The organism is Actinomadura luteofluorescens (genome assembly GCF_013409365.1).
Lineage (GTDB): Bacteria > Actinomycetota > Actinomycetes > Streptosporangiales > Streptosporangiaceae > Spirillospora > Spirillospora luteofluorescens.
In genome coordinates, this window is sequence record NZ_JACCBA010000001.1 from 1,544,797 (window position 1) to 1,601,025 (window position 56,229).

At 73.4% G+C, this 56,229-nt stretch carries 54 protein-coding genes and 1 riboswitch (1 of these 55 only partly in view); of the genes, 17 read left to right on the forward strand and 37 right to left on the reverse strand.

Annotation, left to right across the window (positions count from 1 at the left end; genetic code table 11):
- Window positions 1-9 precede the first annotated feature (9 nt).
- Window positions 10-954 carry an aldose 1-epimerase family protein gene (locus BJY14_RS06875; protein ID WP_179842840.1) on the forward strand — a complete coding sequence of 315 codons (945 nt, stop codon included), beginning with the start codon at window positions 10-12 and terminating at the stop codon, window positions 952-954.
- A gap of 49 nt (window positions 955-1,003) precedes the next feature.
- Window positions 1,004-2,227 (forward strand): DUF6986 family protein, encoded by a 1,224-nt coding sequence (locus BJY14_RS06880; RefSeq protein WP_179842841.1) that lies wholly within the window; start codon window positions 1,004-1,006, stop codon window positions 2,225-2,227.
- On the opposite strand, the gene BJY14_RS06885 is transcribed toward BJY14_RS06880, so the two are convergent.
- From BJY14_RS06885 to BJY14_RS06900, 4 genes are read right to left on the reverse strand one after another with little or no spacing between them, the layout of a single operon-like run.
- Window positions 2,157-2,798 carry a nucleotidyltransferase family protein gene (locus BJY14_RS06885; RefSeq protein WP_179842842.1) on the reverse strand — a complete coding sequence of 214 codons (642 nt, stop codon included), beginning with the start codon at window positions 2,796-2,798 and terminating at the stop codon, window positions 2,157-2,159. The genes BJY14_RS06880 and BJY14_RS06885 overlap by 71 nt on opposite strands.
- Window positions 2,799-2,815: 17 nt before the next feature.
- A complete protein-coding gene (locus BJY14_RS06890; RefSeq protein ID WP_179842843.1) occupies window positions 2,816-3,964 on the reverse strand; it encodes an XdhC family protein in 1,149 nt (382 codons plus the stop codon).
- The gene (locus BJY14_RS06895; RefSeq protein ID WP_312879037.1) at window positions 3,957-5,075 is read right to left on the reverse strand and encodes a vWA domain-containing protein; all 1,119 of its coding nucleotides are present in this window, start codon (window positions 5,073-5,075) and stop codon (window positions 3,957-3,959) included. The genes BJY14_RS06890 and BJY14_RS06895 overlap by 8 nt, the downstream gene beginning before the upstream one ends.
- 2 nt (window positions 5,076-5,077) lie before the next feature.
- Entirely contained in the window at window positions 5,078-5,974 is an 897-nt protein-coding gene (locus BJY14_RS06900; RefSeq protein ID WP_179849219.1) for an AAA family ATPase, read from the reverse strand.
- 190 nt (window positions 5,975-6,164) lie between these two features.
- Between BJY14_RS06900 and BJY14_RS06905 the strand changes: the two genes are divergently transcribed.
- Genes BJY14_RS06905 through BJY14_RS06915 form a run of 3 tightly spaced genes read left to right on the forward strand, consistent with a single transcriptional unit; the run spans window position 6,165 to window position 9,473 of the window.
- Window positions 6,165-7,427, forward strand: a complete 1,263-nt coding sequence (locus BJY14_RS06905) for a sulfite oxidase (RefSeq protein WP_179842844.1) — start codon at window positions 6,165-6,167, stop codon at window positions 7,425-7,427.
- A 10-nt stretch (window positions 7,428-7,437) separates the two neighbouring features.
- Window positions 7,438-8,838, forward strand: a complete 1,401-nt coding sequence (locus tag BJY14_RS06910) for a selenium-binding protein SBP56-related protein (RefSeq protein WP_179842845.1) — start codon at window positions 7,438-7,440, stop codon at window positions 8,836-8,838.
- On the forward strand, window positions 8,835-9,473 hold the full coding sequence (locus BJY14_RS06915; RefSeq protein ID WP_179842846.1) for a hypothetical protein: 639 nt from the start codon (window positions 8,835-8,837) through the stop codon (window positions 9,471-9,473). The genes BJY14_RS06910 and BJY14_RS06915 overlap by 4 nt, the downstream gene beginning before the upstream one ends.
- Window positions 9,474-9,482: 9 nt before the next feature.
- Here the strand turns inward: BJY14_RS06915 and BJY14_RS06920 are convergent, their stop codons facing one another.
- The 6 genes from BJY14_RS06920 to BJY14_RS06945 all read right to left on the reverse strand — a co-directional run bounded on the left by BJY14_RS06920 (window position 9,483) and on the right by BJY14_RS06945 (window position 13,907).
- Complete coding sequence (locus BJY14_RS06920) at window positions 9,483-9,929, reverse strand: PH domain-containing protein (RefSeq protein ID WP_246395828.1); 447 nt, start codon at window positions 9,927-9,929, stop codon at window positions 9,483-9,485.
- The gene (gene hisG, locus BJY14_RS06925) at window positions 9,922-10,797 is read right to left on the reverse strand and encodes an ATP phosphoribosyltransferase (protein WP_179842847.1); all 876 of its coding nucleotides are present in this window, start codon (window positions 10,795-10,797) and stop codon (window positions 9,922-9,924) included. The genes BJY14_RS06920 and hisG overlap by 8 nt, the downstream gene beginning before the upstream one ends.
- A 65-nt stretch (window positions 10,798-10,862) precedes the next feature.
- A complete protein-coding gene (ribH, locus tag BJY14_RS06930) occupies window positions 10,863-11,375 on the reverse strand; it encodes a 6,7-dimethyl-8-ribityllumazine synthase (protein ID WP_179842848.1) in 513 nt (170 codons plus the stop codon).
- A complete protein-coding gene (locus tag BJY14_RS06935; protein ID WP_218905170.1) occupies window positions 11,372-12,679 on the reverse strand; it encodes a bifunctional 3,4-dihydroxy-2-butanone-4-phosphate synthase/GTP cyclohydrolase II in 1,308 nt (435 codons plus the stop codon). The genes ribH and BJY14_RS06935 overlap by 4 nt, the downstream gene beginning before the upstream one ends.
- A complete protein-coding gene (gene pnuC / locus BJY14_RS06940) occupies window positions 12,676-13,317 on the reverse strand; it encodes a nicotinamide riboside transporter PnuC (RefSeq protein WP_179842849.1) in 642 nt (213 codons plus the stop codon). The genes BJY14_RS06935 and pnuC overlap by 4 nt, the downstream gene beginning before the upstream one ends.
- Complete coding sequence (locus tag BJY14_RS06945) at window positions 13,314-13,907, reverse strand: riboflavin synthase (protein ID WP_179842850.1); 594 nt, start codon at window positions 13,905-13,907, stop codon at window positions 13,314-13,316. The genes pnuC and BJY14_RS06945 overlap by 4 nt, the downstream gene beginning before the upstream one ends.
- Window positions 13,908-13,988: 81 nt before the next feature.
- Window positions 13,989-14,119: riboswitch (FMN riboswitch) on the reverse strand.
- Between the two features lie 185 nt (window positions 14,120-14,304).
- On the opposite strand from BJY14_RS06945, the gene BJY14_RS06950 reads away from it, so the two are divergent.
- Window positions 14,305-15,813, forward strand: a complete 1,509-nt coding sequence (locus BJY14_RS06950) for a P-loop ATPase, Sll1717 family (RefSeq protein ID WP_218905171.1) — start codon at window positions 14,305-14,307, stop codon at window positions 15,811-15,813.
- Between the two features lie 10 nt (window positions 15,814-15,823).
- On the opposite strand, the gene BJY14_RS06955 is transcribed toward BJY14_RS06950, so the two are convergent.
- The 8 genes from BJY14_RS06955 to BJY14_RS06990 all read right to left on the reverse strand — a co-directional run bounded on the left by BJY14_RS06955 (window position 15,824) and on the right by BJY14_RS06990 (window position 25,494).
- Entirely contained in the window at window positions 15,824-16,462 is a 639-nt protein-coding gene (locus tag BJY14_RS06955; protein ID WP_179842851.1) for an HAD-IA family hydrolase, read from the reverse strand.
- On the reverse strand, window positions 16,459-17,136 hold the full coding sequence (gene rpe, locus BJY14_RS06960; protein WP_179842852.1) for a ribulose-phosphate 3-epimerase: 678 nt from the start codon (window positions 17,134-17,136) through the stop codon (window positions 16,459-16,461). The genes BJY14_RS06955 and rpe overlap by 4 nt, the downstream gene beginning before the upstream one ends.
- Before the next feature lie 12 nt (window positions 17,137-17,148).
- Window positions 17,149-18,063 carry a phosphatase PAP2 family protein gene (locus tag BJY14_RS06965; RefSeq protein WP_179842853.1) on the reverse strand — a complete coding sequence of 305 codons (915 nt, stop codon included), beginning with the start codon at window positions 18,061-18,063 and terminating at the stop codon, window positions 17,149-17,151.
- A 47-nt stretch (window positions 18,064-18,110) separates the two neighbouring features.
- Entirely contained in the window at window positions 18,111-19,517 is a 1,407-nt protein-coding gene (locus tag BJY14_RS06970) for an RsmB/NOP family class I SAM-dependent RNA methyltransferase (protein WP_179842854.1), read from the reverse strand.
- Entirely contained in the window at window positions 19,517-20,443 is a 927-nt protein-coding gene (gene fmt, locus BJY14_RS06975; RefSeq protein WP_179842855.1) for a methionyl-tRNA formyltransferase, read from the reverse strand. The genes BJY14_RS06970 and fmt overlap by 1 nt, the downstream gene beginning before the upstream one ends.
- A complete protein-coding gene (gene def / locus BJY14_RS06980; RefSeq protein WP_179842856.1) occupies window positions 20,444-20,989 on the reverse strand; it encodes a peptide deformylase in 546 nt (181 codons plus the stop codon).
- 149 nt (window positions 20,990-21,138) lie between these two features.
- A complete protein-coding gene (locus BJY14_RS06985) occupies window positions 21,139-22,947 on the reverse strand; it encodes a hypothetical protein (RefSeq protein WP_179842857.1) in 1,809 nt (602 codons plus the stop codon).
- A gap of 477 nt (window positions 22,948-23,424) precedes the next feature.
- Window positions 23,425-25,494, reverse strand: a complete 2,070-nt coding sequence (locus BJY14_RS06990; RefSeq protein ID WP_179842858.1) for a primosomal protein N' — start codon at window positions 25,492-25,494, stop codon at window positions 23,425-23,427.
- A 250-nt stretch (window positions 25,495-25,744) separates the two neighbouring features.
- Here BJY14_RS06990 and BJY14_RS06995 point away from each other — a divergent pair, with 250 nt between their 5' ends.
- Window positions 25,745-27,298: a DUF8823 domain-containing protein gene (locus BJY14_RS06995; RefSeq protein WP_179849223.1), complete on the forward strand. Its 1,554-nt coding sequence runs from the start codon at window positions 25,745-25,747 to the stop codon at window positions 27,296-27,298.
- A 174-nt stretch (window positions 27,299-27,472) separates the two neighbouring features.
- Here BJY14_RS06995 and metK read toward each other — a convergent pair whose 3' ends face one another.
- The 13 genes from metK to pyrR all read right to left on the reverse strand — a co-directional run bounded on the left by metK (window position 27,473) and on the right by pyrR (window position 42,064).
- Window positions 27,473-28,666: a methionine adenosyltransferase gene (gene metK, locus BJY14_RS07000; RefSeq protein WP_089312389.1), complete on the reverse strand. Its 1,194-nt coding sequence runs from the start codon at window positions 28,664-28,666 to the stop codon at window positions 27,473-27,475.
- Window positions 28,667-28,782: 116 nt separating this feature from the next.
- On the reverse strand, window positions 28,783-30,030 hold the full coding sequence (gene coaBC, locus BJY14_RS07005; RefSeq protein ID WP_179842859.1) for a bifunctional phosphopantothenoylcysteine decarboxylase/phosphopantothenate--cysteine ligase CoaBC: 1,248 nt from the start codon (window positions 30,028-30,030) through the stop codon (window positions 28,783-28,785).
- A 58-nt stretch (window positions 30,031-30,088) separates the two neighbouring features.
- A complete protein-coding gene (gene rpoZ / locus BJY14_RS07010; protein WP_131950118.1) occupies window positions 30,089-30,343 on the reverse strand; it encodes a DNA-directed RNA polymerase subunit omega in 255 nt (84 codons plus the stop codon).
- Window positions 30,344-30,370: 27 nt separating this feature from the next.
- Window positions 30,371-30,937, reverse strand: a complete 567-nt coding sequence (gene gmk / locus BJY14_RS07015; RefSeq protein WP_179842860.1) for a guanylate kinase — start codon at window positions 30,935-30,937, stop codon at window positions 30,371-30,373.
- A gap of 115 nt (window positions 30,938-31,052) precedes the next feature.
- Window positions 31,053-31,379, reverse strand: coding sequence for an integration host factor, actinobacterial type (gene mihF / locus BJY14_RS07020; protein WP_067463056.1), 327 nt, complete (start codon window positions 31,377-31,379; stop codon window positions 31,053-31,055).
- Between the two features lie 772 nt (window positions 31,380-32,151).
- Window positions 32,152-32,856, reverse strand: coding sequence for an orotidine-5'-phosphate decarboxylase (gene pyrF / locus BJY14_RS07025; protein ID WP_179842861.1), 705 nt, complete (start codon window positions 32,854-32,856; stop codon window positions 32,152-32,154).
- Window positions 32,853-33,833: a dihydroorotate dehydrogenase gene (locus tag BJY14_RS07030; RefSeq protein WP_179842862.1), complete on the reverse strand. Its 981-nt coding sequence runs from the start codon at window positions 33,831-33,833 to the stop codon at window positions 32,853-32,855. The genes pyrF and BJY14_RS07030 overlap by 4 nt, the downstream gene beginning before the upstream one ends.
- On the reverse strand, window positions 33,830-34,717 hold the full coding sequence (locus tag BJY14_RS07035; protein WP_179842863.1) for an iron-sulfur cluster-binding protein: 888 nt from the start codon (window positions 34,715-34,717) through the stop codon (window positions 33,830-33,832). The genes BJY14_RS07030 and BJY14_RS07035 overlap by 4 nt, the downstream gene beginning before the upstream one ends.
- Window positions 34,718-34,790: 73 nt before the next feature.
- On the reverse strand, window positions 34,791-38,171 hold the full coding sequence (carB, locus tag BJY14_RS07040; protein WP_246395830.1) for a carbamoyl-phosphate synthase large subunit: 3,381 nt from the start codon (window positions 38,169-38,171) through the stop codon (window positions 34,791-34,793).
- Complete coding sequence (gene carA, locus BJY14_RS07045) at window positions 38,171-39,286, reverse strand: glutamine-hydrolyzing carbamoyl-phosphate synthase small subunit (RefSeq protein WP_179842864.1); 1,116 nt, start codon at window positions 39,284-39,286, stop codon at window positions 38,171-38,173. Before carA ends, carB begins: the two co-directional genes overlap by 1 nt.
- Window positions 39,283-40,569 (reverse strand): dihydroorotase, encoded by a 1,287-nt coding sequence (locus tag BJY14_RS07050; protein ID WP_179842865.1) that lies wholly within the window; start codon window positions 40,567-40,569, stop codon window positions 39,283-39,285. Before BJY14_RS07050 ends, carA begins: the two co-directional genes overlap by 4 nt.
- Window positions 40,566-41,507: an aspartate carbamoyltransferase catalytic subunit gene (locus tag BJY14_RS07055; protein ID WP_179842866.1), complete on the reverse strand. Its 942-nt coding sequence runs from the start codon at window positions 41,505-41,507 to the stop codon at window positions 40,566-40,568. Before BJY14_RS07055 ends, BJY14_RS07050 begins: the two co-directional genes overlap by 4 nt.
- Window positions 41,504-42,064, reverse strand: a complete 561-nt coding sequence (gene pyrR / locus BJY14_RS07060; protein WP_258938912.1) for a bifunctional pyr operon transcriptional regulator/uracil phosphoribosyltransferase PyrR — start codon at window positions 42,062-42,064, stop codon at window positions 41,504-41,506. The genes BJY14_RS07055 and pyrR overlap by 4 nt, the downstream gene beginning before the upstream one ends.
- Before the next feature lie 436 nt (window positions 42,065-42,500).
- Here pyrR and bldD point away from each other — a divergent pair, with 436 nt between their 5' ends.
- Window positions 42,501-42,995 carry a transcriptional regulator BldD gene (gene bldD / locus BJY14_RS07065; RefSeq protein WP_021597992.1) on the forward strand — a complete coding sequence of 165 codons (495 nt, stop codon included), beginning with the start codon at window positions 42,501-42,503 and terminating at the stop codon, window positions 42,993-42,995.
- 61 nt (window positions 42,996-43,056) lie between these two features.
- Here bldD and BJY14_RS07070 read toward each other — a convergent pair whose 3' ends face one another.
- Window positions 43,057-44,481: an MFS transporter gene (locus BJY14_RS07070; protein WP_312879043.1), complete on the reverse strand. Its 1,425-nt coding sequence runs from the start codon at window positions 44,479-44,481 to the stop codon at window positions 43,057-43,059.
- Between the two features lie 131 nt (window positions 44,482-44,612).
- On the opposite strand from BJY14_RS07070, the gene BJY14_RS07075 reads away from it, so the two are divergent.
- Window positions 44,613-45,227, forward strand: a complete 615-nt coding sequence (locus BJY14_RS07075) for a hypothetical protein (protein ID WP_246395832.1) — start codon at window positions 44,613-44,615, stop codon at window positions 45,225-45,227.
- Window positions 45,228-45,232: 5 nt separating this feature from the next.
- Here BJY14_RS07075 and BJY14_RS07080 read toward each other — a convergent pair whose 3' ends face one another.
- The 4 genes from BJY14_RS07080 to BJY14_RS07095 form a co-directional block, all read right to left on the reverse strand.
- Complete coding sequence (locus BJY14_RS07080) at window positions 45,233-46,483, reverse strand: cytochrome P450 (protein ID WP_179842868.1); 1,251 nt, start codon at window positions 46,481-46,483, stop codon at window positions 45,233-45,235.
- A gap of 119 nt (window positions 46,484-46,602) precedes the next feature.
- Window positions 46,603-47,790 carry a CoA transferase gene (locus BJY14_RS07085; protein WP_179842869.1) on the reverse strand — a complete coding sequence of 396 codons (1,188 nt, stop codon included), beginning with the start codon at window positions 47,788-47,790 and terminating at the stop codon, window positions 46,603-46,605.
- Between the two features lie 117 nt (window positions 47,791-47,907).
- On the reverse strand, window positions 47,908-48,411 hold the full coding sequence (locus tag BJY14_RS07090; protein ID WP_179842870.1) for an SAV_6107 family HEPN domain-containing protein: 504 nt from the start codon (window positions 48,409-48,411) through the stop codon (window positions 47,908-47,910).
- Between the two features lie 250 nt (window positions 48,412-48,661).
- The gene (locus BJY14_RS07095; RefSeq protein WP_179842871.1) at window positions 48,662-49,429 is read right to left on the reverse strand and encodes a peptidoglycan-binding protein; all 768 of its coding nucleotides are present in this window, start codon (window positions 49,427-49,429) and stop codon (window positions 48,662-48,664) included.
- A gap of 44 nt (window positions 49,430-49,473) precedes the next feature.
- Between BJY14_RS07095 and BJY14_RS07100 the strand changes: the two genes are divergently transcribed.
- From BJY14_RS07100 to BJY14_RS07120, 5 genes are read left to right on the forward strand one after another with little or no spacing between them, the layout of a single operon-like run.
- A complete protein-coding gene (locus BJY14_RS07100; RefSeq protein ID WP_179842872.1) occupies window positions 49,474-49,938 on the forward strand; it encodes a YbaK/EbsC family protein in 465 nt (154 codons plus the stop codon).
- Window positions 49,938-50,288: an arsenate reductase family protein gene (locus BJY14_RS07105; protein ID WP_179842873.1), complete on the forward strand. Its 351-nt coding sequence runs from the start codon at window positions 49,938-49,940 to the stop codon at window positions 50,286-50,288. Before BJY14_RS07100 ends, BJY14_RS07105 begins: the two co-directional genes overlap by 1 nt.
- Window positions 50,289-50,344: 56 nt before the next feature.
- A complete protein-coding gene (locus tag BJY14_RS07110) occupies window positions 50,345-51,187 on the forward strand; it encodes a hypothetical protein (protein WP_179842874.1) in 843 nt (280 codons plus the stop codon).
- Between the two features lie 9 nt (window positions 51,188-51,196).
- The gene (locus tag BJY14_RS07115; protein ID WP_179842875.1) at window positions 51,197-51,529 is read left to right on the forward strand and encodes a hypothetical protein; all 333 of its coding nucleotides are present in this window, start codon (window positions 51,197-51,199) and stop codon (window positions 51,527-51,529) included.
- A gap of 10 nt (window positions 51,530-51,539) precedes the next feature.
- Window positions 51,540-52,142 carry a GNAT family N-acetyltransferase gene (locus tag BJY14_RS07120; protein WP_179842876.1) on the forward strand — a complete coding sequence of 201 codons (603 nt, stop codon included), beginning with the start codon at window positions 51,540-51,542 and terminating at the stop codon, window positions 52,140-52,142.
- Here BJY14_RS07120 and metF read toward each other — a convergent pair.
- Window positions 52,079-53,014: a methylenetetrahydrofolate reductase [NAD(P)H] gene (gene metF, locus BJY14_RS07125; protein ID WP_179842877.1), complete on the reverse strand. Its 936-nt coding sequence runs from the start codon at window positions 53,012-53,014 to the stop codon at window positions 52,079-52,081. The two genes, BJY14_RS07120 and metF, sit on opposite strands and share 64 nt — an antisense overlap.
- Before the next feature lie 189 nt (window positions 53,015-53,203).
- On the opposite strand from metF, the gene BJY14_RS07130 reads away from it, so the two are divergent.
- From BJY14_RS07130 to BJY14_RS07140, 3 genes are all read left to right on the forward strand, one after another.
- A complete protein-coding gene (locus BJY14_RS07130; RefSeq protein ID WP_179842878.1) occupies window positions 53,204-54,256 on the forward strand; it encodes a polyprenyl synthetase family protein in 1,053 nt (350 codons plus the stop codon).
- A gap of 94 nt (window positions 54,257-54,350) precedes the next feature.
- On the forward strand, window positions 54,351-54,935 hold the full coding sequence (locus BJY14_RS07135; RefSeq protein ID WP_179842879.1) for a carboxymuconolactone decarboxylase family protein: 585 nt from the start codon (window positions 54,351-54,353) through the stop codon (window positions 54,933-54,935).
- On the forward strand, window positions 54,932-56,229 hold the 5' portion of the coding sequence (locus tag BJY14_RS07140; RefSeq protein ID WP_179842880.1) for a glycoside hydrolase family 3 C-terminal domain-containing protein. The gene runs 856 nt beyond the window's last position; only the first 1,298 of its 2,154 coding nucleotides appear in the window; the start codon lies at window positions 54,932-54,934; its stop codon lies off the right edge, out of view. Before BJY14_RS07135 ends, BJY14_RS07140 begins: the two co-directional genes overlap by 4 nt.

The window sequence follows — 56,229 nt, forward strand, 5'->3', positions numbered from 1 at the left end:
GTCGGCCGCATGAGCGAGTCGATCAACGGGGAGCGCGCCCGTTCCGGGGAGCGGTCCGCCCTGACGGGCGAGCAGTACGCCCTGAGCGCGGGGCCCTACCAGGCCGTCGTCACCGAGTCGGGCGCGAGCCTGCGCGAGCTGACCCGCGAGGGGCGCCCGCTGGTGCTGACGCACGGCGCCGACGAGCCGGCCCCCGCCGCGTTCGGGCACCTGCTGGTCCCGTGGCCGAACCGCGTCGACCGCGGACGCTACGAGTACGGCGGCGAGGAGCACCGGCTCGACGTGTCCGAGCCCGACCGCGACTGCGCGATCCACGGCCTCGTCCGCTGGGCGCCGTGGAGGGCCGCCGAGCACGAGCCCGACCGGGTGCGGCTCACGCACCGGCTGCTCGGCACGGCCGGGTACCCGTTCCGCCTCGACCTGGAGGCCGAGTACGCCCTCGACGCCGCCGAGGGGCTGCGCGTGCGGATGACCGCGCGCAACGCCGGGACGAGGACCGCCCCCTACGGCCACGGCGCGCACCCCTACCTGACGGTCGGCGAACCCATCGACGGCTGCACGGTCACGCTGGGCGCCGACCGGTACCTCCCGGTGGACGACCGGTTGATCCCGTCCGGACCGGCCGTGGACGTCACCGGCACCCGGTACGACCTGCGCGCCGGGCCCGTGTTCGGCGACCGGCGGATCGACAACGCGTTCGCCGAGCTCAACCGCGACGGCCGCGGCCGCACCTGGGTGACGCTGTCCGGAGGCGGCCGCACGGTCCGGCTCTGGGCCGACGAGGCGCACCCGTGGATGGAGATCTACACCGCCGACAACGCCCCGCGGCCGCGCTCGGGCCTCGGCGTCGAGCCCATGACGTGCCCGCCCAACGCGTTCGTGACCGGGGAGGGCGTCGTGGACCTCGAACCGGGCGCCGTGTTCAGCGGAACCTGGGGGATCCAGGCGTCCTGATCACGCGGGACGGTTCCCTAGCCGGTGGCGGTTGGGGGATCATTGCGGGGTGAACCTCAGCGTCTCCTCGTACGACGATCTGTCCGCGCGCATCGCCGCCGTCCGCGACGCCCACGGCGAGCGCTTCCCCGGCGGCGCGGAAGGCCGCCAGCCGGTCCACACGGTGTACGTCCCGGCGGACCGGTTCTCCCGCTCGACGCCCGCCGACTTCGGCGCCGAGGCGCTGCGGCTGCTCAACACCCACACGCCGGGCGCCGGGTCGTTCGGCGCGGCGTTCGGGCTCGATCCGGAACTCGCCGGGCCGGTGCGGGAGCGGGTCGCGGCGAAGCTGGCCGCCGAGCCGGTGGAGGACGTCCGGATCGACTTCGAGGACGGCTACGGGGTGCGCGACGACAAGGAGGAGGACGCCCACGTCGAGCAGGTCGTGGAGGCGGTCGGCGCCGCGTACCAGGTCAAGGGCCTGCCGCACTACTGGGGGCTGCGGGTCAAGTCGTTCGCCGACGGCGGCCACGAGCGCGCGATGCGGACGCTGGACGGGTTCCTGACCGCGCTGCGCGACCGGCTCGGCCGGCTGCCCGGCGGGTTCACCATCACCTTCCCCAAGGTGACCTCGATCGACCAGATCAAGCTGTTCGTGGAGTTCCTGGACCGGCTGGAGACCGCGCTCGGGCTGCCGCAGGGCATCCTGCGGTTCGAGATCCAGATCGAGACGCCGCAGGTGCTGATGGACGCCGTGGAGAACCGGATCGGCCTCCAGCCCTTCGTCACCGAGGCGCAGGGCCGCATCACCGCCGCCCACTTCGGCGTGTTCGACTACACCGCCGCGCTCGGGCTGCCGCCGCACGAGCAGCGGCTCGACCACCCCGCCTGCGACTTCGCCCGGCACATCATGCAGGTGTCGCTGGCGGGCACCGGGGTGCGGCTGTCGGACGGCTCCACCAACGTCATCCCCCGCAACGACGGGCCCGACGAGGTCAACGCCGCGTGGGCCGCGCACGCCGGGCACGTCAGGCACTCCCTGGCGCACGGCTTCTACCAGGGCTGGGACCTGCATCCCGCGCATCTGCCGAGCCGGTACGCGGCGGTGTACGCCTTCCACCTGAGCGGCGTCGACGACGTGATCGGAAGGGTCCGCGCCTGGCACGAGCAGGCGGCGGGGAACGCGAGCGGCGTCCTGGACGAGCCCGCCACCATCACGGCGCTCACCGCCCGGCTGCGCCGCGCGGTCGACTGCGGGGCGCTGGACGAGAGCGTCCTTCCCGCGGGCGGTTGAGCGCGGACAGGTCTTCCGGGGTGTCGATGTCGTCGGGCGCGGCGACGTCGTCGCACGGGACGGGCGTCACCAGCTCAGGGTGGGCGCGCAGGTAGCCGCGCGCCCCCTGGTCCCCGACCGCCGCCTCCGCTGCGCCGGCGAAATGCGCGGCGGCCAGCAGGACGGGGTTGCGCGGCGCTCCCGCGTAGGTGGCGACCGCGATGCCGGCGCCCTCCTCGAACGCGTCGACCAGCCGCCGCACGGCGGCGGGCGTCACCAGCGGCTGGTCGACCAGCGCGACGACCACGGCGGGGCAGCCGGGCGGCAGCGCGGCGAGCCCGGCGCGCAGGGACGAGCCCATGCCGTCGCGCCAGCCGGGGTTGGGCACCACGACGGCGCCGATGACCTCGATCGGCGCGGCGCCCGCCACCACCAGGACCGGGGAGCAGCCCCCGTCCCGCAGCGTGCGGACGCCGCGGTCGACGAGCCGCTCGCCGTCCAGCTCCAGCGTCGCCTTGGGGCGGCCGAGGCGGCGGCCCTCCCCCGCGGCGAGCAGCAGGCCGGCCGGGGACTCCTCACTGCGCAACGTCATCCCGCGAGGGTAGGCGCTCAGCCCGGCTCTGCGTGGGACTCTGCGTGGGACTCGGCGTGGATCCGGCCGCTGGTGTCGGTGAGCGGGCGGCCGGAGCCGCCCCAGCGCAGCTGGACCAGCTCCGCCGCGATCGACACGGCCGTCTCCTCCGGCGTGCGGGCCCCGAGGTCCAGGCCGATCGGCGAGCGCAGCCGGTCCAGCTCGGCGTCGGTCAGGCCCGCCTCGCGGAGCCGCGCCGTCCGGTCCTCGTGGGTGCGGCGCGAGCCCATCGCGCCGACGTAGCCGGCGTCGGTGCGCAGCGCCACCTCCAGCAGCGGCACGTCGAACTTGGGGTCGTGGGTGAGGACGCAGATCGCCGTGCGCCCGTCGATGGAGCCGCGCGCCTCCTCCAGGAACTTGTGCGGCCACTTCACCACGACCTCGTCGGCCTCGGGGAACCGCTTGGGCGTCGCGAACACCGGCCGCGCGTCGCACACCGTGACGTGGTAGCCGAGGAACTTGCCGATCCGGGCGACGGCCGCCGCGAAGTCGATCGCGCCGAACACCAGCAGCCGCGGCGGCGGCGCGAAGGAGTGCACGAAGACGGCGAGGTCGTCGAGCCGCCGCTCCCCCTCGGGCCCGTAGTGCCGTTGGCCGGTGAGGCCCTGGGCGAGCATGCCGCGCGCGTCGTCGTCCACCGCCGCGTCCAGCCGGGCCGCGTGCGGGGCGCCGGGCGCGAGGGACCCGGACGCGCGGTCGGTCCAGATCACGCGGCGGGCGCCGATCCGGCCGGGCCCGGCCACGACGGTGGCGACCGCGACCGGCTCGCGCGCCTCGATCGCCGCGGCGACGTCCGCGAACTCGGGGAAGGTGCCCGGGCCGACCGGCTCCACCAGCACGTCCAGGATCCCGCCGCAGGTCAGGCCGACGGCGAACGCGTCGTCGTCGCTCACCCCGTACCGCTGGACGACGGGTTCACCGGTCTCCAGCACCGTCTGCCCCAGCTCGTACACGGCGCCCTCGACGCAGCCGCCGGACACGCTGCCCGCGACCTCCCCGTCCGGCGAGACCGCCATCGCCGCCCCCGGCGGGCGCGGCGCGCTGCGGAAGGTGTTCACGACGGTCGCGAGCGCGAACGTCCGCCCCGACCCGTACCAGCCCGCGATGTCGCCGAGCACGTCACGCATGAGCCCTCCCCTCTCCGGCGCCCGCGACGAGGCGGGCCAGCTCCTCCAGTGCGGCCAGGCTGTGCCCGGAGGTGAAGTCGTCCACGTGCGGGAGCGCCGCGGCCATACCCGCGGTGAGCGGCTCGTACCCGGGCCGCGCCTTGTGCGGGTTCGCCCACACCACCCGGTGCGCGAGCCGGTGCAGCCGCGCCATCTGAGCGCCGAGCAGGCCCGCGTCGCCGCGCTCCCACCCGTCCGAGGCGATCACCACGACCGCGCCCCGCGCCAGCCCCCGCTGCCCGAACCGGTCGAGGAACTCCTTGAGCTCCTCACCGAGCCGCGTGCCGCCGCTCCAGTCCGGGATGGCCGCGGACGCCGCCGCCATCGCCGCGTCCGGGTCGCGGTGCCGCAGCTCGCGGGTGAGGCGGGTGAGGCGCGTCCCGGCGCTGAACACCTCGACGTCCCTCCCGCCCGAGCGCGCGGCGGCGTGCGCGAACCGCAGCAGCGCGTCGGCGTACGGGCTCATCGACCCGCTGACGTCCACGATCAGCACCACCCGGCGCGGCCGGGTGCGGTGGCTCCGATGCCGCAGCAGGGACGTCTCGCCGCCGCGCCGCAGCGTCTCCCGGACGGTGCGCGCCGGGTCGAGCCGCCCCGTCGGCGTCGGCGCGAACCGCCGCGACCTGCGCCGCTCGGCCCCCGCGTCCAGCAGGGCGATGAGCCTCGCGACCTCGGCGCGCTCGGCGGCGCCGAGCCGCGCGACGTCCCGGTCGCGGAGCACCTCGACGTCGCTGGCCGTGGCCGCCTCCAGTCCCTGCTGCTCCTGCCCTCCCCCGCGCCCGCCCGGCTCCGCCACCGGCACCCGGCGCACCACGACGGGCGGCGTCCCGCGCCGCGCGCGGGCGGTCGCGCCGGTGAAGTACGCGGCGAAGCAGCGGTCGTAGCGGGCGAGGTCGTCGGGGTCGGCGCACAGGGTGAGCCGTCCCGCCCAGTACACGTCGCGGGGGTCGAGCACGTCGAGGTGGTCGAGCGCCGCGAGCATCGCCTGGACCCGCTCGGGGTCGGCCGCCCCGCCCGCGGCGCGCACCGTCCTGGCGAAGCCGACCATCGTCTCGGTGACGTCCCGGTCCACGGCTATCCCCCGTCGAGCAGGGCCTCTAGCCCGGCGGCGCCCCCGCCGCCGAGCACGCGCTGCTGGTCTTCGCGGTACTTCAGGACGGCGCCGAGCGTCACCGCCGCCGTCCCCGGGTCGAGGTCGCGGACGCCGAGGGCCACGAGCGCCTCCGTCCAGTCGAGTGACTCGGCGACGCCCGGCGGCTTCAGCAGGTCGGTCTCGCGCATCCGCTGCGCGGCCCGCGCCACTTGCCCGGCCAGCCGCTCCGCCGCGTCCGGCAGCCGCCGCCTGATGATCGCGACCTCGCGGTCGAACGAGGGGTGCTCCAGCCAGTGGTACAGGCAGCGGCGCTTGAGCGCGTCGTGGACCTCGCGGGTGCGGTTGGACGTCACCACGACCACCGGCGGCCGCTCGGCCCGGATCGTGCCGAGCTCGGGGACGGTGATCGTGAAGTCGCTGAGGACTTCGAGCAGGAACGCCTCGAACTCGTCGTCGGCGCGGTCCAGCTCGTCGACGAGCAGCACGCTGGGGGACGTCTCCAGCGCCTGGAGCAGGGGCCGTGCCAGCAGGAACCGCCGGTCGTAGAGCTCGCCCTCCAGCCGCGACACGTCGCTGACGCCCGCGGCCTCCGCCGCGCGCAGGTGCAGGAGCTGGCGGGGGAAGTCCCAGTCGTACAGCGCCTGCGACGCGTCGAGCCCCTCGTAGCACTGGAGCCGGATCAGCGGCGCGCCGAGGCCCCGCGCGAGCGTCTTGGCCAGCTCGGTCTTGCCGACGCCGGCCTCCCCCTCCAGGAACAGGGGCCGCCCCATCCGCAGGGCGAGGAAGCAGGCCGTGGCGAGCCCCTCGTCGCACAGGTAGCCATGCCTGTCGAGCAGGCCCGCGAGCTCCGCGGGCGATCCGACCTGGTCCACGGTCATCGGCGCCGCCTCCCCCACGGATCACAGGCTACTCAGCCCGGGACCCGAGTCACACCTCTGGACCTTCCAGGGATTCCGTCCTACCGCACGCCCGGTCCGCGGCCTCCCGCGAACCTCACCTCCGGCTAAAAACCTGTTAAAGCAGTAGGGAAAGTTGACTTTTGGTCGCGGGCTGAGCAGCATCGGAGCCATGCGAAGCGGTGATCCCGGTGACCTGCCCCCCGAGGACGACCTGACCGACGAGGCGACCTACGAACGCGTCCGGCTCCCCTCCCGGAGAGGGCTGCTGCGGCTGTCGGCCGGGGCCGGGCTGACCGCCGGCCTCTCCGCGGCCCTCGGCCCCCGGCCCGCGGACGCCGCGACCGGGATCGTGAAGCCGCTGCCCCCGGAACTGTTCGTCCCTCAGGGCACGAACGCCGAGATGCGGTGGGAGGCCATGCGCGGGCAGGGGTACCTCACGCCCACCGACCGGTTCTTCGTCCGCAACCATGTCGCCACGCCGCTCATCGACGCGCGCACCTGGCGGCTGAGGCTGTGGGGAACCGGCCTGCGCGGCGCGCCCACCGAGGACCGCCCCGTCGAGCTCACCTACGAGGACCTCCTCCGGCTCCCGGCGGAGGAGGTCACCGCGTTCATCGAGTGCACGGGCAACGCGCGCGGGTTCTACACCTCCCAGCAGGGCCAGGAGGTGTCGGGGACGCCCTGGCGGCTGGGCGGGGTCGGGGTGGCGCGCTGGCGCGGCGTCCGGCTGGCGACCGTCCTGCGTCGCGCAGGTGTCACCCCCGGGGCCGTGGACATCATGCCGCGCGGGCTGGACTCTGAGTTCGTGGACAAGGGCGAGAACCTCGGTCGCGTGCGGCGTCCCCTTCCGATCGCGAAGGCCATGAAGGACGCGCTCCTCGCCTACGAGATGAACGGCGCTCCCCTGCCGCCCGACCACGGCCACCCGGTGCGCCTGGTCGTGCCCTCGTGGACGGGCATCGCGTCCATCAAATGGCTCGGCGACATCCAGGTGGCCGACGAGCCGCTGTTCTCGCCGTGGAACACCCGCTACTACCGGCTCTTCGGGCCCGGCTACCCCGAGGAGGGGTCGGCGCCCCTGACCCGCATGAACGTCAAGTCCGCGTTCGAGCTGCCTTGGGGGGCCTCCCTGCCCGCGCGCCCGCACGTCCTGCACGGCCGGTCCTGGTCGGGCAACGGCCGGATCCGGCACACCGAGGTCAGCGTGGACGGCGGCAGGACGTGGCGCCGCGCACGCCTGCGGGACCGCCACTCCGGCCCTCGCGCATGGGTCCGCTGGGAGCTGCCGTGGCACCCCGAAGGGCCGGGCCGGTACGAGCTCCTGGCACGCGCGACCGACGAGACCGGCACCACCCAGCCCGCGACCGCCCCCTACAACACGCTCGGCTATCTCTTCGGCGCCGTCGTCCGTCACCCGGTCACCCTCACCTGAAAGGGCACCCATGCCACTGTGGAAGCCAGACCCGACGTTCTACGCGTCCCCGCGCGACGCCGCCTCCGCGCCGCCGGAGAAGCTCGCCTACGTCGCGGCGTTCGACCGGGCCGCCGAGAAGCCGGACGCGATCGCGGTGCTCGACGTGGACCCCGGCTCCGCCTCCTACGGCACGGTGGTGGGGTGGACCGAGCTGCCCTACCTCGGCGACGAGCTGCACCACTTCGGCTGGAACGCGTGCAGCAGCGCCCTGTGCCCCGGCTCCCCGCACCCGCACGTCGAGCGCCGGTACCTGATCGTCCCCGGGCTGCGGTCGTCGCGGGTGTACGTCATCGACACCAAGGACGACCCCGTCGCCCCGAAGATCGTCAAGACGCTGGAGCCGGACGAGCTGGCCAAGCGCGCCGGGTACTCGCGCCCGCACACCGTCCACTGCGGGCCGGAGGGCCTCTACCTGACCGCCCTCGGCGGGGCGAACGGCGAGGACGGCCCCGGAGGGATCGCGCTGCTCGACCACACCTCGTTCGAGGTCCTCGGACGCTGGGAGGTCGACCGGGGCCCGCAGCACTTCGCCTACGACGCCTGGTGGCACATCGCGCACGACGTGCTCGTCGCGTCCGAGTGGGGCACCCCGTCCATGATCGAGGACGGTGTCGTCGGGGAGTTGCTGCTCGGCCGCAAGTACGGGCACTCGCTGAACTTCTTCGACCTGCGCAAGCGCAAGCACGTCCAGACGGTCGACCTCGGGGACGAGCACCAGATGGTCCTGGAACTGCGCCCCGCGCACGACCCGACGAAGCTCTACGGGTTCGCGGGCGTGGTCGTCAGCGTCGAGGACCTGTCGGCGTCGGTGTGGGTCTGGCACCGCGACGGCGACCGGTGGGCCGCGACCAAGGTCATCACGATCCCCGCCGAGCCCGCCGATCCGGACTCCCTGCCGCCCGTCATCCGGCCGTTCGGGGCCGTGCCGCCGCTCGTGACGGACATCGACCTGTCCGTGGACGACCAGTGGCTGTACGTCTCGTGCTGGGGCACCGGCGAGCTCAAGCGCTACGACGTCAGCGACCCGTTCCACCCGGTCGAGGCGGGCTCGGTGCGCATCGGCGGCATCGTCGACCGGACCCCCCACCCCGCCGACCCCGGGCGCCCCCTCGCGGGCGGGCCGCAGATGGTGGAGGTCAGCCGCGACGGCGAGCGCGTCTACGTCACCAACTCGCTCTACGGCTCCTGGGACGACCAGTTCTATCCCGACGGCGTCGGCGCGTGGATGGCCAAGCTCGACTCCACCCCGGACGGCTTCTCCTTCGACGAGCGGTTCTTCCCCAGCGGCGACGCCTTCCGCGGACGCCGCCCGCACCAGACGCGCCTCCAGGGCGGCGACGCCTCCTCGGACTCCTACTGCTACCCGTGAACGACGGGTCGCTCGCCGCCCTCGTCGCGCTCGGCGCGTTCCACGGCCTCAACCCGGCCATGGGATGGCTGTTCGCCGTGGCCCGCGGACTCCAGGAGCGCAGCCGGTCCCTCGTGCTGCAGTCGCTCCCGGCCATCGCCGCGGGCCACGCCGCCTCCGTCGGCGCCGTCGCCGTCCTGGTCGCCCTCACCCGCTCCGTCGTCGCGACCCGCGCGGTCGCGATCGGCGGCGGGGCCGTGCTCGTCGGGTTCGGCCTGTGGCGGCTGCTGTCGCGGCGCCACTTCCGGTGGGTCGGCATGCGGATCTCGCTGTGGCAGCTCGCCGGCTGGTCGTTCCTGATGTCGTCGGTGCACGGCGCGGGCCTGATGCTGCTGCCCGTGCTCACCTCGTCCGGGACGGCCCCGGCGGGCCACGACCACGGCCTGGCGTCGTCCTCCGGCAGCGCCCTGTCGACCGGGATCTTCGTCACCGCCGTGCACACCCTGTCGATGTTCACCGTGGCCGGAGTGATCGCCGTGCTCGTCTACGAGGTCGTCGGCCTGGCCGTCCTGCGCCGTGCCTGGTTCGACCTCGACCGCGTGTGGGCCGTCGCCCTCATCGGCGCCGGCACCGTCACCGCCTTCACCGCCTGGTGACCCGAGGGGTCAGGCGGGGTCGGGGGCTTCGCCTCGGGTGTGGAGGAGGGCGCGGAGTTCGGTGAGCTGGTGGGCGGCGCGGGCCTTCTCGGCGCCGTTGATGCCCATGGCGGGCAGGGAGGTGCCGTCGGCCAGGTCGAGGGTGGGCCACGGGTCGCCGGTGGTCATGGTGACGTCGACGACCTCGGGCCATTCGAGGCGGCGGGTGCGGAAGGCGTTGACGACCGTGAGACCGGAGTCGTCGGCGCTGACGCGGCAGCGGGCCAGCATGTGCAGGACCCAGGCGACCACCGCGGCGAAGGCGACCATCAGGATCCGGTCGAACAGCTTGAACTGCGGCGCCACCACCACGGCGAGCACGATCATGCCGAGCACGATCACCCCCGCCGTGGTGTAGGCGACGAGCCGGGTGGTGCGGGGGCGCCACACCGCCGGCAGGGCCGGAAGGTCAGTCAACGATCTTCGCGATGGGGATCTCAAGGATGTCGTGGGCGCCCGCCGCCTTCAGCGCCGGGATCAGCGTGTTGACGCCGCGCTTGGCGACCACCGACTCCACGGCGTTGGACTCGCCGCCGGCCAGCGAGGTGACCGTGGGCGAGGACATCGCGGGCATGATGTCCAGGACCTGCTGCAGGTCGGCGTGCGCGACGTTCAGCTTCAGCAGCACCTTGCCGCGGGCGCGGATCACGCCCTGCAGCAGCAGCGAGATGTCCTCCATCGCGGCGCGCTTCTCGGCGTCCTCGTAGGCCTCGCGGTTCGCGACCAGCTCGGTGTAGCTGGTCAGGAGCGTGTCGAGGATGCGCAGGCCGTTCTTGCGCAGCGACGAGCCCGTCTCGGTGAGGTCGACGATCGCGTCGACGATGTCGGGCACCTTCGCCTCGGTCGCGCCGTAGGACGGGACGACCGTGGCCTTCACGCCGTGCTGGTCGAGGAACCGCTTGGTCATCGCCGGGAACTCGGTGGAGATCCGCACGCCCTCCGGCAGGTCCGCCACGGACCGCCAGGGCGCGCCGTCCGGCACCGCCATGATCACGCGGACCGGGTTGGAGGTCGCCTTGGAGTACTTCAGCTCGCCGAGGCTGACGACGTCGGCGTCGGTCTCGGTGATCCAGTCGCGGCCGGTGATGCCGAGGTCGAACAGGCCCTGTTCGAGGTAGGTCGGGATCTCCTGCGGGCGCAGGACCCGGACGCGGTCGATGCGGGGGTCGTCGATGGAGGCGCGGTAGTCGCGGTCCGAGGCGCGCTGGACGGTGAGGTCGGCGGCGTCGAACAGCTGCATGGTCGCCTTCTCCAGCGACCCCTTGGGCAGAACGAGTGACAGCACGGATCAGCCTTTCGATCAGGACGGGTACGGGATACCGGGACGTTCGGGGCTCTGGCGCCCCCCGCTCAGGAGCCCAGATGCTCCAGGCCGTGCCTGGCGTGACCGTGATGCCGCAGACCTCGCAGGGTCAGTGCCGTGTCGAGTGCGGCCACAGTCGCCTCCCATCCCTTGTCCTCGGAGCTGCCAGGCAGCCCGCTGCGTTCCAGTGCCTGCTCAATGGTGTCACAGGTGAGCACCCCGTTGCCCACCGGAGTCGACTCGTCCAGCGCGATGCGGGTCACACCGGCGGTCACCGAGTCGCACACGTAGTCGAAATGGGCGGTGGCGCCTCGGATGACCGCGCCGAGGCAGACGACCGCGTCGAGGTCGCGGGCCATCTGCTGGGCGATTACGGGCAGTTCGAGCGCGCCGGCGACGCGGGCCACGACCGGCTCCTCCACGCCGCACGCCTTCGCCGCGGCGAGCGCCCGCTCCAGCAGCCGGTCGGTGACGCGCTCGTGCCAGCGGGTGCACACGATGCCGAGCGTGAGCCCGGCCGCGTCGACCGTGATGTCCTCGGGGCGTCCCGCGCCGCTCATGAGAGTCCCTCGCTCTGGTGCCGGGTTCCGATCTGGTGGCCGAGTTCGATCTGGTGGCCGAGGCGGTCGCGCTTGACCGTCAGGTAGCGCCGGTTGTGCTCGGTGACGATGACGGGCATGGCCTCGCGGCCCCGCACGTCCACCCCGAAACCGCCCAGTCCCCTGAGCTTGTCCGGGTTGTTGGTGAGCACCCTTACCGAGCGTACGCCCAGCTCGCGCAGCATGTGGCCGGCGTTGGAGTACTCGCGCGCGTCGGCGGGCAGCCCCAGCTCCAGGTTGGCGTCGACGGTGTCGGAGCCGTTGTCCTGGAGGGCGTACGCCTGGAGCTTGGCGAGCAGGCCGATCCCGCGTCCCTCGTGCCCGCGCAGGTAGAGCACGACGCCGCGGCCCTCTTCGGCGATCCGCTCCATGGCGGCGTCGAGCTGGGTTCCGCAGTCGCAGCGCTCGGAGTGCAGGACGTCGCCGGTGAGGCACTCGGAGTGGGCCCTGACCAGGACGTCCTCGCCGTCGCCGAGGTCGCCCAGCACGAGCGCGATGTGCTCGCCGCCGTCGATGGCGCTGGAGAACCCGACCGCGCGCCACATCCCGAACCGGTTGGGCAGGCGGGTCTCGACGACGCGGGTCACCATCGCCTCGGTGCGCCTGCGGTACTCGGCGAGCTGCTCGATCGAGATGAGCTTGAGTCCGTGCTCCTTGGCGAAGACCTGGAGCTCGGGCAGGCGCGCCATGGTGCCGTCCTCGTTCACCACCTCGGCGAGGACGCCGGCCGGGGCGAGCCCGGCGAGCCGGGCGAGGTCGACGGCGGCCTCGGTGTGGCCGCGCCGGCGCAGGACGCCGCCCTCGCGGTAGCGCAGCGGGAAGATGTGGCCGGGGCGGACGAAGTCGCCGGGCTCGGACGCCGAGTCGCACAGCGTGCGGATCGTGTGCGCCCGGTCGGCGGCGGAGATGCCGGTGGCGATGCCGAGACGGGCGTCGACGCTGATCGTGTAGGCGGTGCGCATGCGCTCGGTGTTCTGCGCGGTCATCAGCGGGATCTGCAGCCGGTCGAGGTCGGCGCCCTCCATCGGGACGCAGATGACGCCGCTGGTGTAGCGGATCGTGAACGTCAGCAGCTCGGGCGTCGCCTTCGACGCCGCGAAGATGATGTCGCCCTCGTTCTCGCGGTCCTCGTCGTCGACGACCACGACGGGCAGGCCCGCCGCGATGTCGGCGACCGCCGACTCGATGGAGTCGAAGATCCCCGTGTTCCCGGCCACCGTGCCCTCGGTTCCCGTGCCGTTCAGCGCCGTGTCGTTGCCGCTCATGCGGTCACCGCCTTTTGCGTGGAGTTGCGCTCGCCCCGGGACTCCCGGAGCCAGTTCCTGAACCCGACCATCACCATCACGAAGAAGATCCCGTAGACGGCGCCGGAGACGTACAGCCCGGACTTGAGCGCCAGCGGCACCCCGACCAGGTCGACCAGCACCCAGACGATCCAGAAGTCGACGAGCGCGCGGCTCTGCGCGAACGTCGCGACCGCGCTGCCGACGAAGATGTAGGCGTTCGCCCACGGCGACCAGGCGACCTTCAGCCAGTCGAGGTGCACGAACAGCTCGGCGACCACGGCCGTGCCGAGCAGGAGCGCGACGAGCAGCACGGCGCGCTCCCTGACCGTCGCCTGCCGCACGACGAGCCCTTCGGCCTCGCTCCGCCCCCGGGTCCACATGAACCATCCGTAGAGGGCGAGCCCGCAGAAGAGGATCTGCTTGAGCGCGTTCCCCGGGACGTTCGCGTGCAGCGAGGCCGCGAGCAGCAGGAGGGCGCCGACCAGCTGCACCGGCCAGGTCCAGAGGGTCTTGCGCATGGCGAGCCAGACCACGGCGAGCGACAGGACGTTGCCGGCGAGATCGGTCCACAGGATGTGCTCGCCGAAGACCTCGAATCCGGCGCCGAGCCAGTTCAAGACCGGTCTCCGAGCATCCGCTCGACGTACTTGGCGACGACGTCCACCTCGAGGTTGACCGGGTCGCCGGGCCGCTTGTGGCCGAGGGTGGTCAGCGCGAGCGTCGTCGGGATGAGGGCGACGCTGAACCGGTCGGCGCCCGCCTCGACGACCGTGAGGCTGATCCCGTCGATGGTGATCGAGCCCTTGTCGACCAGGTAGCGGCTCAGCTCGGCGGGCAGGGACACCGTCACCACGTCCCACCGCTCCCCCGGCTCGCGGGAGACGATCGCGCCGACGCCGTCGACGTGGCCCTGGACGAGGTGGCCGCCCAGCCGGTCCGACAGCCGCACGGGACGTTCGAGGTTGACCTTGGAGCCCGGCTCCAGCACGCCCAGGCTGGACTTGTCGAGCGTCTCCTTGATGACGTCGGCGGTGAAGACCTCGCCCTTGACGTCCACCACGGTGAGACAGACGCCGTTGACCGCGATCGACGCGCCGTGCACGGCGTCCTGGACGACCAGCGGCCCGCGGACCGCGAGCGCGACCGAGTCCCCCTGGGGCTCGATCGCCACGATCTCGCCGAGCTCCTCGACGATGCCGGTGAACATCTCCCGGGCCTCCTAGATCAGTGGCTCCGGGGGACGCGAGAGACGTACGTACGTCCTGATACACCCCTGGTCAGGGGCGTACCGCGCGCTGCCTCCCATCCGGACTTTCACCGTCGGTCCCGGAGTTCCACCGGGTCAACCGGCCGATGGATTCGGCCGGGTCGCGGACTGTCACCGCCGGTTCGGAATTTCACCGACCCCGGAGCACGCGTTCATGCTTTGCCAACCAGTGTGCCACGCATTCCATTCCGCGCCCCTGTGACCATCGCCACGACGCGGCGGCCGTGCCACGGCGCGCACGGCCGCTCCGCAGGAGTCGGCGGCGGGTCTTGCCGGAAGGCGGGCGCCCGGTGCACGTTGTTGACGGAACCCCCGCCCTCCATTTCTGGAAAGGCCAATGGCGAAGCTGAACCTGTCGCCCAAGATCCTTGACGTTCTCGACTTCGGTACCCCGTCCGCCGAACGCGACATCTCCCGGGGACTGGAGAAGTACTTCGTGGAGTCCCCCGCCTACCACCGCGTCCGGTCCGGGGCGAAGACGATCCTGATGGGCAACCGCGGGGCCGGCAAGAGCGCGATCTTCCAGGTGCTGGCCAGGCGGGAGCGGGCCGCCGGCAGCCACGTCATCGAACTGTCGCCCGAGGACTACTCCTACGAGCTGCTCAGCTCCACGATGGCGGCGGAGAGCGCGGGCTCGTGGGCCAAGCAGGGCGCCTACGCCGCCGCGTGGAAGTACCTGATCTACGTGCTCGTCATGAAGGCGCTCGCGCGCAAGGGGATGCGGCTCACCAAGAACGGCGGCCGGCAGATCCACAACTACATCCGCGACATCCACGGCGCGCAGCAGCTCGGGCCCCTGTCGCTGCTGGTCTCCTACCTCAAGCGGCTGGAGGCCGTGAAGATCGGGCCGATCGAGGCCGGCGTGCGGACCCGCGAGCTGGACCGCCTCTACCAGCTGGAGGAGATCCAGAACCTGCTGCCGGCGCTGCGCAAGGTGCTGGACAACCAGCGGGTGGTGGTGCTCGTGGACGAGCTGGACCGCGGCTGGGACTCCTCGGAGGACGCCAAGGCGTTCGTGTCCGGGCTCTTCCAGGCGTGCGTGTCCATCAACGCGCTCCACCAGAACCTGCGCGTCTACATGTCGCTGCGGCAGGAGCTGTACGACGACATCCCCGCCCTGTACGACGACGCGCAGAAACACCGGGACCTGCTGGAGAAGATCTCCTGGTCGGAGGACTCCCTGCTCGAACTGATCGCCAGGCGGATCCGGCACTCGGCCCACGAGAACGGCTTCGCCGTGGACGCCCTCGAACGCGCCGGGGACCGGGCGTGCTGGTCGGCGGTCTTCGCGCCGCCGCCGCCCGGCAAGGGGCGGGACGGGACGTTCGGCTACATGGTCGACCGGACGCTGTACCGGCCGCGCGAGCTCATCCAGTTCTGCTCGGAGGCGCTGGAGCAGACCAGGGCCCGGCGCTCCAAACTGCCCGTGCCGTACTCGGCGATCGAGCGGTCGGAGTACGGCTACTCCGCCGAGCGGACCAAGGACATCGCCGCCGAGTACCGCTCCCAGTACCCGGGGCTGCTGAGCGTGTTCGAGGTGTTCCGCAGCCGTCCCGCCGTCTTCGGCCGCGAGGAGCTCGAACTGCTGTGCCTGGAGCTGGCCTGCGGCGACGTCCCCACCCACGGGACCGGGTCGTGGCTTCCCTCGTGCGACCCGAACGAGCTGATCGAGATCCTGTGGCGGGCGGGCCTGCTGACCGCGCGGGCGTCCGGGGAAGGGCGGTTCCTCGGCAGCCACCAGGTGCAGCACCTCAACCTCGCGGCCGTGCGCCGGTTCCGCGTCCACGCCATGTTCCACGCCTCGCTCGGCATCGGCGCCGCGGGGGCCGGGAGCGCCGGGGGCTGAGACCGGGGCGTCAGGCGATCGTGAGGTGCAGACCGGCGGGGGTGGACCTCACGCGGCTGAGGTCCTGGACGACGTGGTGCGCCTCGGCCAGGGACTCCTCCGGGTGGCTGGTGACCAGTGCGAGGACGGTGGCCCCGGCCGCGCGGCCCGCGGCGATCCCGGCGGGGGCGTCCTCGACGACCACGCAGGCGGACGGGTCCACGCCCAGGCGGCCGGCCGCCTGGAGGTAGCCGGACGGGTCGGGCTTGCCGTCCGCGACGTCCTCGGCGGTCACCAGGATGGGCGGGGAGGGGATCCCCGCCGCTTCCGATCGCGCCTTGAACTGCGCCCGGTCCATGGACGTGACGAAGGCGTGGGGCAGGCCGCTCATGTCCGCCAGCAGGTCCAGGGCCCCGGGCAGGGCGATGATGCCGTCGGTGGAGACCGCCTCCAGCGCGTCCAGGCGCGCGGTGGCCTCGCGGACCCGTTCGGCCGGCAGGAACTCGGCGACGCGGTCGCTCGTGCGGCGGCCGTGCGCGCCCGACATGAACACGTCCGGGTCGATGCCGTACTCCGCGGCCCATTCACGGCCCGCGCGTTCCACCAGGGGCGTCGAGTCGACGAGCGTGCCGTCCACGTCGAACAGGACGGCGGCACAAGAGAGGATCACCAGTCCGCCTTGGCCGTCGCCTCTTCGGCCTGGCCGCGGAGCCTGCGGACGGCCTCGGCCGGGTCGTCGGCCCCGTAGACGGCGCTGCCGGCGACGAACACGTCCGCGCCCGCCTCCGCGCAGCGCTCGATCGTCTCAGCGCTGACGCCGCCGTCCACCTGGAGCCAGACGGGCAGGTCGCGGCCCTTGATGAGCTCCCGCGCGCGGCGGACCTTCGGCAGGACGACGTCCAGGAACTTCTGGCCGCCGAAGCCGGGCTCGACGGTCATCAGCAGGAGCATGTCGATCTCGCCGAGGAGGTCCTCGAAACCGTCCACCGGGGTGGCCGGGTTGACGCCCAGCCCGGCGCGCGCGCCCGCGGCGCGGATGGCCCGCAGGGTGCGGATGGGCGCCTTCGCCGCCTCGGCGTGGATGGTGACGCTCCCGGCTCCGGCCTCGGCGTACTGCGGCGCCCAGCGGTCGGGGTCCTCGATCATCAGGTGGCAGTCGAGGGGCAGCGCGCTGTTCCTGAGCAGAGCCTGCACGATGGGCAGTCCCAGGGTGAGGTTCGGGACGAAGTGGTTGTCCATCACGTCGACGTGGACCCAGTCGGCGGAGTCGGCGATGCGCGCGACGTCCTCGGCCAGGCGGGCGAAGTCGGCGGACAGGATGCTGGGTGCGATCTGAGGAGCCATGATGCCCCGATTCTATTGGCGCAGCCCCGCCCGATCGTCACCCGCCTGGGTGAGGCCCGGGGTGGGACGGGCCGCCAGGCGCAGGCGGACGAAGGCCTCCGGCGCACCCGCCGTCACCCACAGCACGAGCAGCGCCTGCACGACGAAGGCCTGCACCAGGCCGGCCCCTTCGAACAGGGCGATGACCGCCGCCCCCGCGAGCCCCACCGGGAGGCGCGTCAGGCGCTGCCAGGCCCTGCCGCCCGGATCGAACCAGCCGCGCCAGGCGACGAGGGAGAGCCCCATCAGGAGTCCGCAGAGAGCCCCGGACGCCTGGGCCGAATCGGTCAGGGTGACGGGCTCGGCGACACCCCCGGCCGCCCTGATGGCCTCCGCCCATGCCTGGGGCCACTGCCAGTCCCGGAGCGGCCGCGCCGCGCCCCAGGCCGCCGCGAGCATCAGCAAGGACACCGCCAGCGAGAGCGCCAGCTGCACGGCCAGATGTCGCCGCCGCCACCACGGGACGACGATGGGCTCCAACCCGAGCGCGGCGACCAGGACCACCAGGCCGACGCCCCAGCCCGCCAGCACCTGCCCCGTCGAGTGGACGCCCAGGTAGACGCGGGACACCCCGATCAGGAAGATGACGGCGGCGGCGCCCGCCCACAGGTACCACCGCCTGGTCTGGGCGGCGAAGAAGCCCCAGCCCGCGACGCTGTTCTGGGCGTGGCCGGACGGCATCCCGAACGACGACAGCGACTGCCTGCCCTGGATGTTCGGGTCCGTCCAGTACGGGCGGGGAGCGTGGAAGACCAGCTTCAGGAGGGAGTTGACCGCCGCGCCGAACAGCAGCACCACGGCGGCCCTGCCGGCCAGCCTCGGCGCAACGCACCAGAACAGCGCCAGGAGCAGCGGAACGTAGAAGGCCGCACTGCCCAGGTACGACATGAAGACCATGAAGCCGGTCAGCAGAGTGCCTCCCCCCAGAGGTCAGGTCATGTACGGCGGAGCAGCGCCAGGAACATCGCGTCCGTGCCGTGGCGGTGCGGCCAGAACTGGGCGTACGGGCCGTCCCCCAGCCCGGTGAGACCCGGGGCGATCCCCGCGAGGATGCCGGGCGCGTCGAGCCGTTCGACGTCGTCGCGCTTGCGCAGGACGTCGTCCACCACCACGCGGGTCTCCGCCAGGTGGGGAGAGCAGGTGACATAGGCGACCACGCCGCCGGGGCGGATGGACTCCAGTGCCGTGGCGAGCAGCTTCCGCTGGAGCGGCCCGAGTTCGGCGACCGATTCGGGGCCGCGGCGCCAGCGGGCCTCAGGGCGGCGGCGGAGCGCGCCCAGACCGGTGCAGGGAGCGTCCACCATGACCCGGTCGAAGGAACCCGGACGCCACGCCGGAGCGGTGCCGTCGGCTGCGACCACGCCCGTCCGGTCGTCGACCGCGCGCCGGACGAGCCCGGCGCGGTGCGGCTGGACGTCCGCGGCGAGAAGCCGGGCATCGCGCTGGGCGGCGAGAGCCGACAGGAGCCCGGCCTTGCCTCCGGGGCCGGCGCAAAGGTCGGCCCAACGTGCGTCCGGGCCCTCCAGGGGAGCTTCGGTCAGAGCGAGGGCGACCATCTGGCTGGCCTCGTCCTGGACGGCTGCGCGCCCGTCGCGGACGGCGGCGATACCCGCCGGGTCACCCTCGGCTAGGACGGCGCCGTAGGGCGAGTAGGGGGCGGGCTCCGCGCCCGCGTCGTACAACTCTTCGAGCGTCGCCCTGCCGGGGCGTGCGACGAGCGTCACGCGGGGGCGGGCGTTGTCGGCCGCGAGGAGTTCGTCGATCTCGGCCGTCCCGACGGCGTCCCGCATGGCGGACACGATCCATTTCGGGTGGCTGTGGGCGATCGACAGGCGCGTCGTGGTGTCGGCGTCGGCGGGCGCCACGATCTGGAGCCAGGCGTCCATGTCGCGCATGGCGACCTTGCGGAGCACCGCGTTGGCGAACTTGGCCTGGCCCGGGCCGGAGACCGAACGGGCCAGCTCCACCGTCGTCCCCACGGCCGCGTGCGGCGGGATGCGGGTGGCGAGGACCTGGTGGGCGCCGAGGCGCAGGACGTCCAGGAGGGGCGCGTCAATCCGGCGCAGTTCGCGGTCGCTGCACAGCGCGAGCACCGCGTCGTAGGTTCCCCTGCCGCGCAAGGTCCCGTACGTCAGTTCAGTGGCGAGGGCGGCGTCGCGACCGGTCAGGCCGCGGTCGCGCAGGCGCGAGGGAAGCAGGAGGTTCGCGTAGGCGTCGCGGGTCTCCACCGCCCGGATCACGTCGAACGCGGTACGGCGGACGAGATCCTGAGGGCGGCCCGTCTTGCGGGGACCGCCCGGACGGGTGTTCGGGGCGCGTCGGCGGTTGCGGGCGGGAGGCATCAGTGCAGGGCGTCCTTGCCGGTGAGGTTGAGGCCGCGAGCCCAGTCGGCGGCGGCCATGGGGCGCTTGCCCTGCGGCTGCACCTCGCCCAGCGCGACGGGATGCGTGGCCGTGCCGACCAGCACCTCGCTCTTGCCCGCGCTGATCTCACCGGGCGCCAGCGCGGCGGCGCCGGAGGCCGGACGGACGGGGCCGAGCTTGACGCGCGCGTCGCGGAAGTTCGTCCACGCGCCCGGCGCCGGGGTGCAGGCGCGGATCAGGCGGTCGATGTGCAGGGCCGGGCTCTTCCAGTCGACGTGGCCGTCCTCGGGCGTCAGCTTCGCCGCGTGGGACACCCCATCGGTCGGCTGGGGCCGGGGCTCCAGGACGCCCGCCTCGATCCCGTTCATGGTGTCCAGCAGGAGGTCCGCGCCGGCGACGGCCAGCCGTCCCAGCAGCTCGCCTGCGGTGTCGTCCGGCCGGATCGGCTCGGTGAGCACGCCGTAGACCGGGCCGGTGTCCAGGCCCTCCTCGATCTGGAACGTGGCCGCGCCGGTCACGTCGTCGCCGTGCAGGATCGAGCGCTGCACGGGGGCGGCCCCGCGCCAGGCGGGCAGCAGCGAGAAGTGCAGGTTCACCCAGCCGTGGCGGGGGATGTCCAGGGCCTCGCGGGGCAGCAGCGCGCCGTAGGCGACCACCGGGCAGCAGTCCGGCGCGATCTCCCGGAGCCGGTCGAGGAACTCGGGGTCGCGGGCCTTCGCCGGCTTCAGCACCTCAACGCCGGCCTCGGCGGCGAGCGAGGCGACCGGGCTGGCGCTCAGATGCCTCCCCCGCCCCGAACGCCCGTCGGGGCGGGTCACGACCGCCACGACCTCGTGCGAGGACCCCAGAAGGGCCGTCAGGGCCGGGAGCGCCGTCTCGGGCGTCCCGGCGAAGACCAGCCGCATCTAGATCGCCTTCCCGAGGGTGCGGTGCGGCGACTCCTTCACGACGGGCGCCGGCTCGCCGAACCACTCGGCCTCCCGGATCGCCTTCATCGCGGCCTTGCGCTGCTCGGGGTCCATCCGGTCGATGAAGATGATCCCGTCGAGGTGGTCGGTCTCGTGCTGGACGCAGCGCGCCAGCAGGTGGGTGCCCTCCAGCGTGATCGGCTCCCCGTGCATGTTGAAGCCCTTCGCCACCACCCCGAGGGAGCGGGGCGTGGGGAACGCCAGGCCGGGCAGGGACAGGCAGCCCTCGTCGTCGGTCTCCTGCTCGTCCGACAGGTCGAGCGTCGGGTTGACCACGTGCCCGAGGCGGTCGTCGACGTAGTAGGTGAACACGCGCAGCCCGACGCCGAGCTGGGGGGCGGCCAGGCCCGCGCCGGGGGCGTCGATCATCGTGTCGGTGAGGTCCTTGACGAGCTGGCGCAGCTCCTTGTCGAAGTCCTTCACCGGCTCCGCGGGCGTGCGCAGCACGGGGTCGCCGAAGAGGCGGATGGGCTTGACGGCCAACGGGGACTCCGTTTCGTGCGAATGTCGCTGATCACTGCGGGCGGCGCCCGGTCACTGCGGGTGCCGCCGACTGCCTGCGGGTGCCGATGACAACCGGCGCGCGCCCCACAAGTCTACGGAGGCGCGGGCCCGGAACATTCACGCCATGTTCACACACCGCGGTGCGCGCTCTGACGCGCCGAACGCGCCTTGTAGGCGGCGGTACGGGCGGCCTTGGCGGTCGCCTTGTCGGGGTGGTGGGCCCCCAGCGCCTCCAGGACGTCGGCCACACCGGGATGATGGGTGCGCCACAGCTCGTCCACCATGGTCATCATCTCGGCCCCGGGCGGCGCGTCGATGAGCGCCGCCTCGACCGCCTCCTGCGGCTCGGCCGTCTCCAGCATCCCGGCGACCGTGTCGACGAAGACCCAGAGGTACTCCTCGCGGGCCAGTTCCCGCCCCGCCGGGTCGCCGGCGGCGTTCAGCCACATCGCGGCGTAGGGCGCCACGAGCGGGTGCTCCTGCGCGGCGCGGACCACCCCCGCGGCCTCGGGGCCGACGCGGTGCAGGACGGCGGCGGCGAGGTTGCGGGCGCCGGGGCCGCCGGTCCGCATCACGTCCAGCAGGTCGGCGGCGGCGTCCTTGGGGTCGTGCGACGCCAGCCAGCCGTCGATCTCCTCGTCGGCGGCCTCCGGCCGGTACCAGGTGAGGCCCGCGATGAGCTCGGACGCGCGGGCTCCGGCCAGCTCGCCGATCACGGGGGCGGTGAACCCGTCCGCGAGGAGCAGCTCCCGGACGGCCCACACCCCGAGCGGCGTGAGCACACGCCCCCCGCCGGACTCCTCGATGACGCCCCAGTCCCCCAGCACCGCCAGCTCCAGCGCGAGGGCGTCGGCCACGAGCGCGTACATGGTGTCGGCGTCGGTGAGGTCGTAGGCCTCCTCGATGTGGCCCAGCAGCGCATCGGCGAGGGCCTCGAACCCGGCCGGCTCCTCCTGCTCGTACAGGTGGATGAGGACGCCGGTCAGCTCGTTCTGGACGAGTTCGACCGCGTCCAGGCCGTCGGCGTAGTCGTGGCCGGGCACCACGACGGAGTCGAACAGCGGCAGCCAGGCGGTGAGCAGCGCCGCGTCGTCACCGGACCCGAGGCCCGCCAGCGCGGGGCCCGGAGCGGCGCGGCCGTCCCCGGCGTCGATCACTTTCGCCTCGACGGCGGCCCACCACAGCCGGTCCAGCGCGCCGTCGTCCTCCAGCTGCCCGTGGCGCCGCGGGGTGTCGATTCCGAGCGCCTGCCGGGCGGCTTCGGCGTCGGCGCCGGTGAGCGCGCCGTGCTCGCCGAGCGGCCGCTCGCCCGTCCAGCGGGCCAGGGCCAGGACCGCCTCGGTGAGGCCGGACCGCCGCGCCGCGTCCGCGACCTCGGCCTGCGACGCGAGCCGAACGGGCGGGACCGTCAGCTCTCCGGCCTGCCGCAGGTACTCCTCGGTGCGGGCGAAGCGCTCTTCCTCCGGCTGCGCCTCGAAGTCGCGCATCCAGGCGTCGACGGCGTCCTGGTCGTCCAGGTCGATCCCGTCGGCCTGCATCAGCCCGGCGACGACCTCGGCCGCCGCCTGCCGCTCCTCGCTGTCGACGGCGGCGACGACCTCGGCGAAGCCGGGGCCGGTCCGCTCGATCTCCGCCTCCAGCCCGTCGGCGGCCGCCGCGGGGACGGCGCCGGTGTCGCGCAGGTAGGCGACGATCCGGCGCAGGGCGTCCAGGATGGTGGGGACGTCGTCGCGCGCGGCGACCACGGACTCGGGGAAGACCTCCAGGAGCAGCTCGCGGACGTGCCGCGGCTCCAGCGCCTCCGGGCCCGCCAGGCCCATCTCCTCCCGCGCCAGGTCGAGCAGGATGCGGACGCCCTGCTCGTCCAGCGCTTCACCGCGCTCGTCCGACCACCGCCGCAGGTCGCCCGCGGTGGTCTCCACCCAGTTGTCGGCCACGCCTGAACCCTATTGGTCGACCGAGCCCCCCGGGGTCGATTGAGCCCCCCACCCACCCGAGTCGCTCCACCACGCCCCCACGGAGGCCGGTCGAGTCAGGGGTCGATCGAGCCCCACAGCACCGACTGCGCTCCACGGGGGCGGTCGCGCTCCACAAGCACCGGTTGCGCTTCACGGGGTCGGTTGCGCTCCACGGGGTCGGTTGCGCTCCACAACATCGGTCGCGCTCCACAAGCACCGGTTGCGCTCCACGGGGTCGGTTGCGCTCCACAACATCGGTCGCGCTCCACAAGCACCGGTTGCGCTCCACGGGGTCGGTTGCGCTCCACCACCCGGTTGCGCTCCACCACCCGGCTGCGCTCCACCACCCGGCTGCGCTCCACCACCCGGCTGCGCTCCAGGGCCCGGTCGCGCTCCACAAGCACCGGTTGCGCTCCGCGGCGCCGGTGGAGGTACGGCGTCGGCAGAGCTTCAGCGTCAGATCAGTTCCAGGGGGTCGATCTGGACGCGGACGGTCTCCGTTGCCTTGCGTGCGCTGCGTACGCCCTGCGCTTCTTTCAGGGCGCGTGCCAGGGCGTTGCCTGAGGTGCGAGGGACGCGTATGAGTGCGCGTTCCTTCTCTTGAGCCTCCGTGCCCGACTGTGGGAGAGGAACGGGCCCGAGGACCTCCGCGCCCTCAGGCAACCGGGTGTCGGCCAGGAGTTCCCGTATGGCGGCCGGGGACGCGGTCAGCGACGCCATGCGCGCGGCAGGGGGGAAGCCCACCTCCCTGCGCTCGGCCAGTTCCCGCTCCGCGTACGTGACCGGGTCCCAGCGCACGAGGGCCTGGACCGCCGGCAGCGCCCCCTCGGCCGCCACGATCACCGGGGCTTGGGGGCGGACCAGCGACGCCGCGTTCATCCAGCGCCTCAGCGTCTCCTCACCGGCGCGCAGGTCAGGTCGCCCGAGGAGGACCCAGCCGTCCAGCAGCAGCCCGGCCAGGTATCCGTTCTCCGCCGGAGGCTCGGCCCCGGGCGTCGACACCACGAGAGCCCGCTCCGGGCCGACCCGGTCGAGGACGGCCTCGCGGCCCGAGGTGCGTACGGGCACTCCGGGGAACGCCCGGCCGAGCTCCTCCGCCGTGCGTTTGGCGCCCACCACGACGGCGCGCACCTGGAAGAAGCCGCATTCGGGGCAGTGCCAGTCGCCCGCGATGTGACCGCACCAGGCGCAGTACGGGGCCGCGTGGGACGACGCAAGCGCCAAGGGCCCCTGGCAGGTCTGGCAGCGCGCCGGTGTGCGGCACCTCCCGCAGGCGATGCCGGGGACGTAACCGCGCCTCGGCACCTGGACGAGAACGGGCCCGCTCTCCAGCGCCTGCCGTGCGGCCTCGAACGCGACGTTCGGCAGGCGCGCGGTGCGGGCGGCGGCGTCCCGGGCGAGCTGCGCGTCCTCCCCCACGTAGCGGACGCGCGGCATCCTCGCCCGGATGCGGTTCCTGTCGGCGGCGAGCGCGTGGGCCCAGCCGGTCTCCACGAGCTGCGTCGCGTCGGTCGTCCGGGTGAACCCGCCGATCAGCGCGCCGGCCCCCGACCGGTGGGCGCGCAGGGCGAGGACGTCGCGGGGATGCGGATACGGCGCGTGCGGCTCGGCGTGGACGTCATCGCCGTCGTCCCACAGCACGACCAGCCCCAGGTCGGCGACGGGCGCGAACATGGCGGCGCGGGTGCCGACGACCGCGCGCGCCTTGCCGCGCAGGACGGAGAGCCATCTCCGGTAGCGCTCCGCCGGGCCCAGCTCCGCCGTCAGCGCGACGTGCAGGCCCTCCCCCAGCTCCGCCTCCAGCGCCGCGTCGACGCGCGCCGCGTCGCGGCCGTCGGCGACCACGACGAGCGCACCGCGCCCGCCGCTCAGCGTGGCGGCGACCGCGAGCGCGATGGCCGCCGCCCAGTCGGGGCCGGGCAGCGCCGTCCACACGGCGCGCGGCGCCCTCCCGTCGGCCAGCGCGCTCAGGAACGACTCCCCCGCCGGGTACTCCCGCCACGCGCCGGCGTCGGGCGCCTCGGGCGGGGCGGGGGCGGTCTCCTCCACGGGCTCGGCTTCGACGCGGGCGTGCCGGGGAGGGACGGCGAGCCGCAGGACGTCCGCGAACGTGCCCGCGTAGCGGTCGGCCACCTCCCGCACCAGCGCGGCGATCTCCGGGGTCAGGACGGGCTCCGGCGAGGTCACCCTCTCCAGGAACAGCAGCTTGCCGCCGTGGCCGCTCTCGGCGGCCCGCTCCAGGAGGAGACCGTCGACGAGCTGGCCCGCGAAGCGCACCCGCACGCGGCAGCCGGGAACCGCCTTCGCGTCCAGCTCGGTGGGGACGAGGTAGTCGAAGGGACGGTCCAGGTGCGGGAGCGACATGTCGACCGCGACCCGCGCGACGGGCAGATCCGCGGCCGGACGGCGCGCCCCCTTCTTCCCTGTTCTTGCGGGTTTCCCGGGCTTGTTCGGCTTGGCGGCGGGCGCGCCCGGGAGGGCGTCCAGCCCCGGGATCAGGTCCGTTCCCCCGCCGTCCTTCGTCACGTCCCCGTCCTACCAGATCGATCCGACAGCCGAACTCGCACGCTAGGGTTGGTCCGTTTGAACGGGGTGCGCGATCTCCGGCCCATTGCCCGACGCCCGTCCGCACCCTCGCCGTCCGACGAGCCCTGCAGGCGATGTGACCACAGCTCATGCCCATGAGCGGACGGACTCCCCGGCCAGCGACGGGGTGTCACGCCGTTCCCCCAGCCCCTCGGCCGCCTCCCGGTGGAAGAAGTGGGCACGCCACCCCGTGGTCGCGGCCACGCTGGCCGGCGCCGTCCTGCACCTGGTGTGGGGCCTGCTCCTCGCGACCGAGGGCGGCGACCTCGCGGCGCAGGCCGCGTGGACGGACTTCGCCTGGAAGCACCCCGGCGCGGCCTACAGCTTCGCCTGGTACGGCGGGATGCACCCCGCCTCCTACAGTCTCGTGTCGCCGTACCTGATGGCGCTGTTCGGCATCCGCACGGTCGCGGTGATCACGGGCACGCTCTGCGCGACGCTCACCGCCTGCCTGCTCAAGCAGTTCAGGGCGCCCGTAGCGCTGCCCGCCTCCCTGTGGGCCGCCTTCGCGCTGTCCTGCAACGCCGCCTCCGGCCGCGTCACGTTCGGCCTGGGGCTGATGTTCGCGCTCATGGCGACCATCGTGGCGTTCACCCCGCGCGGGACGCCCGCGCTGCGCGCCGCGGCGATGGTCGGGCTGAGCGTGCTGGCCTCGCTCGCGAGCCCCGTCGCGGGCCTGTTCCTGCTCGTGCTGGCCGCCGCGCTCTTCCTCACCGGGCGACGCCGCGCCGGCGTCTGCGTCGCCGTGGGCCTGCCCGTCGTGGTCGGCACGACCAGCCTGCTCTTCCCGTTCAGCGGCGTCCAGCCGATCTCCCTGAACGCGATCGTGCTGCCCGCCGTCACCAGCGTCGCCGCGATCCTGTTCTGCGCGCCGAAGAGCTGGAGCTTCATCCGCACCGGCGCCGCCGTCTACCTGGCCGGGATCCTGCTGACCTGGCTGATCCCCTCCCCCATAGGCAGCAACGTCGAACGGCTCTCGCTGCTGTTCGGCGGCATGTTCCTGCTGTCGGCCGTCGCGCGCGCGCACGGACGGCTGCGGATCGCCGTGCTGTCGCTGGCGTTCATCGTGACGGCGTCCTGGCAGGTCGTGAAGCCCGTCGACGACGTCATCCACACCGAGCCCGCGGCCACGGCCGCCGACCACGCCCGCGGCCTCATCGGCGAGCTGGGCGCCGTCGGCGCGGGCGACGCGCGCATCGAGGTCGTCCCGCTGCGCTCGCACTGGGAGTCCTCCGGCCTCAGCCGCCACTTCGCGCTCGCCCGGGGCTGGAACCGCCAGGTCGACGCCGAACGCCACGAGCTGTTCTACGAGAAGGGCGCGCTGACGCCCGCCTCCTACCGCGACTGGCTGCACAAGTGGGCCGTCCAGTACGTCGTCCTGCCCGAGCAGGAGGTCGACTGGTCCGCGCAGGAGGAGGCCGCCCTCGTCGAAGGCGGCCAGCCGTACCTGACGGAGATCTGGCGGGACGAGCACTGGCGGCTGTACCGCGTGGCGAGCCCCACGCCGCTGGTCGACCGGCCCGCGTTCGTCAGCACGCTCGACTCCGGCAAGCTCGTCGTGGACATGCCCTCGCCCGGGTCCGTCCTGGTGCGCGTGTCCTGGTCTCCCTGGCTGAGAGCGACGGGCGGGGACGCGTGCCTGGCACGGGCGGGCGAGTTCGTCCGGCTGAAGGCGCGCACCCCGGGCCGCTACACCATCGCCGCTCCCTACGGCCTGCACCGCGGCAACCACTGCGCTCGCTGACCCCCGCCCAGCCGGCGCACGGCGGCCCGTCTCCACATCGGCGGCCGCAAGGCGGGGTCCGCTCACAGGGCATCCCCTTGTGACAGGCGCGGAGCCGGCACAGGCACAGGACCGGCACGGGCGCGTGAAGAAGGGCCCCGGGGTTGCCCGGGGCCCTTCTTCGCGGAAGACCGGTTAGAGGCCGGCGGCGGAGGCCAGGTCCTTGGCGCGGTCGGTCGACTCCCAGGAGAAGTCGGGCTCCTCGCGGCCGAAGTGGCCGTAGGCGGCCGTCTGCTGGTAGATCGGGCGGAGCAGGTCCAGGTCGCGGACGATCGCGGCCGGACGCAGGTCGAAGACGTCCCCGATCGCCTTCTCGATCTTCTCGGGGGCGACCTTCTCGGTGCCGAACGTCTCCACGAACACCCCGACCGGGTGGGCCTTGCCGATCGCGTAGGCGACCTGCACCTCGGCGCGGTCGGCCAGCTGCGCGGCGACGATGTTCTTGGCGACCCAGCGCATCGCGTACGCGGCGGAGCGGTCGACCTTGGACGGGTCCTTGCCGGAGAACGCGCCGCCGCCGTGCCGGGCCATGCCGCCGTAGGTGTCCACGATGATCTTGCGGCCGGTGAGGCCGGCGTCGCCCATCGGGCCGCCGATCTCGAAGCGGCCGGTGGGGTTCACCAGCAGCCGGTAGTTCTCGGTGTCGAGCTCGAACTCGGCGAGCACCGGATCGACGACGTGCTCCTTGACGTCGGGACCCAGCAGCTCCTTGAGGTCGATGTCGGGAGCGTGCTGGCTGGACACCACGACGGTGTCGAGGCGGACGCCGCGGTCGCCGTCGTACTCGATGGTGACCTGGGTCTTGCCGTCGGGGCGCAGGTAGGGCACGTCGCCGCTCTTGCGGACCGCCGACAGCCGCCGGGCGAGCCGGTGCGCCAGCGTGATCGGCAGCGGCATCAGCTCGGGCGTCTCGTTGGTGGCGTAGCCGAACATCAGGCCCTGGTCGCCGGCGCCCTGCCGGTCCAGGTCGTCGACGCCCTCGCCCTCGCGGGTCTCGTAGGCGTCGTCCACGCCCTGCGCGATGTCGGGCGACTGCGCGCCGATGGACACCGACACGCCGCAGGAGTGGCCGTCGAAGCCCTTCTTGGACGAGTCGTAGCCGATCTCCAGGATCTTCTCCCGGATCACGCCCGGGATGTCCACATAGGTCTCGGTGGTGACCTCACCGGCCACATGGACCTGACCGGTCGTGATCATCGTCTCGACGGCGACCCGGCTCTTCGGGTCGTCCTTGAGCATCGAGTCGAGGATCGCGTCGCTGATCTGGTCCGCGATCTTGTCCGGGTGACCCTCGGTCACCGACTCGGAGGTGAACAGGCGGCGAGACACGTACGTGAACTCCTTGCAGCGGCTGCTGACTGACGTCGCAGAACGGATTCTTTGTCGAGTTCGGCGAGGGACGCCGCCCCCCGCCATGGGTTCCCCACGATGTTAGGCCCAGAAGTCTAGCGGGATCGGCGCCCTTCGCCCTGACCTTGGCCTGACGTGCGCTCCAACCGCGCGGCGACGAGGTCCCACACGACCTCGGCGAGCGCCTCCTTGGCCCCGCGCGGCACCTCCGTCCGCGACCCGTCGGCGCCGAGGATGGTCGCGGCGTTGTCGGGACGGCCGAAGGTCAGGTTCTCGCCGACCTGGTTGACGACGAGGAGGTCGCTGCCCTTGCGGGCGAGCTTGGCCCGGCCGTTGGCGAGGACGTCGTCGGTCTCGGCCGCGAACCCCACGACGACCTGGCCGGGCCTGCGGATCCTGCCCAGCTCGGCCAGGATGTCGGGGTTCTTCACGAGCCGGATCGGCTCGGGCTCCGTCCCCTCGGTTTTCTTGATCTTGGAGTCGCGGTAGCCGGACGGGCGGAAGTCGGCGACGGCCGCGGCCATGACGACCGCGTCGGCCGATCCGGCGGCCTTCACGACGGCCTCGCGCATCTCCTCCGCCGATCCGACGGCGACGGTCTCGGCGCCCGCCGGGTCGGGCAGAGCGACGTTCGCCGAGACGAGGGTCACCCGGGCGCCGCGGGCCGCGGCGGTCCGGGCCAGGGCGTAGCCCTGCAGGCCCGACGAGCGGTTCCCGATGAAGCGGACGGGGTCGATGGCCTCCCGGGTGCCCCCGGCCGAGACCACCACATGCCGTCCGGCGAGGTCGCGCCCCGCGGCGCCGCGGGCCAGCACGTGCCGGGCCACCTCGAACAGCTCGGTGGGGTCGGGCAGCCGGCCGGGGCCGGTGTCCTTGCCCGTGAGGCGTCCGGACGCGGGCTCGACGACGACGGCGCCGCGCTCGCGCAGCGTCGCCACGTTGGCCTGCGTCGCCGGGTGCTGCCACATCTCGGTGTGCATCGCGGGCGCGAACACCACGGGGCAGCGGGCGGTGAGCAGGGTGTTGGTCAGCAGGTCGTCGGCGAGGCCGTGGGCCGCCTTGGCGAGCAGGTCGGCGGTCGCCGGTGCGACGAACACCAGGTCGGCCTGCTGACCGAGACGGACGTGCGGGACCTCGGCGACGCCGTCCCAGACGCGCGGGGACACCGGCTTGCCGGACAGGGCGGCCCAGGTGGGTTCTCCGACGAAGCGGAGCGCGTCCGCGGTCGGCACGACGGTGACGTCGTGGCCCGACTCGGTGAGCCGCCGGAGCAGCTCGCACGCCTTGTACGCGGCGATGCCGGCGCTCACGCCGAGCACGACGCGCGGCTTGGGGGAGGTCATGTGGCCCACGATCCCATCACGCGCCGCCCGCTCTCCGCCCGGGGTGGGCGCTGCGGGCTCAGCCCTCGATGGGCTCGGCGTTCAGGAGGCCCTCGCGCGTCTCGCGGAGCGCGATCGACAGCGGCTTCTCCTGGACCTGCGTCTCGACGAGCGGGCCGACGTACTCCAGAAGGCCCTCGCCCAGCTGGGCGTAGTAGGCGTTGATCTGCCGGGCGCGCTTGGCCGCGATGCTCACGAGGCCGTACTTGGTGTCGACGACCTCAAGGAGCTCGTCGATCGAGGGGTTGGTGATGCCCTCGTTGCTGACTGCCACTCGGTGGCCTTCCGTAGATTGAACAGGCTACTGGTCAGCCATCAAGGCTAGCAGCTCGCCGCACACGTCCCGAACGGACGTGTTGACGAGCGTGACGTCGAACTCCTTCTCGGCGGCGAGTTCCACGCGGGCCGCGTCGAGGCGGCGCTCGATGACCTCGGGGGGCTCGGTGCCGCGTCCGGTGAGGCGGCGGACGAGCTCCTCCCAGCTGGGGGGAGCGAGGAACACCAGCCGCGCCTCGGACATGGACCGGCGGACCTGCCGGGCGCCCTGGAGGTCGATCTCCAGCAGCACCGGTTCGCCGCGGGCGAGGCGTTCCTCGACGGGCCGGCGCGGGGTTCCGTAGCGGTTGCCCGCGAACTCGGCCCATTCGAGGAGCTGCCCCTCGGCGACGAGCCGGTCGAAACCGGCGTCGTCGACGAAGAAGTACTGCACACCGTCGGTCTCACCCGGGCGGGGAGCCCGGGTGGTCACCGAGACCGACAGCCACACCCGGGGGTGTGAGCGCCGGATCTCGGCGACGACCGTGCTCTTGCCGACGCCCGACGGCCCGGACAGGACCGTCAGCCGCCGCGCGAGCGGGCCATGCGGCATGGAGCCTTCCGGCGCAGCGATGGGTGCGCCGGAGCCGGACGGGATGGTGCCGTTCCCGGGTCGCCCCGAGCCGGCCGCGGCGGTCTGACCGCCGCGCCCGCCCGTGAGTCGCGCGTCAGCGGTTCGCACTTCCGCCGAACTCACGCTCCAGGGATGCGCGCTGGTTGGCGCCGAGGCCCCGCACACGGCGGGACTCGGCGATGCCCAGGCGCTCCATGATCTGCTTCGCACGGACCTTGCCCACACCGGGCAGCGATTCCAGGAGGGCCGACACCTTCATCTTTCCGATGACGTCGTCGGCCTGACCCTCTTTGAGAACCTCGGCGAGCGAGGTTCCCCCGTGCTTCAGCTTGTTCTTAACCTCGGCCCGCTCCTTGCGCGCCTTGGCAGCCTTCTCCAGGGCTGCGGCGCGCTGTTCGGGGGTTAGGGGCGGAAGAGCCACGCCGGGTCACCTCAGGTTTCCACTCGACGGAGTCGGACGGGTTGGGAAACTAGCGAGTTCACCACCCATAAGGCAACGTGAAGTGCCGTTTAGCCCGCCACAAATTCACGAAAATCACTCCTCGGAGTGTCCTGAATACAGAGTGTACCCAACTCGGCCCCCTCGGCGCCGCATCCCCTTGCCTTGCTGGGACTTTCGCATGATCGTGAAAATCCGCCCGTTCTGGCCGTAAATATGGCACCGGGCACCGCTTCGCCACTGCGCTTCGCGCCCCCGGAGGGCCGGTCCGCCACCGTCCCGGCACCCCCGCCCGGGGCCCCGCACAGGCGCCGCCACGGGCCCTCCCACAAGTGATCCCGACCGAGTGACACTCGTCACCCCGCGCCGTTCCGCACGTCGCCCCGGCACCGTTACTGTCATCCTCGACAACACACCCGCCAAGATCGTTCGCTCCGCACGGAGGACACCCGCACCGCACCAGCTCCCCCAGCCCGCCGCCAGGGCGCCCCATGGACGCGAAGACGCCGGCCGTCGCACCGGAGACTCCCCCCGGTCCGGAAACGACCCCTCCGCGTGAACGAGTTCGCCGTTCGGCACGTATCGCAAAGCGGCGACTCCGTCCCCGCATTCGCATGCGACTAAAACCACAATCGCGATCGCTCGTGCCACAAAACTCACCCACAAAGCGGTTCTGTGCGCCGTGCACCAATGGCGTGCGGGCCCGTCCGCGCACGGCGGCCGTGCCCGCCCGGGACTCGCGCCCGGCCCGCGCTCAGCCCGTACCGGCGGACGTACGGCGCAGCGCGGCGGCGATGGCGGCCGCGGCGGCGCCGGGATCGGGGGCGCCGGTGATGGGGCGGCCGATGACCAGCAGGTCGGCGCCGGCGGCCAGCGCGGCCTCGGGGGTGGCGACGCGGGCCTGGTCCTGGTTGCCCGAGCCGGCGGGACGGATGCCGGGCGTGATGAGCGTGATGTCCGGGCCGACCTCGGCGCGGACGGCGGCGGCCTCCTGCGGGGAGCACACGAGGGCCTGAGCGCCCGCCTCGACGGCGAGGACGGCCAGCCGGCGGACGGCGTCCGGGGCGGGCCCCGCGAGGCCGAGGGCGGTGAGATCGGCGTCCCCGAGGGACGTCAGCACCGTCACCGCGGCGATCTTGGTGGCGGGGACGGCCTGCACCGCCTCCCGGATCATCGCGGGCCCCCCGGCGGCGTGCACGGTCAGGTAGGCCGGCTTGAGGCGCGCCACGGCGCGGGCGGCGCCGCGGACGGTGGCGGGGATGTCGTGCAGCTTGAGGTCGAGGAACACCTGGACGCGGCTGGCGCCCCGCACGCTGGCGACGACGTCGGGCCCGTACCGCAGGTACAGCTCCAGGCCCACCTTGACGGTGGAGACGTGCGGCGTGACCAGGGTGGCCCATCGCGCGGCGGTCTCCAGGTCGGGCGCGTCCAGCGCGACGGCGATGGGGGCGTCGGTCACAGCTTCTCCTTCTCGGGTTCTTGCGGGCGCACCTGGGGCGGGACGTACCCGGCGGGCTTGTGCGCGAGGCCGACGGCGTCGGCGAGGCGGCCGATGCGGCGGGCCGCCAGCGCCTCCTCCAGCTCGCGCAGCACGCGCGGCCCTGCCGCGGGGTCGTGGAACAGGGCGGTGCCGACGGCGACGGCGGAGGCCCCGGCGAGGATGAACTCCAGGGCGTCCAGGCCGGTGGAGATGCCGCCGACGCCGATGATGGGGGTGGTGGGCAGCGCGGCGTGCACCTGGTAGACGCAGCGGACCGCGACGGGCCGCACGGCGGGCCCGGACAGGCCGCCGGACACGCCCGTGAGGGCCGGACGCAGCGTCTGCGGGTCGATCGCCATGGCGTCCATGGTGTTGATCAGGGTGAGGCCGTCGGCGCCCGCGTCGACGCACGCGAGCGCGATGGTGACGATGTCGGTCACGTCGGGGGCGAGCTTGGCGAAGACCGGGAGGCCGGGCCGGGCGTGCGCGCGCACGGCCCGCACGACGGACGCGGCGGCGGCCGGGTGCCAGCCGAACATGCGGCCGCGGTCCTCGACGTTGGGGCAGGCGACGTTGACCTCGATCGCGGCGACGCCCGGGACGTTGCGGAGGCGGCGCGCGAGGTCGCCGTACTCCTCGACGCTGCTTCCCGCGACGGACACGATCGTGCGGACCTCCTGCTCGATGAGCCAGGGCAGGTCGCGTTCCAGGAAGGTCTCCACGCCGGGGCCGGGCAGGCCCATGGCGGTCAGGAGGCCGCTAGGGGTCTCGGTCACGCGCGGTGTGGGCCGCCCCGCGCGCGCTTGCGCCATCACCGACGTGGTGACGAACGCGCCGAGGCGGGTGAGGTCGAAGAACTGGGCGAGCTCCCGTCCCGTCCCGCCGCACCCGGAGGCCGTCAGGACGGGGTTGGGCAGCTCCAGCGGCCCGAGGGTGGTCGTGACCCGCTCGCTCACTGCAGGCCCCCTTCAGAGACGCTCAGGACGCGCGGCGCGCCGAGCGCGTCGAACGGGATGGTTCCGAGGTCGCCCCAGCGGACGCGGTCGCCGCGCAGGACGGGGCCGTCCGCGCAGGCGCGGACCATGCGGGTCACGCCGTCCTCGCCGTGGACGGGGAGCATGCACGTCATGCACACGCCGATGCCGCACGCGCCGGTCTGCTGGAGGAACTCCTCGACCGACACCTGCGAGGGCAGGCCGAAGTCGCCGGCGATCTGGGTGAGCGAGCGGAGCAGGGCCGTCGGGCCGCAGCCGTAGACGACGTCCGCGCCCGTCTCCTCGATGACGCGGGGCAGCACGTCGCGGACGGTGCCCTTCTCCCCCATCGACCCGTCCTCGGTCACCACGGCCGAGCTGTCGCCGATGCGCTGCGCCATGCGGGACCCGAACACCTGCCGGGCGGAGGCGCCGGCGAGCACGAAGTGCACCCGGCAGCCGCGCCGCAGCAGCGTGTCGGCCAGCGCGAACACGGCCGCGCCGCCGGGACCGCCGCCGACGAGGAGGCAGGTGACGGGATCGCGGGGCAGCCGGAACGGGCGGCCGAGCGGCCCGACGAGGTCGATCTGGTCGCGGGAGCGGCGGCCGGCGAGCCAGGCGGTGCCGGGCTCGGTGTCGGCGAACACCAGTTCGACGGTGCCGCCGTAGTCGGACTTGACCTCGTGCACCCCGATGCACCGGCGCACCAGGCGGGACGTGTGCTCGCCGCCCACGGCCAGCGCCACGAACTGGCCGGGCCTGAACCGTTCGGCGATGGCCGGGGCCACCAGCGTCATCGCGCGGTAGTCCTGCACCTGGCGGACCGTCAGGACCGTCGCCGAGGTCTGCACCGGCGTGTCGGACACCCGTCTCCCTCTCCTCATCGCGTGCGCCGGGCGGTCCGGGCGGCGTCGCGCCCGCCCGGACCGCCCGGTCCTGTCAGCCGGGCGACACAGCGCCGTCCCCGCCGTCCGCGGCCGTCGTGCCGGAGGCGCCGGCGCGGCCGTGCGCGCCGCTGAGCCGCTCGGCGTGCTCCTGGAGGGAGCGGACGCCCACCTGGCCGCCGGCGACGGCCTCGATGCCCTGCACGGCCGCCGCGAGCCCCTGGACGGTCGTCACGCACGGTACGCCCCGCAGCACGGCCGCGGTACGGATCTCGTAGCCGTCGAGCCGCGGCCCGGACTGGCCGGGGCTGCCGAAGGGAGTGTTGACGATGAGGTCGACCTCGCCGTCCAGGACGCGCCGCACGATCGTGGGCTCGCCGGACGGGCCCGGACCCTCGCTGTGCTTGCGCACGATCTTGGCACGCACGCCGTTGCGGCGCAGGACCTCCGCGGTCCCCTCCGTGGCAAGAATCTCAAAGCCCAGGTCAGCCAGGCGCTTCACGGGGAACACCATGTGCCGTTTGTCGCGGTTCGCCACGGACACGAACGCGCGCCCCTTGGTCGGCAGCGACCCGTAGGCCGCCTGCTGCGACTTGGCGAACGCGGTGCCGAACACCTCGTCGATGCCCATGACCTCGCCGGTGGAGCGCATCTCGGGGCCGAGGACGATGTCGACGCCCTGCCCGTGCTCGTTGCGGAACCGGTCGAACGGCAGGACGGCCTCCTTCACCGCGATCGGCGCGTCCAGCGGCAGGGTCCCGCCGTCGCCGGCCTCGGGCAGCATGCCCTCGGCGCGCAGCTCGGCGATGGTCGTGCCCATCATCACGCGGGCCGCCGCCTTGGCGAGCGGGACGGCGGTCGCCTTGGAGACGAACGGCACCGTGCGGGAGGCCCGCGGGTTCGCCTCCAGCACGTACAGGACGCCCGCGGACAGCGCGTACTGGACGTTCATCAGCCCGCGCACGCCGACGCCGCGCGCGAGCGCCTCCGTCGACTCGCGGATGCGGCGGATGTCGTCGTGCCCCAGCGTGATCGGCGGCAGGGCGCACGCCGAGTCGCCGGAGTGGATGCCCGCCTCCTCGATGTGCTCCATCACGCCGCCGAGGTACAGCTCCTCGCCGTCGAACAGGGCGTCCACGTCGATCTCGATGGCCTCGTCCAGGAAGCGGTCGACCAGGACGGGGTGCTCGGGGCTCGCCTCGGTGGCGCGGGCCATGTACGACTCCAGCGTGGCGTCGTCGTACACGATCTCCATGCCGCGCCCGCCCAGCACGTAGGACGGGCGGACGAGCACCGGGTAGCCGATCTCGGCGGCGATCTCCCGGGCCTCCTCGTAGGACGTGGCCGTGCCGTGCTTCGGCGCGAGCAGCCCCGCCCTGTGCAGGACGCGGCCGAAGGCCCCGCGCTCCTCGGCGAGGTGGATGCTCTCCGGCGAGGTGCCCACGATCGGCACGCCGGCGTCCTTCAGCTTCTGCGCGAGCCCGAGGGGCGTCTGGCCGCCGAGCTGGACGATGACGCCCGCGACCTCGCCGGACTGCTGCTCCGCGTAGACGACCTCCAGGACGTCCTCCAGCGTGAGCGGCTCGAAGTAGAGCCGGTCGGAGGTGTCGTAGTCGGTGGAGACCGTCTCGGGGTTGCAGTTGACCATCACGGTCTCATAGCCCGCCTCGGCCAGCGTGAACGACGCGTGGACGCAGGAGTAGTCGAACTCGACGCCCTGCCCGATGCGGTTGGGGCCGCTGCCCAGGATGAGGACCTTCGGCTTCGCGCCCGGCGGTACCTCGGTCTCCTCGTCGTAGGCGGAGTAGAGGTAGGGGGTCTGGGCGGCGAACTCGGCGGCGCAGGTGTCCACGGTCAGGTAGACCGGGCGGATGCCGAGGGCGTGCCGCAACTCGCGCACGACCTCTTCGGAGAGGTTGCGGAGCTCGCCGATCTGCGCGTCGGAGAACCCGTGCCGCTTGGCGCGCAGCAGCTTGTCCTTGGTGAGCGCGTCGTCGGCGGTGCGGATCTCCTCCGCGACCTCGTTGATGGCGGCGATCTGGTCCAGGAACCAGGGGTCGATGCCCGTCGCCTCGTACAGCTCCTCGATGCCGGCTCCGGCCCAGAGCGCGCGCTGGACGTCCCTGAGCCGCCCGTCGTGGGGGCGCCGGGCCGACTCGACGAGCTCGGCGGCGTCGACCTCGCCCGCCCAGCTGAACGAGGTGCCCTTCTGCTCGAGGGACCGCAGTGCCTTCTGCAGGGCCTCGGTGAAGCACCGCCCGATGGCCATGGCCTCGCCCACGGACTTCATGTGCGTGGTGAGCGTGCCGTCGGCGCCGGGGAACTTCTCGAACGCGAACCGGGGCACCTTCACCACGACGTAGTCGAGCGTCGGCTCGAACGAGGCGGGCGTCTCCCGGGTGATGTCGTTCGGGATCTCGTCCAGGGTGTACCCGATGGCCAGCTTCGCGGCGATCTTGGCGATGGGGAAGCCGGTGGCCTTGGAGGCCAGGGCCGAGGACCGCGACACCCGCGGGTTCATCTCGATGACGATCATCCGGCCGGTGCCGGGGTGCACGGCGAACTGGATGTTGCAGCCGCCGGTGTCGACGCCGACCTCGCGGATCACCGCGATCGCGACGTCCCGCATGTTCTGGTACTCGCGGTCGGTCAGCGTCAGCGCGGGCGCGACCGTGATCGAGTCGCCGGTGTGCACGCCCATCGGGTCGAGGTTCTCGATCGAGCACACGATCACCACGTTGTCGCGGCGGTCGCGCATGACCTCCAGCTCGTACTCCTTCCAGCCGAGGATCGACTCCTCCAGGAGCACCTCGCCGGTCGGGGACGCGTCCAGCCCGGCCCCGGCGATGCGGCGCAGGTCGTCCTCGTCGTGGGCGAAGCCGGAGCCGCGCCCGCCCATCGTGAAGGACGGCCGGACGACGAGGGGGTAGCCGAGCTCGCCGGCCGCCGCCAGGCAGTCCTCCATCGAGTGGCAGATGACCGACCGGGCGGACTCGGCGTTCAGGCCCTGCTCGCGGGCGACCTTGGCGACGACCTCCTTGAACCGCTCCCGGTTCTCCCCGGCCTGGATCGCGTCGACGTCGGCGCCGATCAGCTCGACCCCGTACCTGGCCAGGACGCCGCCCTCGTAGAGCGCGATGGCGGTGTTGAGGGCCGTCTGGCCGCCGAGGGTGGGCAGCAGCGCGTCCGGCCGCTCCTTGGCGATGATCTTCTCGACGACCTCGGGGGTGATCGGCTCGACGTAGGTGGCGTCGGCGAACTCGGGGTCGGTCATGATCGTGGCCGGGTTGCTGTTCACCAGCGTGACCCGCAGGCCCTCGGCCTTGAGCACCCGGCACGCCTGGGTGCCGGAGTAGTCGAACTCGCACGCCTGGCCGATGACGATCGGCCCGGAGCCGATGACCAGGACGGAGTTCAGGTCTTCGCGGCGCGGCATTACTTCGACGCCTCCATCAGGTCGCAGAAACGGTCGAAGAGCCCGGAGGCGTCGTGCGGGCCGGCCGCGGCCTCCGGGTGGTACTGGACGCTGAACGCCGGGCGCTCCAGCAGCCTGAGCCCCTCGACGCACCCGTCGTTCAGGTTGACGTGGCTGACCTCGCCGGGCCCGTAGGGGGTGTCGAACGGCCCGTCGGCCGGGGCGTCCACGGCGAACCCGTGGTTGTGCGCCGACACGTCGACCTTGCCGGTCGCCCGGTCCTGGACGGGCTGGTTGATGCCCCGGTGGCCGAACCTCAGCTTGTAGGTGCCGAGGCCGAGCGCGCGGCCGAAGATCTGGTTGCCGAAGCAGATGCCGAAGAACGGCGTCCCGGTGTCCAGGACGCCCTTCAGCGCGTCCACGGCGTAGTCCGCGGCGGCGGGGTCGCCGGGGCCGTTGGAGAAGAACACGCCGTCGGGGGCGAGGGCGAGGATGTCCGCGGCCGTGCTGGTGGCCGGCAGGACGTGCACCTCGCAGCCCCGCTCGGACATCCGGTACGGCGTCATCGACTTGATGCCGAGGTCGACGGCCGCGACCGTGTAGCGCTTCTCGCCGCGCGCCGGGACGATGTAGGGCTCCCTGGTGGAGACGTCCCGGGCCAGGTCGGCGCCCTCCATCGAGGGGCTCTGCCGGACGCGCTCGACGAGGGCGTCCGCGCCGGGCCCGGCGGCGTCGCCGCTGAAGATGCCGGCGCGCATCGCGCCCCGGTCGCGCAGGTGCCGCGTCAGGGCCCGCGTGCCGGGCAGGGCGATGCCCACCACCCCCTGCTCGCGCAGTGCGGAGCCGAGCGAGCCCGTGGCGCGCCAGTTGGACGCCACGCGGGCGGGCTCGCGCACCACGTAGCCGGCCACCTGGATGCGGCGCGACTCGGGGTCCTCGGCGTTGACGCCGGTGTTGCCGATGTGCGGGGACGTCATCGCCACGATCTGGCGCGCGTAGGAGGGATCGGTCAGGGTCTCCTGGTAGCCGGTCATGCCGGTGTTGAAGACCATCTCGCCGAAGGTCTCCCCCTCGGCCCCGTACCCGACCCCGTGGAACACCCTGCCGTCTTCCAGAACGAGCAGAGCAGGGTTCATTGGAGCTTCCCTTCGAGGACGGTCGGCTTGCCGCGCAGGAACGTCGCCACGACCCGGCCGGGCAGCTCCAGCCCCGCGAACGGGGTGTTGCGGCTCTTGGAGGTCATCGCGGACGGGTCCACGGCGCGGCGCGGCGACGGGTCGTACAGCGTGATGTTGGCGGGCGAACCTGCCTCGAGCGGACGACCCTGTCCGGAAAGGCGGCCGATGCGCGCGGGGCGGAACGACATGCGGTCGGCGACCCCGGCCCAGTCGAGCAGCCCGGTCTCGACCATGGACTCCTGGACGACCGGCAGCGCCGTCTCCAGGCCGATCATGCCCATGGCGGCCACGGCCCACTCGGTCTCCTTGGCCTCGACCGGGTGCGGGGCGTGGTCGGTGGCGACGCAGTCGATCGTCCCGTCGGCGAGGGCGTGCCGCAGCGCGGTGACGTCGTCGGCGGTGCGCAGCGGCGGGTTGACCTTGAAGATCGGGTCGTAGGAGCCGGCCTTGGCGTCGTTCAGCAGCAGGTGGTGGGGGGTGACCTCGGCGGTCACCGGGCAGCCCTTGCTCTTCGCCCACCGGATGATCTCCACCGACCCGGCCGTGGAGACGTGGCACACGTGCAGCCGCGACCCGACGTGCTGGGCGAGCAGGACGTCCCGGGCGATGATCGCCTCCTCGGCGACCGCGGGCCAGCCGCGCAGGCCGAGCGCCGCGGACATCTCGCCCTCGTTCATCTGGGCGCCCTCGGTGAGGCGCGGCTCCTGGGCGTGCTGGGCGACGACGCCGTCGAACGCCTTCACGTACTCCAGGGCCCGGCGCATGATGACCGCGTCCGACACGCAGTGCCCGTCGTCGGAGAACACCCGCACCCCGGCGGCGGAGTCGGCCATCGCGCCCAGCTCGGCGAGCTGCTCGCCGGCGATGCCGCGCGTGACGGCCCCGACCGGCTGGACGTCGCAGTACCCGGCCTCGCGCCCGAGGCGCCACACCTGCTCGACCACGCCGGCCGTGTCGGCGACGGGGTCGGTGTTGGCCATCGCGTGGACGGCCGTGAACCCGCCCATCGCGGCGGCCCGCGTGCCGGACTCGACGGTCTCGGCGTCCTCGCGGCCCGGCTCGCGCAGGTGGGTGTGCAGGTCCACGAGACCCGGCAGGGCGACCAGCCCGGCGGCGTCGACGACCTCGGCGCCGGCCTCGTCCAGGCCGGTCCCGACCGCGGCGATGGCGCCGTCGCGGACCAGGACGTCGGCGGCCGCGCCGCCGAGGATCCGGGCGCCCTTGATGATGTAGGTGCTCACTGGGGGACCTCCTGGCCGATGGCGGGCTCGGAGCCTCCGAGCAGCAGGTAGAGGACGGCCATGCGCGCGCTGACGCCGTTGGCGACCTGCTCGACGATCGTGGAGCGGACCGAGTCGGCGACCTCGGCGGCGATCTCGACGCCGCGGTTCATCGGACCGGGGTGCATGACGATGGCGTGGTCGGGGAGCTCGGCCATGCGCTCGGCGTCCAGCCCGTAGCGGCGGCTGTACTCGCGCACCGTCGGGAAGTAGGCGGCGTTCATGCGCTCCTGCTGGACCCGCAGCATCATGATCACGTCGCTCTTGGGGAGGACGGCGTCCAGGTCGTAGGACACCGAGCACGGCCAGGTGCCGATCGCGACCGGCAGCAGCGTCGGCGGCGCGACCACGGTCACGTCGGCGCCGAGCGTGTCCAGCAGCAGGACGTTGGATCGTGCCACACGGCTGTGCAGCACGTCCCCGACGATCGTGACCTTGCGGCCCTCCAGGTCGCCCAGGCGCTTGCGCATCGTGAACGCGTCCAGGAGCGCCTGCGTGGGGTGCTCGTGGGTCCCGTCGCCGGCGTTGACCACGCTGCCCCGCACCCAGCCGGCCAGCCGGTGCGGCGCGCCCGAGGCGTTGTGCCGGATGACGACGCCGTCGGCGCCCATCGCCTCCAGCGTGAGCGCCGTGTCCTTCAGGCTCTCGCCCTTGGACACGCTGGAGCCCTTGGCCGAGAAGTTGATCACATCGGCCGACAGCCGCTTGGCCGCGGCCTCGAACGAGATGCGGGTGCGGGTGGAGTCCTCGAAGAACAGGTTGACGACCGTCCGGCCGCGCAGCGTCGGCAGCTTCTTGATGGAGCGGCCCGCGATCTGCGCGAGCTCCTCGGCCGTGTCGAGGACGAGCAGCGCGTCGTCGCGGCTCAGGTCGCCGGCGGAGATCAGATGGCGGTTCATTCGGCACCCCCCGTCGGGCCGAGCAGCACCGCGTCGCGCCCGTCGTTCTCGTCCAGCAGGACCTTCACGGTCTCGCGCATCGAGGTGGGCAGGTTCTTGCCCACGTAGTCGGCGCGGATCGGCAGCTGCCGGTGCCCGCGGTCCACCAGCACCGCCAGCTGGACGGCGCGGGGCCGGCCGAGGTCGTTCAGCGAGTCCAGCGCGGCGCGCACCGTCCGCCCGGAGAACAGCACGTCGTCGACGAGCACGACGACCCTGTCGTCGATTCCGTCGGCGGGCAGCTCCGTGCGGCCGAGGGCGCGGGCGGGCCGCATCCGCAGGTCGTCCCGGTACATGGTCACGTCGAGCGAGCCCCAGGGCACCGGGCGGCCCTCGACCTCGCGCAGCGCCCCGGCGAGCCGCTCGGCCAGCGTCACGCCGCGGGTCTGGATGCCGAGCAGCAGGACGTCGTGGCCGCCCTTGGTCCGCTCGAGGATCTCGTGTGCGATACGGGTCAGCGCGCGTCGGATGTCGGGACCCTCCAGAACGGCCTTGGGCCGGGGGTCACCGTCCGCCACGCGATGTTCCTGCCTGGAGGCAGCATTCACCGCCGAAACCTCCTTCCCCGCCTCACGGGACGGGCCTTAAAGGACGTCGTGTCCCCCACACGTTAGCAGCCGGGCCCGGCTGCCCAGCACCCCGGGCCGGTCCGCGTCTTCGCAGGTGAGAGGGGTCACATTCGGAGGCCGTCCGGAGGGCGGCGCGGCCGCCGCGCCGGGCCGCCGCACCCCCGCCCGCACGGGCCGGACGCGATCCGGACGGCCCGGATCGAGTCCTGCGGATTCGACCGCTTTTTTCCAATCAGCTTGACCTGGGGCCGTACCCGTTTTACCGTCACTGTCCGTAACCATCCCTGGAGACAGAGTCCTGAGGCCCCCTGGCTTCGCGAATCTGTCTCCCCCCGGTGACAGCCGGGGTTCGACGACGACGAAAGTGAGCCTGGGGGGCCGCATCATGCCGTCTGAATACGCTAAGGCTCTCGGCGCGCGCCTGCGCGCCATCCGCACCCAGCAGGGCCTGTCCCTGCACGGCGTGGAGGAGAAGTCCCGCGGCCGCTGGAAGGCCGTCGTCGTGGGTTCGTACGAGCGGGGCGACCGCGCCGTCACCGTTCAGAAGCTGGCCGAGCTCGCCGATTTCTACGGCGTGCCGGTTTCCGAGTTGCTGCCCGGCGGAGCCGCGCCGAGCCCGCTCGGGCCTACACCCAAGCTCGTGATCGATCTAGAGCGGTTGCAGCAGCTTCCGAAAGACAAGGCCGGTCCTCTCGCCCGCTACGCCGCGACGATCCAGAGCCAGCGGGGCGACTACAACGGAAAGGTCCTGTCCATCCGTCAGGAGGACCTGCGTTCACTCGCGGTCATCTATGACAAGTCTCCGACCGAGCTCACCGAAGAGCTGATCGGCTGGGGCGTCCTCGACCCGGAGGCGCGCCGCGCCGTCGAGTCGTTCTGATTCACCGCACGACCTGATTCACCGCACGACCTGATTCACCGCACGACCTGATTCACCGGTTTCACCGCACGACCGCGACGGGGTCCGGCACCGCGCCGGGCCCCGTTCCGCGTGCCCGCCGCCGCCCCGGGCGCGGGACGAGCAGGGCCAGCGGGAGGACGGCCGCCATCACGGCGGCGCTCACCGCGAACCCGGCGGAGAACCCGCCCTCGCCGGGGACCGCGACGACGATGACCGCGCTGACCTGCGTCCCGAGGGACGCGCCGACCGTGCGCAGCAGCGTGTTGATGCCGGTGGCCACGCCGGTCTCCTCCGGCGGGACGGCGGCGACGACCAGGGTCGCCACGGCGGCGTAGGCGAAGCCGAGGCCGATGCCCCGGGCCAGGCCGCCGACGTAGAGGTGCCACATGGCGCCGTGCTCGACCGCCACGAACGCGTAGCCGAGCCCGGTCGTCACCGCGCCGCCGAGCAGCACGACGCGGGAGCCGACGCGCCGGTCGAGCAGGCCCGCCGTCATGCCCGCGACGGTCATGCCGACGCTGGCGGGGAGCTGGAGCAGCGCCGCCTGCGTGGCCGTCCCGCCGAAGCCGTACCCGGTGCCCTCCGGAAGCTGGACGAGCAGGGGGAACAGCAGCCCGCCCGCCATCAGCGCGTAGCCGGACAGGAGCGAGGCGGCGTTCGCCGTCCACACCCCGCGCACCCGCATGAGGCGCAGGTCGATCAGGGGCTCGCGGACGCGGCCCTCCACCCACAGCCATGCGCCGGCCGCCGCGAGCGCGAACGCGAGGAGCCCGAGGACGCCGGGGGACGTCCAGCCCCAGTCCATCCCCTCGGTGAGGGCGGTGAGCGCGGCCACCAGCCAGGCGGCGAAGAGGGCGGCGCCCCACCAGTCGACCCGCGCCGGCGCGCGGGAGTCCCCGCCGCGGCGTCCGTCCGGAACGATCCACCAGGCGAGGGCGACGCCGGGCACCAGGCCGATGACCGGCACCCACAGCAGCCAGCGCCAGCCGAGGAGGTCGATGATCGGACCGGCCAGGCACCACGACACGGCGCCGCCGAGGCCCAGCATGGACGACATGAGGCCGACGGCCGCGGCCCGCCTGGCGGGCGGCAGGACGTCCCGGATGATCGTGTACGCCAGCGGGAAGACGCCGCCGCCGACGCCGCCGAGGACGCGCCCGGCGAGCATGACCGGCACCGTCGGGGCCAGCGCGGCGACGACCGTCCCGGCGGTGGCGACGGCGAGCACGGCGAGCAGCACGCGGCGCGCCCCGTACAGGTCACCGAGCCGGCCGACCACCGGCGTGGCGACGGCCGCGGACAGCGTCATGGCCGTGAGCGCCCACGCCGCGCCCGCCGGGGACGTGTGCAGGCCGTGCTGGATCTGCGGCAGCGCGGGCGTCACCACGGCCATCGACAGCGAGTACGCCATCACCCCGAGGAAGGCCAGCAGCGGGACCAGCCCGCGCCCGCCCCGCCCCGCCACCGCGTCCTCCTGAAGTTCGCCCCCCTAACAATCTCATACCGGGACGAACCGCCCCCGCTCCCCCCGGCGGGGGATCCGGTTCGGCCCCGGGAGGGAGGGCGGCGGCGCCCCCGCCGGACATGATCATCCGTATGACCGCGCCCTCCCGTCCCGCCGCTCCCGCACCTCCGGCGGTCACGTCCGCGCCTCCGGCGATCACCTCCGCGCCTCCGGCGGTCACGTCCGCGCCTCCGGCGATGCGGCACGCCCCGCGCTGGGCGCACCTGGCCGCCCACGCGATCACCCTGCTCGCGCTGCCGTCCGGCGTCTGGCGGCTCGGCCTCGCCTTGGGCTTCCCCCTCGGATACACCGAGGAGGGCTATCGGACCGTCTGCCCGCCCGGCTTCTGGGGACCCGCCTACCTGGTCCTGCTCGCCGTCCTCAGCGAGGGCGCCGCCCTCCTGGCGCTCGGCCTCGTGCGGCCGTGGGGCGAGGTCGTCCCGCGCTGGATCCCGTTCGCCGGCGGCCGGACCGTCCCGCCCCTGGCGGCCCTGATCCCCGCGTGGGCGGGCGTCGCCGTCCTCGCCGTGCTGTGGACGCCCCTGGCGGCCTGGTGGAGCATGCCCGCGGACGACATGACCCCGGCGGGCCACACCGCGGTCGGGTTCCTCTACCTCCCTCTCGTGGCCTGGGCGCCGCTCCTCGCCGCCCTCGCCGTCGCCTACCGGCGCCGCCGCCGGGAACGTCCTCCACCCGCGCGCGCCTGACGGCGTCAGTCCGCGGGCGCGCTCCAGGCGACGGGGAGGGCGGAGGGGCCGTTGATGACGTGGCCCGGCTTGCGGGTGATCTCGTCCGACGGCACCGCCAGCCGCAGGGACGGCAGCTCGCGGGTGAGCAGCGCCACGGCCGTCTCCACCTCCATGTGCCCGAGATGGCGCCCGATGCAGTGGTGCGGCCCGTAGCCGAAGGACAGGTGCCGGTTCGGCGTGCGGCCGAAGTCCATGCGGTGCGGGTCGGTGAACACGCGCGGGTCGCAGTTCGCGGCGTCGTGGGACGGGATGACCAGGTCCCCGGGCCGCAGCCGCTCACCGCTCGGCAGCGTCACCTCGCGGGTGACCCGGCGCGGCAGGTCGTCCGCCGCGGTCGTGGAGAACAGGCGCTCCAGCTCGGTGACGGCGCCGGGGACGGCCTCGGGATGGGCGCTGAGGTAGCCGTACGCGGTCTCGTGGTCCTCGTAGGGGTGGGTGAGCAGGACGTGGATCTGCGTGCCGATGCTGCTCGCCACCGTCTCCCAGCCTCCGAGCACCAGCGTCAGCGGCAGCTTGACCTGGCGGTCGAACGGCAGGTCCGCGGCGCCCACGGCGACCCGGGACAGCAGGTCCTCGGACGGGTCGCGCCGCCGCTCCTCCACCAGGCCGCTCAGGTAGCCGACCATCGCCATCTGCGCCTCGGCCGCGTCGACGCGGGTCTGGGCGCTGGTGCCGAGGAACGCGTCGCCCCACGCGTGGAAGCGCAGCCGGTCCTCCTGCGGGAGGCCCATCATGTCGCAGATCAGGTCGAGCGAGAACGGCAGCGCGAAGGCGGTGACGAGGTCGGCGGGCTCCTTGCCCGCGAGCATCGCCGTCAGCTGCGCGGCGGCCCGCTCCCGCGCCGTGCGCCGCAGCCGCTCGGTGGCCTGTGGCGAGAACCAGTCCTTGACGGCGCCGCGGACGGCCGCGTGGTCCTCCAGGTCGAGCCCCAGCATCGTGCCTTCGAGGTCGACGGCGTCGGCGTCCAGGGCGGCCTCCCTGGAGAACACCTCCTGGTTGCGCAGCACCTGCTCGACGTCGTGGTAGCGGGTGACGAGCTTGGCCGTTCCGCCGTCGTGGCGCCGCACCTCGGCGACTCCGGTGCCGGTCTCGCGGATCTCGTGGTAGCGCGCGTTCTTGTGCAGCCCCGGCCTGTTGACGCCGTCGGCGTCGCTGTCCAGCGGATGCGGGATGCGGGCGGGTGCGGACTTCTCCGGGGCGGCGTCGAGGGCCATGCGGCGGATCCCTTCGTCGTTCGGACGCGGCAGGGTTCGATGGCCGGACCGTCAGGGGCAGGCCGGACGAAGCCCACGATTCGGAATGCCTGCCAGAAGGACTTCCACGCCCGCGCGGATCACAAACCCATGATCGTCCCCTTGCCCCGCAGGGCCTCGACGCGCTCGGGCGGCAGGGCCAGGACGTCCCGGAGGACCTCGTCCGTGTGCTCGCCCAGGGCGGGGGCCGGGACCGGGGGCGGGGACGCCTCACCGAGCCGCACGGGCGAGCCCGGGGCCAGGTGCGGGCCCACGCCCGGCTGGTCGAGCGGCGCCATGAGCGGCTCGTCCCGCAGCCCGGCGGCCACCTCCGCGAAGTCGCGGTAGCGGGACCACAGGACGGACGTCCCCTCCAGCCCGCCGGCGACCTGCTCGCAGGTGCGGGACGCGAACCAGGACGCGAGCACGCCGCCGAGCGCCTCCCGGTGGCCGTAGCGGTCGCCGGCGCGGCGGAAGTCGGCGCCCAGGGCGCGTTCGAGGGCCTCGACCACCTCGCCGAGGCCGGTCGCCTCCACCAGGTCGCGCCAGTGCCGGGCGGTGAGGATCGCGACCATCACCCGCCCGTCGGCCGTGGCGAAGTCGCGGCCGAAGTCGCCGAAGAGGTGGTTGCCGAGGCGCGCTCTGGGCTCCCCGAGCTGGGCCTCCGCGAGGTACCCGAGGTTCCCCGCGGTGGCCAGGGCGACGTCCTGCAGCGCGACCTGGATCCGCATGCCCTCGCCCGTGCGCGACCGGTGCCGTTCCGCCGCCAGCAGCCCGACGGCCATGTAGAGGCCGCACGCCACGTCCCACGCGGGCAGCGCGTGGTTGACGGGCGCCTCCAGACCCGCGGGCCCCGTGATCGCCGGGAAGCCCATGGCGGCGTTCACCGTGTAGTCGACGGCGTTGCCGCCTCCCCGCGTCCCCTGGAGCCGGACGTGGATCAGGTCGGGCCGCGCGGCCTTCAGCTCCTCGTAGGACAGCCCCGGCCGCGGGGGCGCGTTGGTCAGGACGACTCCGCCGTCCGCGACGAGCCCGGCGACCAGTTCGCGGCCCTCGGGCGAGCGCAGGTCGACGGCGACCGATCGCTTGCCCTTGTTCAGCCCGGCCCAGTACAGGCTCCGCCCGGACGGCGCGAGCGGCCACCGGTCGATGTCGGGCCCGCCGCCGATCTGGTCGACGCGGATGACGTCCGCGCCGAGCTGGGCCAGGGTCATCCCGCCCAGCGGCGTCGCGACGAAGCTGGACAGCTCGATGACGCGCATGCCGTCCAGGGGCAGTAGGTCGGTCATCCGGCCATGTCTACCAAGCGCCCTCCCCCGGGCCGGGCCCGGGGAGGACCGCGCCGGAGGGGCCGGCTCGGGGGGTCGCGGCCCCGCCGGCGCGATCGGTCCGGCCTCGGGGGTGGCTCAGCCGGCTTCGGGGACGGGGAGCGTGGGCTGCCCGTCGACGCCGAGGGTGTCCTCGACGAGGGTGACGAAGACCTCGGCGTCGTGCAGGAGCTCCTCCGCCTCGCGCGGGGTGACGGCGCGCGGCAGGCCCGCCTCGGCGGCGGCGCGCTTGTCGGCGCCGGCGGCGAAGAAGGCGGCCCACTCGCGCAGCGCGGGCTCGGCCTCGGGCAGCAGCACCCAGACGCTGCGCGGACGGCCGCGGCGGTGGGTCTCCAGAGGCTCCTTGGACGCCAGGACGGCGGCGGCCGCGCGCAGCGCCGCCAGGTGGGCGCACACGTAGCGGACGGCGGGCGAGGTGGCCTCGGCCGCCTCGGCGAGGCCCATGCGGGCGGCGTGCAACTGCCCGACGGCCGTGTGCGCCGGGCGCGGCGCGGGCATCGGGCGGTGGCGTGGGCGAGGACTCGGGGACGGGACGGACTGGGCTGCGGAGTGGACTCCGCGTGCGGTCATCGTTCCGGACATGTCTGCCTCCTTCCGGGGCTCGGGCCGGCCGGGCGGAGAGCTTCCCCTCTCTCCGCCCGGCCGTCCGTCCCGCCGAAACACCGCGATCGGCGGGGACGTCGCCCTGGCGCGGGCCGCGAGTCCCGCACCACATCGAACATAAGTTCGACGCGCTTCACAGTAAACCGCCCTGACGGCGATTCGTCAACGTGTTCGAACACGTGGCGTATCCCGCAGGTCAGCGCACTTGACAGCGGCCCGGACGCGGGCGCTAGCGAGGCCGCCTGACGTGCACGGGGACGCCCGTGCCGACGAGGTTCGGGAAGTACTCGGCGATGTGCATCGGCATGCGGACGCAGCCGTGCGAGGCGGGGTTCATGGGCACGTCCAGGGCGCCGTGGAAGGCGATGCCGCCGTTGAAGTAGATCGGGTTGTAGAGCTGCCCCAGCGGTGAGGTCTCCCAGCCGGAGGCGCGGCGTCCCGTCTGGAAGTCGCCCGTACCGGTCGTGGCATAGCGGCAGCGCGCGACGGTGGCGCCCCGGTCCTTGGCGCAGTAGTACTCCCCCGAGCCCGACGACACGTGCGTGATGAGCCGCGGGCTGCCGCTCCTGTAGAGGACGAGGTACTGGCGCTTCAGATCCACGTCGACGCGGTTCTTCTCGCGCTTCTTGGCCACCGGCCGAGGCTCCTTGGGAGCGTCCAGGGCCTTCCAGAACGCCGCGGAAAGGGTGCTCTTCTGCTTGAGGCGGTTCACCGCCTGGAACGCCCACACGGCCGTCTGCGTCGACGGCCCGTACCTCCCGTCCGCCTTTCCCGGGTCGTAGTGCAGTTCCTTGAGGCGGCGCTGGAGCGCCTTGACGTCAGGCCCCTTGGCGCCCGGTTTCAGCTTGCGGTGGGTGGGGCTCGGCTTGGGCGTCGCCGGCGCCTTGGACGGCGTCCCCTTCGGCGACCCCTTGGACGGGGCGGGTGCCGCCGAGTCGATGTCGTTGCAGCCCGTCAGGACGACGGCCGCGATCAGCAGAACCGCGCTCTTCCGCACGTCGCTCGCTCTCCCTCGCGTGCGCTGACCTTAAAGTTCTACCCATGCATCCGAATGCCGAAATCGTCGCGAAGGCTCTGCTCGACCTGGGCGCGACGGGAGCGATCGTCGAGCTGCCCGACTCCGCGAGGACGGCGCAGGCCGCCGCCGAGCAGCTGGGCTGCGAGGTCGGCGCGATCGCCAACAGCCTGGTGTTCGACGCCGACGGGTCGCCGCTGCTGGTGATGACCAGCGGCGCGCACCGCGTCGACACGGTGAAGGTGGCGGCGCTGGTGGGCGCGGCTAAGGTGCGGCGGGCGTCCCCGGAGTTCGTCCGGGAGGCGACCGGCCAGCCGATCGGGGGCGTCGCGCCGGTCGGCCATCCGGAGCCGATCCGCACGCTGGTGGACGTCTGGCTGGACAGGTACGACGAGGTGTGGGCGGCGGGCGGGCACCCGCACACCGTCTTCCCCACGTCGTACGGCGAACTGCTGAGGATCACCGGGGGAACCCCCGCGGAGGTGGAGTGATGGAGCTCTGGCACAACCCGCGCTGCTCGAAGAGCCGCAGCGCCAAGGCCGCACTGGACGAGGCGGGCGTGCGGTACACCGAGCGCCGCTACCTGGACGAGCCGCCCACGGCGCAGGAGCTCGACGAGGTCCTCGCCCGGATCGGCGCCGAGCCCTGGGACGTGGCGCGGCTGAACGAGCCCGTCGCCAAGGAGCTCGGGCTCAAGGACCTCGAACGCGACCGGGCCCGCTGGATCGAGGTCATGGTGGCGAACCCGGTGCTGATCCAGCGTCCGATCGTCGTGGCGGACGAGACCGCCGTCGTGGCGCGCGATGCCGAATCGGTGCGCAAGGCCCTCGACAGCCAGTGACACCAGTGTGATTCTGGGGAGTCGGGAAACGCCGAGGGGCGAGCACCGGAGGGGTGATGGCGACGCAGATGCGGACGGGTCCGGCGGCGCGCGACCCGGAGTTCCGGGGGATCGACCCGCCCGCGCTCAACCAGGTCATCAGGCAGCTCCAGGACGCGCAGAACGCGATCCAGGGGTGGCTGAACGGCCATCGCCCGCCGCCCGGCGTCTCCGCCGCCGGGTACCGGCAGGCCGACGAGGTGGCGCGGTGGGCCGCCGAGCAGCTCGGGATGCTGACCCGCCGGTACAACTTCGCGGTCACCCATCCCTCACCCGGCGGCGGCATCGACATGCCGCCGGCGCCCACCCCGGCTCCGGCGCCGCGCCCGGCCGGCGGCGGCCCGGCGGGCGCGCCGCGCCCGGTGAAGGCGCCGCCGCACCGGACCCCGCCCGCGAAGGCGGCGCCGCAGCCGACCCCGCACGGCGCCGGTGACATCGGCGACTTCCCCGACCGGCCCGCGGCGTCCCGGGCCGCCAAGGCCGACGCGCTGGCCGTGGCGGCGTCGGTCCAGCACGGCCGGCCCGTCCCGGACTCGGTGTGGAGGCATCTGCGGGCCAACGCGGGCGACCCCGACTACACCGAGAAGTTCTACGAGCGGCTCGGCCCCGCGGCCGCCGCCGACCTGCTGAAGGCCGCCCAGGGTGACAAGGCGAGGCTGGGGGCCGTGCAGCAGTCGCTCGGAACGTCCAGCCACCATCTGACGATGGACGTGAAGTGGCTGCGCGCCTTCCTGGCCGAGGCCGACCGCGCCGATATCCGTCCCGTCGCGGTCCAGGTGCTCCTGGGCGCCGACATGAGCGGCCGTACGCGCGAGGCCATCGCCAGGCTCGACCTGCACCCGTCCACCGCCACCGCCTGAGAGGTCGCCATGGCCGCTCCACCGCCTCCGGGCAGCCTGCCCCCGCCGATCACGGGCGCCGCGTCGGCCCGGCTGTCGCCCGCCGAGCAGCCCAATCCGGAGTACCAGCAGCTCTACCAGGCGTACGCCGACGCCTACGGCAGCATCGACCGGCTCCGCCAGGCACTGGACGGGCCCGTCAAGACGCTCGGCGGGACGGACGCGTGGCTCGGCCCGGAGGCGCGCGAATGGGGCGGGCAGCTCGACACCAACCGCGGAACGCTGCGCAAGGCCGCCGACCGCATCCTCTGGGACCTCTACGATCGGCTTTCCGCGACCCAGCGGACCATCACGCGGGTCTAGTCTCTGTCGGGTGAGGGACCCGAAGCTGCGCGAGATCGACGAACGCGCCTTCCTACGCAGGCTGAGCCCCATGCTGGACGTGTACGCGGCCGCGATGGAACCGCCGAACGAGCAGCTCCCGGGCCGGCACACCATCATGGAGCGGCATGCCTCGTATCCGGGGTTCCGCGCGTTCGTGGTCGAGCGGCGTGCGGCGCTGCCGGTCATGCCGGGGCCCGTCCAGGGGTTCGCCTACGGGTTCCACGGGGCGCGCGGCCAGTGGTGGCACGACGTCGTCCACCAGGCGCTGTCCGACCGGGAGGGGCCCGACCGCGCCGACGCGTGGCTGGAGGACGCCTTCGAGGTCGCCGAACTGCACGTCCATCCGCAGTCGCAGGGCAAGGGCCTCGGCCGGGCGCTGCTCGGCGCGCTGTGCGGCGGGCGGCCGGAGCGGACGGTCGTGCTGTCGACGCTCGACAGGAGGCCGGACACCCCGGCGCGCCACCTCTACCGTTCAATAGGCCTGGTCGACCTGCTGACCGACTTCGAGTTCCCGGGCGGAGGGCCCCGCTACGCGGTGATGGGCGGGCGGCTGCCCCTGGCCCCGTACCCGGCGCCGTCCAGCAGCGCGTAGACCTCGCGCGTCGCCGTCGACTGGTTGAACGTGATGAAGTGGATGCCCGGCGCGTCCTGTTCGAGCAGCTCGCCGCACAGTTCGGCGGCGTGCTCGATGCCGAGCCGGCGGACGGCCTCCGGGTCGTCCGCGACGGCCTCGAAGCGGGCCCTGACCTCGGGCGGGAACGGCGCGCCCGACAGCTGCTCGGACCGCTCGATCGTGCTGAGCCTGGTGACCGGCATGATGCCGGGCAGGATCGGCACGTCGCAGCCGGCGGCCTCGACGCGGTCGCGCAGCCGGAAGTAGTCCTCGGCGCGGAAGAACATCTGGGTGATCGCGTAGTCGGCGCCGGCCCGGCACTTGTCCACGAAGTGGCGGGTGTCGCTCTCGATGTCGCGCGAGCGCGGGTGCTTGTAGGGGAACGCGGCCACGCCGACGCAGAAGTCGCCGTAGGAGCGGATCATCCGGACCAGCTCGGCGGCGTACTCGACGCCGTCCGGGTGCTTGACCCACTCCCCCATCGGGTCGCCGGGCGGGTCGCCGCGCAGCGCCAGGACGTTGCGGACGCCGGCGGCGGCGAACCGGCCGATCAGGTTGCGCAGCTCCGCCTGGGAGTGGTTCACGGCGGTGAAGTGCGCGACCGGGGTGAGCGTGGTGTCGGTCGCGATGCGCTCGACGATGTCGACGGTCGTGTCGCGGGTGCCTCCGCCCGCGCCGTAGGTGACCGACACGAACGTCGGGTGCAGGGACTCCAGTTCGCGGATCGTACGCCACAGGTTCCGCGCGCCCTTGTCGGTCTTGGGCGGGAAGAACTCGAACGAGAACGAGCGCTCGCCTGAGGCGAGCAGTTCTCGGACGGTGGGGGGCCTGTCGGGGCGTACGCGTCGCATTCGTCAAGCCTACAGAAGCGCGCCCGGGCGGACCGGCGCGGACGGGGGGACGGGGGGTCCGCCCGGGGCCGCCGATCCGCGTGATGCTCGCCACACCCGACATGCGTTATGTCCGTATTTCCGAAGATCTAGCGACATCTCCCGCTTGCGATGGAGGGTGGAAAGCACCCAGGTGGATACGATCTCGGCATGTCGACCACCCGGATCCGCAAGGAGGTCGACGAGGCGCTGCTGGCCTTCGTCGACCGCCGGCGCCCCGCGCTGCGCGCCATCAGCGAGGACCTCGCACCGCTGCTGTCGGCCCTGGACGCCCTGCTCGGCGGCGGGAAGCGGCTGCGCCCCGCCTTCTGCTACTGGGGGTGGCGCGCGGCGGGCGGCGAGGACGGGCCCGGGATCGTGGCCGCCGCCGCGTCCCTGGAGCTGCTCCAGGCGAGCGCGCTGGTCCACGACGACGTGATGGACTCCAGCGACACCCGGCGCGGCCAGCCGTCCGTCCACCGGCGGTTCGAGGCGCTGCACCGGGCGCAGGGGTGGCCGGGCGACGCCGAGTCCTTCGGCGGCGGCGCCGCCATCCTGCTCGGCGACCTGTGCCTGGCCTGGTCGGGCGAGATGTTCGAGACCTCCGGGCTGGACGGCGCGAGCAGGCTGCGCGGCCGGGAGGTCTACGACCTGATGCGCACCGAGGTCATGTGCGGCCAGTACCTCGACATGCTGGAGGGGACGCGCCGCCAGGCGAACGTCGCCACGGCGCTGCGCGTGGTGGAGTACAAGAGCGCCAAGTACACGATCGAGCGCCCGCTGCACCTCGGCGCCGCGCTGGCCGGCGCCCGCCCCGACGTGGCGGCCGCGCTCAGCGGCTACGGCCTGCCGCTCGGCATCGCCTTCCAGCTCCGCGACGACGTGCTCGGCGTGTTCGGCGACCCGGCCGAGACCGGCAAGCCCGCCGGGGACGACCTGCGCGAGGGCAAGCGGACCGTCCTGGTCGCGCTCACCCTGGAACGCGCCTCGGCCGCCCAGGCCGCCGCGCTGGAGCGCCGCCTCGGCGACCCGGCGCTGGACCGTCCCGGCGTGGACGAGCTGCGCGCCGTCATCGAGGAGACCGGGGGCCTCGCCGCGTGCGAGGCCATGATCGAGCGCTACCTGCGCGAGGCGGAGAAGGCCCTGGAGACGGCACCGATCACCGCCGCCGCCCGGGAGGCGCTGGCGGAGCTCGCGGTGGCGGCCACCACGCGCAGCACCTGATCACGCGGGCCGCACGCGCCTCCCGTGACACGATCCGGCCAAGATTTCCCGGGGCACTAGAACTTTCCCACTGATCAGTGGCAGAAATGTCGCCATGTGCGCCGACACCCCAGGAGACCGCGTCCCGCGCTTCGACCCGCTCCCCGAGGAGGAGTGGGACGACGCGGTCCGGGCCGTGACCGACACGATCGGTCCCCTCAACGTCATCACCACGCTCGCCCGGCACCCGAAGCTGTTCCGGTCGTGGATCGGCTTCGGCTCGATGCTGCTGATGAACGGGACTCTGGGCGCCCGCGACCGCGAGCTGGCGATCCTGCGCACGGCGCACCACCGGTCCTGCGCGTACGAGTGGGACCACCACCGGCGGGTCGCGCTCGGCGCGGGGCTCACCGAGGACGAGATCGCCGCGCTCCGGAAGGATCGGGACGGGCACGGCTGGAGCGACGACGACCGCATGGTCCTGGCCGCCGCGGACGAGCTGCACGAGCGCGGCACCGTCAGCGACGCGACGTGGACGGAACTGGCCACGCGCTTCGGCGAGCACGAGCTGATCGAGCTGGTGATGCTCATCGGCCACTACCACATGGTCGCCTTCGCGCTGAACGCCCTACGGGTCCAGAACGAGGACGACGGCCGGCACGAGGACCGGGCCCCGGGCGAGGAGGGGACGGGCGGATGAGGCCGGGACGCGGACTGCCCGCGGCGGTCGCGGTCGCCTCCGCCCTGGCGCTGACGCCGTTACCGGCCGCGGCGTCCGCGCCCGGCGAGGCGCGGGCGGCGGCCGGGCGCTGCGGCGACCCGGCCCGGCGGCCGTGGTGCGACACCGCGCTGACCCCCGACCGCCGGGCGGCGCTGCTGCTGGCCCGGATGACGGGCGACGAGAAGATCTCGATGCTGGCGTCGGACGATCCGCTGGGCGGGCCGCTCGGCGGGTTCTCCGAGAACGCGCACGCCGACACCGCCGCTGGGATCGACCGGCTCGGCGTCCCCCCGGTCCGCATGGCCGACGGCCCGGCCGGCGTCCGGCAGGGCAGGGCGACGGCGCTGCCCGCGCCGATCGCGCTCGCGGCGGCCTTCGACCCGCGAGCGGCCCGGCTGTACGGCGGGACGGTCGCGTGGGAGGCCAGGCACCGGGGCAACGACCTGGTCTTCGGCCCGACCGTGGACGTCCTGCGCACGCCGCGCAACGGCCGGACGTTCGAGGGCTTCGGCGAGGACCCCTACCTGTCGGCGACCCTCGGCGTGCCGTGGATCCAGGGCGCGCAGGCGCAGGGCGTGATGACCTCGGTCAAGCACATGGCCGTCTACGCGCAGGAGACCGACCGGCTGTCGCTCGGCATGAACGTCGACCCGCGCACGCTCCGCGAGATCTACCTGCCGCCGTTCGAGGCCGCGGTGAAGGACGCGGGCACCGCGACGGTGATGTGCGGGTTCGGCAGGCTGAACGGCCGGTGGGCCTGCCAGGACGGCGCCGTCCTCAACGGGATCCTGCGGTCGGAGTGGGGGTTCACGGGGTTCGTCCCGTCCGACCACACCGCCGCCCAGGACGCCGCCGGAGCCGCCAACGGCGGGCTGGACATGGAACTGCCCTTCGGCATGAAGTACAACGGGCTCCTGCTGAAGCTCGCCGTCGCGCAGAAGAAGGTGACGCAGGCCGCCATCGACGGGCACGTGCGCAACATCCTGCGGACCATGTTCAGGTTCGGGGTGTTCGACCGGCAGGCCTACCCGAACGACCTCAGCGGCGCGGACCGGACGGCGAGCCGGAACGCCGCCCGGGTCATCGAGGAGGGCGCGATCACGCTGCTGAAGAACGACGGCGTCCTCCCGCTCCAGGCTCCGAGGTCGATCGCGCTGATCGGACGGGCCGCGCGGCAGAGCCCGAGCGGCTTCGGCTCGGCGAAGGTCGTCCCGTTCGCGACCGTGAGCGCGCAGGACGGCCTCTCGCGCCGCGCGGGCTCCGGGACCAGGGT

Bases quoted from the DNA above. Each gene is read 5' to 3' on its own strand.
- BJY14_RS06875 (WP_179842840.1), top strand. From the start codon at position 10: ATGAGCGAGTCGATCAACGGGGAGCGCGCCCGTTCCGGGGAGCGGTCC.
- BJY14_RS06885 (WP_179842842.1), bottom strand. From the start codon at position 2,798: ATGACGTTGCGCAGTGAGGAGTCCCCGGCCGGCCTGCTGCTCGCCGCG.
- BJY14_RS06890 (WP_179842843.1), bottom strand. From the start codon at position 3,964: ATGCGTGACGTGCTCGGCGACATCGCGGGCTGGTACGGGTCGGGGCGG.
- BJY14_RS06900 (WP_179849219.1), bottom strand. From the start codon at position 5,974: ATGACCGTGGACCAGGTCGGATCGCCCGCGGAGCTCGCGGGCCTGCTC.
- BJY14_RS06905 (WP_179842844.1), top strand. From the start codon at position 6,165: ATGCGAAGCGGTGATCCCGGTGACCTGCCCCCCGAGGACGACCTGACC.
- BJY14_RS06910 (WP_179842845.1), top strand. From the start codon at position 7,438: ATGCCACTGTGGAAGCCAGACCCGACGTTCTACGCGTCCCCGCGCGAC.
- ribH (WP_179842848.1), bottom strand. From the start codon at position 11,375: ATGAGCGGCGCGGGACGCCCCGAGGACATCACGGTCGACGCGGCCGGG.
- BJY14_RS06935 (WP_218905170.1), bottom strand. From the start codon at position 12,679: ATGAGCGGCAACGACACGGCGCTGAACGGCACGGGAACCGAGGGCACG.
- BJY14_RS06945 (WP_179842850.1), bottom strand. From the start codon at position 13,907: ATGTTCACCGGCATCGTCGAGGAGCTCGGCGAGATCGTGGCGATCGAG.
- BJY14_RS06950 (WP_218905171.1), top strand. From the start codon at position 14,305: ATGGCGAAGCTGAACCTGTCGCCCAAGATCCTTGACGTTCTCGACTTC.
- rpe (WP_179842852.1), bottom strand. From the start codon at position 17,136: ATGGCTCCTCAGATCGCACCCAGCATCCTGTCCGCCGACTTCGCCCGC.
- BJY14_RS06965 (WP_179842853.1), bottom strand. From the start codon at position 18,063: ATGTCGTACCTGGGCAGTGCGGCCTTCTACGTTCCGCTGCTCCTGGCG.
- BJY14_RS06970 (WP_179842854.1), bottom strand. From the start codon at position 19,517: ATGCCTCCCGCCCGCAACCGCCGACGCGCCCCGAACACCCGTCCGGGC.
- fmt (WP_179842855.1), bottom strand. From the start codon at position 20,443: ATGCGGCTGGTCTTCGCCGGGACGCCCGAGACGGCGCTCCCGGCCCTG.
- coaBC (WP_179842859.1), bottom strand. From the start codon at position 30,030: ATGACCTCCCCCAAGCCGCGCGTCGTGCTCGGCGTGAGCGCCGGCATC.
- gmk (WP_179842860.1), bottom strand. From the start codon at position 30,937: ATGCCGCATGGCCCGCTCGCGCGGCGGCTGACGGTCCTGTCCGGGCCG.
- carB (WP_246395830.1), bottom strand. From the start codon at position 38,171: ATGCCGCGCCGCGAAGACCTGAACTCCGTCCTGGTCATCGGCTCCGGG.
- carA (WP_179842864.1), bottom strand. From the start codon at position 39,286: ATGAACCCTGCTCTGCTCGTTCTGGAAGACGGCAGGGTGTTCCACGGG.
- BJY14_RS07055 (WP_179842866.1), bottom strand. From the start codon at position 41,507: ATGAACCGCCATCTGATCTCCGCCGGCGACCTGAGCCGCGACGACGCG.
- bldD (WP_021597992.1), top strand. From the start codon at position 42,501: ATGCCGTCTGAATACGCTAAGGCTCTCGGCGCGCGCCTGCGCGCCATC.
- BJY14_RS07075 (WP_246395832.1), top strand. From the start codon at position 44,613: ATGACCGCGCCCTCCCGTCCCGCCGCTCCCGCACCTCCGGCGGTCACG.
- BJY14_RS07080 (WP_179842868.1), bottom strand. From the start codon at position 46,483: ATGGCCCTCGACGCCGCCCCGGAGAAGTCCGCACCCGCCCGCATCCCG.
- BJY14_RS07085 (WP_179842869.1), bottom strand. From the start codon at position 47,790: ATGACCGACCTACTGCCCCTGGACGGCATGCGCGTCATCGAGCTGTCC.
- BJY14_RS07090 (WP_179842870.1), bottom strand. From the start codon at position 48,411: ATGTCCGGAACGATGACCGCACGCGGAGTCCACTCCGCAGCCCAGTCC.
- BJY14_RS07100 (WP_179842872.1), top strand. From the start codon at position 49,474: ATGCATCCGAATGCCGAAATCGTCGCGAAGGCTCTGCTCGACCTGGGC.
- BJY14_RS07105 (WP_179842873.1), top strand. From the start codon at position 49,938: ATGGAGCTCTGGCACAACCCGCGCTGCTCGAAGAGCCGCAGCGCCAAG.
- BJY14_RS07110 (WP_179842874.1), top strand. From the start codon at position 50,345: ATGGCGACGCAGATGCGGACGGGTCCGGCGGCGCGCGACCCGGAGTTC.
- BJY14_RS07115 (WP_179842875.1), top strand. From the start codon at position 51,197: ATGGCCGCTCCACCGCCTCCGGGCAGCCTGCCCCCGCCGATCACGGGC.
- metF (WP_179842877.1), bottom strand. From the start codon at position 53,014: ATGCGACGCGTACGCCCCGACAGGCCCCCCACCGTCCGAGAACTGCTC.
- BJY14_RS07130 (WP_179842878.1), top strand. From the start codon at position 53,204: ATGTCGACCACCCGGATCCGCAAGGAGGTCGACGAGGCGCTGCTGGCC.
- BJY14_RS07135 (WP_179842879.1), top strand. From the start codon at position 54,351: ATGTGCGCCGACACCCCAGGAGACCGCGTCCCGCGCTTCGACCCGCTC.